51 protein-coding genes, 1 tRNA gene and 1 pseudogene (2 of these 53 only partly in view) are annotated in these 56,618 nt (G+C 63.2%); 39 read left to right on the forward strand and 14 right to left on the reverse strand.

Annotated features, from left to right (window positions below; translation table 11 throughout):
• From HOP51_RS17920 to HOP51_RS17985, 14 genes and pseudogenes are all read left to right on the forward strand, one after another.
• Window positions 1–55 (forward strand): annotated as a pseudogene (locus HOP51_RS17920) (integrase core domain-containing protein); its annotated part reaches 226 nt to the left of the window's first position; the annotation flags it as partial.
• Window positions 56–328: 273 nt separating this feature from the next.
• The gene (locus tag HOP51_RS17925; RefSeq protein WP_234275252.1) at window positions 329–943 is read left to right on the forward strand and encodes a glutathione S-transferase N-terminal domain-containing protein; all 615 of its coding nucleotides are present in this window, start codon (window positions 329–331) and stop codon (window positions 941–943) included.
• 74 nt (window positions 944–1,017) lie between these two features.
• Window positions 1,018–2,034, forward strand: coding sequence for a TRAP transporter substrate-binding protein (locus HOP51_RS17930; RefSeq protein WP_234275253.1), 1,017 nt, complete (start codon window positions 1,018–1,020; stop codon window positions 2,032–2,034).
• Between the two features lie 29 nt (window positions 2,035–2,063).
• Window positions 2,064–2,579 (forward strand): TRAP transporter small permease, encoded by a 516-nt coding sequence (locus HOP51_RS17935; RefSeq protein WP_234275254.1) that lies wholly within the window; start codon window positions 2,064–2,066, stop codon window positions 2,577–2,579.
• A gap of 81 nt (window positions 2,580–2,660) precedes the next feature.
• Window positions 2,661–3,962, forward strand: a complete 1,302-nt coding sequence (locus HOP51_RS17940) for a TRAP transporter large permease (RefSeq protein WP_234275255.1) — start codon at window positions 2,661–2,663, stop codon at window positions 3,960–3,962.
• A 36-nt stretch (window positions 3,963–3,998) separates the two neighbouring features.
• The gene (locus HOP51_RS17945; RefSeq protein WP_234275256.1) at window positions 3,999–4,883 is read left to right on the forward strand and encodes a fumarylacetoacetate hydrolase family protein; all 885 of its coding nucleotides are present in this window, start codon (window positions 3,999–4,001) and stop codon (window positions 4,881–4,883) included.
• A gap of 140 nt (window positions 4,884–5,023) precedes the next feature.
• The gene (locus HOP51_RS17950; RefSeq protein ID WP_234275257.1) at window positions 5,024–5,932 is read left to right on the forward strand and encodes a TauD/TfdA dioxygenase family protein; all 909 of its coding nucleotides are present in this window, start codon (window positions 5,024–5,026) and stop codon (window positions 5,930–5,932) included.
• Window positions 5,933–5,967: 35 nt separating this feature from the next.
• Entirely contained in the window at window positions 5,968–6,567 is a 600-nt protein-coding gene (locus tag HOP51_RS17955) for a flavin reductase family protein (protein WP_234275258.1), read from the forward strand.
• Window positions 6,568–6,599: 32 nt separating this feature from the next.
• A complete protein-coding gene (locus HOP51_RS17960; RefSeq protein WP_234275259.1) occupies window positions 6,600–7,538 on the forward strand; it encodes a LysR family transcriptional regulator in 939 nt (312 codons plus the stop codon).
• Complete coding sequence (locus HOP51_RS17965; RefSeq protein ID WP_234275260.1) at window positions 7,538–8,275, forward strand: SDR family oxidoreductase; 738 nt, start codon at window positions 7,538–7,540, stop codon at window positions 8,273–8,275. Before HOP51_RS17960 ends, HOP51_RS17965 begins: the two co-directional genes overlap by 1 nt.
• Window positions 8,276–8,312: 37 nt before the next feature.
• Window positions 8,313–9,077 carry a zinc-dependent alcohol dehydrogenase family protein gene (locus HOP51_RS17970; RefSeq protein ID WP_234275261.1) on the forward strand — a complete coding sequence of 255 codons (765 nt, stop codon included), beginning with the start codon at window positions 8,313–8,315 and terminating at the stop codon, window positions 9,075–9,077.
• Window positions 9,065–9,313: a zinc-binding dehydrogenase gene (locus tag HOP51_RS17975; RefSeq protein ID WP_234275262.1), complete on the forward strand. Its 249-nt coding sequence runs from the start codon at window positions 9,065–9,067 to the stop codon at window positions 9,311–9,313. The genes HOP51_RS17970 and HOP51_RS17975 overlap by 13 nt, the downstream gene beginning before the upstream one ends.
• 15 nt (window positions 9,314–9,328) lie before the next feature.
• Window positions 9,329–10,252 carry an NADP-dependent oxidoreductase gene (locus HOP51_RS17980; protein ID WP_234275263.1) on the forward strand — a complete coding sequence of 308 codons (924 nt, stop codon included), beginning with the start codon at window positions 9,329–9,331 and terminating at the stop codon, window positions 10,250–10,252.
• Window positions 10,253–10,307: 55 nt separating this feature from the next.
• Complete coding sequence (locus HOP51_RS17985) at window positions 10,308–11,513, forward strand: alpha-hydroxy acid oxidase (RefSeq protein WP_234275264.1); 1,206 nt, start codon at window positions 10,308–10,310, stop codon at window positions 11,511–11,513.
• Window positions 11,514–12,778: 1,265 nt separating this feature from the next.
• On the opposite strand, the gene HOP51_RS17990 is transcribed toward HOP51_RS17985, so the two are convergent.
• Window positions 12,779–12,855 (reverse strand) — tRNA-Pro (locus tag HOP51_RS17990).
• Between the two features lie 121 nt (window positions 12,856–12,976).
• Window positions 12,977–13,984, reverse strand: a complete 1,008-nt coding sequence (gene ispB / locus HOP51_RS17995) for an octaprenyl diphosphate synthase (RefSeq protein WP_234275265.1) — start codon at window positions 13,982–13,984, stop codon at window positions 12,977–12,979.
• A gap of 292 nt (window positions 13,985–14,276) precedes the next feature.
• Between ispB and rplU the strand changes: the two genes are divergently transcribed.
• The 16 genes from rplU (at window position 14,277) to HOP51_RS18075 (ending at window position 30,356) form a co-directional block, all read left to right on the forward strand.
• The gene (gene rplU, locus HOP51_RS18000; protein WP_104204423.1) at window positions 14,277–14,588 is read left to right on the forward strand and encodes a 50S ribosomal protein L21; all 312 of its coding nucleotides are present in this window, start codon (window positions 14,277–14,279) and stop codon (window positions 14,586–14,588) included.
• Window positions 14,589–14,620: 32 nt separating this feature from the next.
• Window positions 14,621–14,878 (forward strand): 50S ribosomal protein L27, encoded by a 258-nt coding sequence (rpmA, locus tag HOP51_RS18005; protein ID WP_234275266.1) that lies wholly within the window; start codon window positions 14,621–14,623, stop codon window positions 14,876–14,878.
• Between the two features lie 84 nt (window positions 14,879–14,962).
• Window positions 14,963–16,156: an Obg family GTPase CgtA gene (gene cgtA, locus HOP51_RS18010; RefSeq protein WP_234275267.1), complete on the forward strand. Its 1,194-nt coding sequence runs from the start codon at window positions 14,963–14,965 to the stop codon at window positions 16,154–16,156.
• Between the two features lie 148 nt (window positions 16,157–16,304).
• Window positions 16,305–17,459: a glutamate 5-kinase gene (gene proB, locus HOP51_RS18015; protein WP_234275268.1), complete on the forward strand. Its 1,155-nt coding sequence runs from the start codon at window positions 16,305–16,307 to the stop codon at window positions 17,457–17,459.
• A gap of 197 nt (window positions 17,460–17,656) precedes the next feature.
• Entirely contained in the window at window positions 17,657–17,923 is a 267-nt protein-coding gene (gene rpsT / locus HOP51_RS18020) for a 30S ribosomal protein S20 (RefSeq protein WP_234275269.1), read from the forward strand.
• A gap of 242 nt (window positions 17,924–18,165) precedes the next feature.
• A complete protein-coding gene (gene murJ / locus HOP51_RS18025) occupies window positions 18,166–19,689 on the forward strand; it encodes a murein biosynthesis integral membrane protein MurJ (RefSeq protein ID WP_234275302.1) in 1,524 nt (507 codons plus the stop codon).
• 125 nt (window positions 19,690–19,814) lie between these two features.
• Window positions 19,815–20,876 (forward strand): bifunctional riboflavin kinase/FAD synthetase, encoded by a 1,062-nt coding sequence (gene ribF / locus HOP51_RS18030; protein WP_234275270.1) that lies wholly within the window; start codon window positions 19,815–19,817, stop codon window positions 20,874–20,876.
• 10 nt (window positions 20,877–20,886) lie between these two features.
• A complete protein-coding gene (gene ileS, locus HOP51_RS18035; protein ID WP_234275271.1) occupies window positions 20,887–23,730 on the forward strand; it encodes an isoleucine--tRNA ligase in 2,844 nt (947 codons plus the stop codon).
• Window positions 23,723–24,253 carry a signal peptidase II gene (gene lspA / locus HOP51_RS18040; protein WP_234275303.1) on the forward strand — a complete coding sequence of 177 codons (531 nt, stop codon included), beginning with the start codon at window positions 23,723–23,725 and terminating at the stop codon, window positions 24,251–24,253. Before ileS ends, lspA begins: the two co-directional genes overlap by 8 nt.
• A 50-nt stretch (window positions 24,254–24,303) precedes the next feature.
• A complete protein-coding gene (gene fkpB / locus HOP51_RS18045; protein WP_234275272.1) occupies window positions 24,304–24,750 on the forward strand; it encodes an FKBP-type peptidyl-prolyl cis-trans isomerase in 447 nt (148 codons plus the stop codon).
• A gap of 188 nt (window positions 24,751–24,938) precedes the next feature.
• Window positions 24,939–25,916: a 4-hydroxy-3-methylbut-2-enyl diphosphate reductase gene (ispH, locus tag HOP51_RS18050; protein ID WP_234275273.1), complete on the forward strand. Its 978-nt coding sequence runs from the start codon at window positions 24,939–24,941 to the stop codon at window positions 25,914–25,916.
• A gap of 159 nt (window positions 25,917–26,075) precedes the next feature.
• The gene (locus tag HOP51_RS18055) at window positions 26,076–26,483 is read left to right on the forward strand and encodes a type IV pilin protein (protein WP_267957794.1); all 408 of its coding nucleotides are present in this window, start codon (window positions 26,076–26,078) and stop codon (window positions 26,481–26,483) included.
• Between the two features lie 9 nt (window positions 26,484–26,492).
• Window positions 26,493–27,005, forward strand: coding sequence for a type IV pilus modification protein PilV (gene pilV, locus HOP51_RS18060; RefSeq protein ID WP_234275274.1), 513 nt, complete (start codon window positions 26,493–26,495; stop codon window positions 27,003–27,005).
• A 13-nt stretch (window positions 27,006–27,018) separates the two neighbouring features.
• Complete coding sequence (locus tag HOP51_RS18065; protein WP_234275305.1) at window positions 27,019–27,582, forward strand: PilW family protein; 564 nt, start codon at window positions 27,019–27,021, stop codon at window positions 27,580–27,582.
• A gap of 23 nt (window positions 27,583–27,605) precedes the next feature.
• Window positions 27,606–28,820 (forward strand): pilus assembly PilX family protein, encoded by a 1,215-nt coding sequence (locus HOP51_RS18070; RefSeq protein ID WP_234275275.1) that lies wholly within the window; start codon window positions 27,606–27,608, stop codon window positions 28,818–28,820.
• 297 nt (window positions 28,821–29,117) lie between these two features.
• Window positions 29,118–30,356: a cation:proton antiporter domain-containing protein gene (locus HOP51_RS18075; RefSeq protein ID WP_234275276.1), complete on the forward strand. Its 1,239-nt coding sequence runs from the start codon at window positions 29,118–29,120 to the stop codon at window positions 30,354–30,356.
• 97 nt (window positions 30,357–30,453) lie between these two features.
• Here HOP51_RS18075 and HOP51_RS18080 read toward each other — a convergent pair whose 3' ends face one another.
• From HOP51_RS18080 to HOP51_RS18095, 4 genes are all read right to left on the reverse strand, one after another.
• Complete coding sequence (locus HOP51_RS18080) at window positions 30,454–31,560, reverse strand: phospholipase D-like domain-containing protein (protein ID WP_234275277.1); 1,107 nt, start codon at window positions 31,558–31,560, stop codon at window positions 30,454–30,456.
• A 116-nt stretch (window positions 31,561–31,676) separates the two neighbouring features.
• Window positions 31,677–32,006, reverse strand: coding sequence for a hypothetical protein (locus HOP51_RS18085; protein WP_234275278.1), 330 nt, complete (start codon window positions 32,004–32,006; stop codon window positions 31,677–31,679).
• Between the two features lie 300 nt (window positions 32,007–32,306).
• Window positions 32,307–33,563, reverse strand: coding sequence for a ribonucleotide-diphosphate reductase subunit beta (locus HOP51_RS18090; RefSeq protein WP_234275279.1), 1,257 nt, complete (start codon window positions 33,561–33,563; stop codon window positions 32,307–32,309).
• Window positions 33,564–33,737: 174 nt separating this feature from the next.
• Window positions 33,738–36,638: a ribonucleoside-diphosphate reductase subunit alpha gene (locus HOP51_RS18095; protein ID WP_234275280.1), complete on the reverse strand. Its 2,901-nt coding sequence runs from the start codon at window positions 36,636–36,638 to the stop codon at window positions 33,738–33,740.
• 348 nt (window positions 36,639–36,986) lie between these two features.
• On the opposite strand from HOP51_RS18095, the gene HOP51_RS18100 reads away from it, so the two are divergent.
• Complete coding sequence (locus HOP51_RS18100) at window positions 36,987–37,700, forward strand: winged helix-turn-helix domain-containing protein (RefSeq protein ID WP_234275281.1); 714 nt, start codon at window positions 36,987–36,989, stop codon at window positions 37,698–37,700.
• 3 nt (window positions 37,701–37,703) lie between these two features.
• Window positions 37,704–39,341, forward strand: coding sequence for an ATP-binding protein (locus tag HOP51_RS18105; RefSeq protein ID WP_234275282.1), 1,638 nt, complete (start codon window positions 37,704–37,706; stop codon window positions 39,339–39,341).
• Here HOP51_RS18105 and HOP51_RS18110 read toward each other — a convergent pair.
• Complete coding sequence (locus HOP51_RS18110; RefSeq protein WP_234275283.1) at window positions 39,328–40,242, reverse strand: LysR family transcriptional regulator; 915 nt, start codon at window positions 40,240–40,242, stop codon at window positions 39,328–39,330. The genes HOP51_RS18105 and HOP51_RS18110 overlap by 14 nt on opposite strands.
• A 101-nt stretch (window positions 40,243–40,343) precedes the next feature.
• Between HOP51_RS18110 and metE the strand changes: the two genes are divergently transcribed.
• From metE to HOP51_RS18125, 3 genes are all read left to right on the forward strand, one after another.
• Entirely contained in the window at window positions 40,344–42,641 is a 2,298-nt protein-coding gene (gene metE / locus HOP51_RS18115) for a 5-methyltetrahydropteroyltriglutamate--homocysteine S-methyltransferase (protein ID WP_234275284.1), read from the forward strand.
• A gap of 104 nt (window positions 42,642–42,745) precedes the next feature.
• Window positions 42,746–43,471, forward strand: a complete 726-nt coding sequence (locus HOP51_RS18120; protein WP_234275285.1) for an MliC family protein — start codon at window positions 42,746–42,748, stop codon at window positions 43,469–43,471.
• Window positions 43,472–43,522: 51 nt separating this feature from the next.
• Entirely contained in the window at window positions 43,523–44,101 is a 579-nt protein-coding gene (locus HOP51_RS18125) for a superoxide dismutase (RefSeq protein ID WP_234275286.1), read from the forward strand.
• Between the two features lie 467 nt (window positions 44,102–44,568).
• Here the strand turns inward: HOP51_RS18125 and HOP51_RS18130 are convergent, their stop codons facing one another.
• Both HOP51_RS18130 and HOP51_RS18135 read right to left on the reverse strand, forming a co-directional pair.
• Window positions 44,569–45,636, reverse strand: a complete 1,068-nt coding sequence (locus tag HOP51_RS18130) for a metal-dependent hydrolase (protein ID WP_234275287.1) — start codon at window positions 45,634–45,636, stop codon at window positions 44,569–44,571.
• A gap of 28 nt (window positions 45,637–45,664) precedes the next feature.
• Complete coding sequence (locus tag HOP51_RS18135) at window positions 45,665–46,201, reverse strand: DNA-3-methyladenine glycosylase I (RefSeq protein ID WP_234275288.1); 537 nt, start codon at window positions 46,199–46,201, stop codon at window positions 45,665–45,667.
• 91 nt (window positions 46,202–46,292) lie between these two features.
• Between HOP51_RS18135 and HOP51_RS18140 the strand changes: the two genes are divergently transcribed.
• The 3 genes from HOP51_RS18140 to HOP51_RS18150 are packed head-to-tail and all read left to right on the forward strand — an operon-like array spanning window position 46,293 to window position 47,753.
• The gene (locus tag HOP51_RS18140; RefSeq protein ID WP_234275289.1) at window positions 46,293–46,790 is read left to right on the forward strand and encodes a DUF411 domain-containing protein; all 498 of its coding nucleotides are present in this window, start codon (window positions 46,293–46,295) and stop codon (window positions 46,788–46,790) included.
• Window positions 46,791–46,822: 32 nt separating this feature from the next.
• Window positions 46,823–47,263 (forward strand): lactoylglutathione lyase, encoded by a 441-nt coding sequence (gene gloA / locus HOP51_RS18145; protein ID WP_234275290.1) that lies wholly within the window; start codon window positions 46,823–46,825, stop codon window positions 47,261–47,263.
• Between the two features lie 34 nt (window positions 47,264–47,297).
• Window positions 47,298–47,753: an META domain-containing protein gene (locus HOP51_RS18150; protein ID WP_234275291.1), complete on the forward strand. Its 456-nt coding sequence runs from the start codon at window positions 47,298–47,300 to the stop codon at window positions 47,751–47,753.
• Window positions 47,754–48,020: 267 nt separating this feature from the next.
• Here HOP51_RS18150 and HOP51_RS18155 read toward each other — a convergent pair whose 3' ends face one another.
• The 5 genes from HOP51_RS18155 to HOP51_RS18175 form a co-directional block, all read right to left on the reverse strand.
• Window positions 48,021–48,758, reverse strand: a complete 738-nt coding sequence (locus HOP51_RS18155) for a phosphatase PAP2 family protein (RefSeq protein ID WP_234275292.1) — start codon at window positions 48,756–48,758, stop codon at window positions 48,021–48,023.
• Between the two features lie 347 nt (window positions 48,759–49,105).
• A complete protein-coding gene (locus tag HOP51_RS18160) occupies window positions 49,106–51,955 on the reverse strand; it encodes a valine--tRNA ligase (RefSeq protein ID WP_234275293.1) in 2,850 nt (949 codons plus the stop codon).
• A gap of 300 nt (window positions 51,956–52,255) precedes the next feature.
• On the reverse strand, window positions 52,256–52,696 hold the full coding sequence (locus tag HOP51_RS18165) for a DNA polymerase III subunit chi (protein ID WP_234275294.1): 441 nt from the start codon (window positions 52,694–52,696) through the stop codon (window positions 52,256–52,258).
• Window positions 52,697–52,886: 190 nt separating this feature from the next.
• Window positions 52,887–53,948, reverse strand: coding sequence for a branched-chain amino acid aminotransferase (locus HOP51_RS18170; protein ID WP_234275306.1), 1,062 nt, complete (start codon window positions 53,946–53,948; stop codon window positions 52,887–52,889).
• Between the two features lie 166 nt (window positions 53,949–54,114).
• Window positions 54,115–55,635: a leucyl aminopeptidase gene (locus tag HOP51_RS18175; RefSeq protein WP_234275295.1), complete on the reverse strand. Its 1,521-nt coding sequence runs from the start codon at window positions 55,633–55,635 to the stop codon at window positions 54,115–54,117.
• A 117-nt stretch (window positions 55,636–55,752) separates the two neighbouring features.
• Between HOP51_RS18175 and lptF the strand changes: the two genes are divergently transcribed.
• A protein-coding gene (gene lptF / locus HOP51_RS18180; protein WP_234275296.1) for an LPS export ABC transporter permease LptF crosses the window boundary here: on the forward strand, window positions 55,753–56,618 show its 5' portion. 214 nt of this gene lie beyond the right edge of the window; 866 of the gene's 1,080 nt are visible here — the first part of the coding sequence; it begins with the start codon at window positions 55,753–55,755; its stop codon lies off the right edge, out of view.

Below are 56,618 nucleotides of genomic sequence, written 5' to 3' on the forward strand. Positions count from 1 at the left end.
GCATCGCCCGCACGCCAGCTTGGATTACCACCCTCCGTTCAGCCGGCTAGACCTTTTCCGTGAACACCCTAGTGGATATACACACCTAGCCGAGGCGGTAGCCACAACCGCTGTTACCCCGCTTGGCGCTCGCCTCTTGAGCCTCAGTATTGATCAGAAAATATGATTATTTAATCTGATAAATCGTTTTGTATTTTATCAATTGCTATCCTAGCATCTGACCCAGGTCAATATTTAATCAATTTCTTCTTCTGGAATCTGACTTAGATCAATAAATGGCAGCCTCCAGGCCGGCTGTATAAGAACAAGCGACGATGTGGAGACGCCAGTGAAACTCTATCTTTCGATCAATTCCCCCTATGCGCGCAAAGTGCGCGTCGCCATCTACGAGCTTGGCATCGGCCAGCGCATCGAGATGGTGGAAACCGATCCGCGAGACCCCTCCACGGGGTTCTGGGACATCAATCCCCTGGGCAAGATCCCGGCTCTGTCGCTTGCCGATGGCGGCACGATCCACGACTCCCCCGTCATCGGCGAGTACATTAACGAATGGGCGGATGGCGACCTGTTGCCGAAGGATGCCGCGCGGCGTTGGCGAGCCCGGACACTGGTGGCCCTGGGCGACGGTATCCTGGACGCCGGTATGGCGGTGCGCCTGGAAGGCATGCGTCCGGAGCACGAGCAATCCGCCGCCTGGGTGGAGAAGCAGTTGGCGACCGCGCAGCGTGGTGTGGATGCCCTGGAGCGCTTGTTACCGGAGTACGAGGATCGGGTCGATCTAGGGTCCATCTGCGTGGCGTGCACCTTGGCCTGGCTCATGTTCCGTCATGAGTCGCAGCAGTGGCTGAGTGGACGCGAGCGCTTGGCGGCCTGGTTCGAGGATTTCGATTGCCGCGAATCCATGCGATCCACACGTCCCGGACTTTCTCTCAAGACCTCTTGAGCACGCGCAGCCATGCCTTTCGGCGGCTGCGTCCTTGGCAGATATAACAATATTTTCTAATGGAGTGCCTAGCAATGAAAATGAAGCACCTTGCCTCGCCCGCCTGCGTCGGGTTGTTCGCCATCGCCAACGCGGCTGTGGTCCAGGCCCAAAGTTTCTCTTTCGTCCATGGCAGCCCCGAGGGGCACATGCTGTCCCGACAGGGGGCCGAGCCTTGGATGGAGTGTGTCAGGGAAGCCTCGGAAGGCGATGTGGACTTCAGCTATTACCCCAGCGGCCAGCTGTCCAGCACGCCGGAGTTGTTCCGGGCGCTGCAGAGCCGGGTTGCCGATGTGACCATCATCCCCATCGGTTATGTCAGCGATGAACTGCCGCTCAATGGCGTCTCTATGCTGCCGGGGCTCGGCAGCTCGTCCAAGGAGATCGTCGCCGCATACTCGGAAGCCGTGCGCGACGGCGTATTGGCCGACGAGTTTACCGCTCAGGACATCATGCCGCTGTTCGTCTCCGTCTATCCCCCGTACCAGATGGTCTCCATGAGGGACAAGATAGAGAGCGCCGACGACTTCCGTGGCAAGGTGGTGAGATCGGCGGGCGGTGCGATGAACCTGGCCATCTCGGAGCTTGGCGCCTCGCCCGCTGAAATCCCCATCGGCGACACCTATGTGGCGCTGGAGCGTGGAACCGCCGATGGCACCATCTCCGGGTTCGCCAGCATCAAGCCCTTCAGCCTCGATGAGATCATGTCCAGCATGAGCCGTAATGGCGAATTCGGCACGTTCTCCAATGTCTTCGCCATGCGCCTGGACGATTTCGACGCCTTGTCCGATGAGTTGCAGCAGGTCTTCCTGGACTGCGGTGAGCGGGTTCAGGAGGACATGGCGAATTATCTGGACGATGAAGTGGAACAGCTGGCGCAGGAGTTCTCCGAAGCTGGTATCGAAATCTATGAGTTCTCTCCGGAAGCCCTGGCGGAGATCAACGAGCGCCTGGAAGCCGCGAACGAGGTATGGGTGCAACGCCTGGAACGGCGCGGTCTGCCCGCTCAACGGGTGTTCGATGAGTATGCGGTGGCCTTGGCCGATCAATAGCGCTTCGGGAACGGGGAGAGGTGAGAGGCATGCTGTCTACCGTACATAAAAGAGTGGAGGCTGTGCTGGCCTGGACGGAAAACGTGGCGGCCATCGTGGCCGGGTGTGCGGCATTGACCACCATGTTGCTGGTGACCTTCGATGCCATCCTGCGCCACCTGTTCGCCTGGCCTCTCACCTTCCAGTTGCACTTGACCCAGTACTATCTGCTCGTCGCATTGACCATGCTCGGGCTTTCCTGGGGCTACCGGACGGGTGGGGCGATACAGATCCGGCTGCTGATAAACAAGTTGCCGCAAACGTACGTGACACCCTTGGTTCGCATCGGACTGCTGGCGTCCTCCCTATACATGGCGGCACTTGCCTGGCATGCGGCCCTAGTGTTCCACCGCGCCTGGGTCAGGGATCAGGTCATCATGGGGGTCATCGACTGGCCGGTGGCCTGGTCGTGGATCTGGGTGCCTATCGGATGCGGTCTATTGGCCTTGCGCCTGCTGCTGGATGCGACGGCGCCACGTCTGCGCGCCATCGGTGCCTCTCACTGAGCGTTCCCGAAACTTCCTTCCGGGTTTCTCGTAAGCCCCTGCGCAAGCATTTCGCAAAGGCTTTCCAAAGGGTAGAACTGAATGGATATTTTCGTTGGAATCGGATTGCTATTGCTGCTGATCGTGGTGGGGATACCGGTGGGGTTCGCCCTGGGGCTGGCCGGTGCCATCAGCCTGATCATGATCACGAATCCCAATACGCTCGCCGGCTTGCTGGGGCAGGTGGTGCACCATACGGCATCGAACTATGTGCTGCTCACCATCCCCATGTTCGTGTTGATGGCCGAGTTTCTTGGCGCCAGCGGTATCGCCAAGGATCTGATGATTTCGTGTAACCGTCTGCTCAGAAAGGTGAAGGGCGGCCTAGCGATGGCCTGTGTGCTTGCGGGCTCCATCCTGGCCGCCGCGTCAGGCAGCAGCACGGCCTCGGTGGCGTCCATTTCCAGTGCGGCCTTCCCCACAATGAAGGCACTGGGATACGACGAGGGGTTCTCCATCGGCACCATGGCGATCGCCGGTACGCTGGCGATCATGATACCGCCTTCCATTGCCTTCATCGTGTACGGGATCATTACCGAAGAATCCATCGGACGCCTGTTCATGGCCGGGCTGGTGCCCGGCATCCTGACGGCGCTCGGTTATATCGTCACCATCGCCATTGCGGTGCGCCTCTGGCCACACCTGGCGCCAGATCCCAAGACGCTGGAGGCTCGCGATCAAAGCGCTGGGGCTGAGCTGCGCCAGTCCGGTCGCGTATGGCCCGTGGTCATCCTGGTGGTGATCGTGCTGGGAGCCCTCTATTCCGGTATCGCGACGCCGACCGAAGTCGGTGCGCTCGGCGCCTTTGGAGCCCTGGCGATCAGCATGATGCTTCGGCGCATGACGTGGGGGGCTTTTACGGCGGCGGTGGGCAAGACGCTGCGCACGACCTCGATGATCGTCACGATCATCTTCGGCGCATTGCTGTTCGGCTATTTCATGGCCTACACCCATGTCACCACCGCGATGATCGAATGGATCTCCATGGCTGGCCTGTCGCCCTACGTGGTGCTGTTGCTGGTGGTGGCGCTGTATCTGGTGCTTGGCATGTTCATGGACCAGTTCGCGATCATCGTGCTGACCGTGCCCATCACGTATGCCGTCATGACAGGGCTTGGATTCGATGGGATATGGCTTGGCATCGTGATCGTGAAGACGGCGGAAATCGGTCTGGTATCTCCACCCCTGGGGCTCAATATCTATATCGCTTCCGGCTCCACAGGAGTCAGCACCAAGAAGGGCTTCGCCGGCGTTTCGCCCTTCCTCGTGGTCGACCTTCTGGTACTGGCGCTGATCATTTCCTTCCCGGCCATGACTCTGTTCCTGCCCAACCTTCTGGGGTAACGGGCTATCGGTGCGAAGGCTTGCAAAAGGTGAAAGATGAAACTGTTCACGTACATCAAGGATAGCGAAGAGCGCGTTGGTGCCGTCTTGAGGGAAGGCGAGGGCATAGACATTAGCGGCCGCCTGGGAGGCGATGGGAATCGGGCTCCCATGGGAATGCTGGAGCTGCTCAGAAGCTTGAAGGGGGATTTTTCCCCTCTGAGGAAGATATTGGAGACGGCCACGAGGGCGGACTTCCTCATGCGTGACGTACGCATCGGGGCCCCGGTCACCCGACCGGGAAAGATCGTCGGCATAGGGCGTAACTATGCCTCCCATGCTGGGGAGGGAGGCTTGAGCGCCCAGGAGGAACCCAGGCTTTTCCTCAAGGCAAGTTCCTCCGTGATTGGCCCGGGAGACAGGATTCCCTGCCCGCCTAAGGTGAGGCGGCTGGATTGGGAGGTAGAGCTGGGAGTGGTGATCGGTAGAACCATGCGCGATGTCGACAGGGAGGATGCGCTTTCTCATGTGGCCGGTTACACGATCATCAACGATGTCTCCGCCAGGGAGTTTCAGTTCGATGTCGAGCCGCCTCAGACCTCCTTTGCCAAGAGCATGGATGGCTTTTCTCCCATGGGGCCGGTGATGGTCACCGGCGACATCATCCCGGACCCTGGCCGGGTGGAGCTGCGCTGCTGGGTGAACGGCCGGAAGATGCAGGATGGGTGTGCCCGGGACATGATCTTCCCGGTGCCCTACCTGCTCTCCTACATCAGCCGCTTCATGACCCTGGAACCGGGAGATGTCGTGGCCACCGGAACGCCTTCCGGTGTGGGGTGCTTTAGGAATCCGCCGGTCTATCTAAGGTGCGGGGATGAAATCCGCATGGAAATTGCGGAGATCGGTGTGCTGGAGAACTCCGTGGGACTCAGGTCAAGTTGAGAGAGCTCACGGATTTACCGGAGACGGGGAGTGGGCTGCCATGTGAAGACGATGGGAAACGAGCGGGAGGTGCGGAGAGAAGGGTAACGCTACGGAGATGCCAGAGGAATTCATCGAGATAGGAGAGTGAGATGTTGAGCATGAAAGTGATACCGAGCGGTCAGGTTCTGGGTGCCAAAATCGAAGGATTGGATCTATCGAAGGAGCTTAGCCAGGAAGCGTTCGATGCCGTGATACAGGCTCTGGGCAAGCATGGAGTCGTATGCTTTCCACGCCAGGAACTGGACGCCGTATCGCTGAAGCGCTTCAGCAGCCGGTTCGGTAGCCTGGAGATCAACGTGGCCAATAGTTTCCAGGAGCCGGGACATCCGGAGGTGATGATCCTGTCCAACATCGTGGAGAACGGTAAGCCCATCGGCATCGCCGACGCCGGGCAGGACTGGCATACCGACATGTCCTATAGCAGCACGATAGCCTTTGCCAACGTGCTCTATGCGATCAAGGTGCCCCGCCGCGACGGTAAGGTCCTGGGATGCACCAGTTTCCTCAACATGCACGCAGCCTATGATGACCTGCCCGAGGATGTGCGCGAGAAACTGAAGGAGGCCACGGCTCTGCACGACTTCAACAAGTTCTGGGAAATGATGCGACGGGAAAAGGGCAGTACCCGCCCGCCATTGACTCCCGAGCAGCGGAAGGCCAAGCCGCCGGTATCGCATCCCGTGTTCCTCACCCATCCCATCACCGGGAAGAAGGTACTGTACGCCAATCCGGGGTATACCGTGAAAATCAATGGTTGGCCGGAAAAGGAGAGCGAGGAGATGCTGGAGTTCCTCTTCGCTCATCAGCTCAATCCCAAGTATCAGTACACCCATGAATGGAATGAGCATGATGTATTGATGTGGGAGAACATCGGCACTCTACACAACGCGGTGGCCGATTATGGTCCGGATGAGCCGCGGCTGATCAAGCGCTGCCAGGTGATGGCGGACTGGATTTTCGACTCGCCTCAGGCCAAGGCCGTGGGAGCGGACCGGCTGCCGCGGTAAGCGCTCAGCGCCGGATTGAGCAAAGGGAGACAGGCATGTTCTATGAGCCGCAGGCGGGGCATGGTTTGCCCCACGATCCGTTCAAGGCCATCGTCGCGCCCCGGCCAATTGGCTGGATATCCACCATGGACGAAGAGGGGCGGCTCAATCTGGCGCCCTATAGCTTCTTCAACGCCTTGTCGAGTCGCCCGCCCATGGTCGGCTTCAGCAGCGAGGGCATGAAGGACACCCCGCGCAACGCCCGGGCCACCCGGGAGTTCGTCTTCAACCTCGCCACTCTGCCCCTGGCCCGGGCGATGAACGACAGTGCCGCCGCGCTGCCTCCCGGCGAGAGCGAGTTCGAGTTCGCCGGGCTCGAATTCGCGCCCTCCGGCAAGGTGCGTCCGCCCAGAGTGGCCGGTTCGCCGGCGGCGCTCGAGTGCCGTGTGGTGGACTGCCTCGAACTCCGGGACCTGGAGGGCCGGGAGCTGGACCGCCATCTGATCGTCGGGCAGGTGGTGGGCGTGCATATCGACGATGCCTTCCTGCGGGAAGGAAGGTTCGATACGGTCGCGGCGCAAACGCTGGCTCGTTGTGGCTACCGGGATTACGCGGCCGTGCGGGAAGTGTTCGAACTGCTTCGGCCGGGTGAATGACTCCAAGTTCATGATGCGATAGCGAGGCCGACATGTTGCCACGACCGGAAAGACTTGCTCCCACCCTGTTTCGTCGCCTGGATGTGTTCATCGCCGTCGCGGAAACCCTGAGCTTTCGGCGCGCTGGTGAGATCGTCGGGCGTTCCCAACCGGCGGTGACCGCGCATATCAATCAGTTGGAGGAGTCGCTGGGGGTCAAGTTGTTCATTCGTTCCACTCGCCAGGTGCGTTTGACCACGGCGGGAGCCGAGCTGTTGGAGCGCGGCAAGCGATTGATAGTGGAGTCGGAGCGCCTGGTGCGTGACATCCATGCCCATGCCGGCCTGCTGACGGGACAAGTGGTGGCGTCCTTCTCCCCGACCATTGCCGTCAGCCTGGTGCCCAGGGTGTTGGCGGAATTCGAGGTGGAGCATCCGGGTATTCGCGTGATGCTGAGGGAGGATCTGGCGCCGCAGATGTTCGAGTCCATTTGCAATGGCAACGTGGATTTCGGTATCGGCCCCTACCGTCCGGTCATCGACGAGCTGAGCTTCGATCCCATCTTCGATCAGGAGTTCTCGCTCATCGTGCGGATGGATCATTCCATCGCCATCAGGGGTTTCGCGCGGCTGAAGGATCTGGCTAACCTCAACGTGATCTGCTCGGCCGAGGGAACGACGGCGCGGACGGTGCTTGAGGACGCCATTCGGGCGGAAGGCATCGCGATCTATCCCAAGTACGAGGCGGTGCATTACCCGACCTTGTATGCCCTGGCGGCGGCGGGCTTCGGAGGCGCGGTGATGCCGGCGGTGGACCCCGGCATGCTGAGCGCGATGGGACTGACCGCCGTGCCTTTCCGGGGCAAGCGTCTGGCTCGCACGATCGGCAAGATCACACGACGGGGCGAGGCCCTCGCTCCGGGGCCCAAGGCATTCCTGCGCCTGCTGATGGCGATGGTGGAGCGGGAGAGCAAGAGCCTGGGGGTGTCCTGATGGGCAAGCCGATACTGGTGGTGACCGGAGGCGGGCGAGGCATTGGCCGGGCGGTGTGCCGCCTGGGCGCGGAGCGGGGCTATGCGGTGATCTTTTCCTATCGCGACGATGTGTCCGCCGCGCGTTCCCTGGTCGAGGAGATCGAAGCGGCGGGGGGCTCGGCGCGAGGACTGTGTCTCGACATGGCGGAGGCGGATGCGGCACCGAAACTGTTCGCCTGCGTCGACGAGCAGCCCGGCGAACTGGCCGGTGTGGTGAACAATGCCGGTGTCACCGGAGGACGGGGGGACTTCATGAGCAGCGACCCCGCCGTCGTTCGGCGAGTCTTCGATGTCAATGTGTTCGGCCTGATGGAGTGCTGCCGACAGGCGGTGCTGCGCCTTTCCGTCCGGCACGGCGGCATGGGGGGCGCCATCGTCAACCTGTCCTCGGGAGCGGCGGGACATGGCGCGGCGCACTCCTATGTGTGGTACGCCGCGTCGAAGGCCGCCGTGGAGGCTTTCACCCTGGGGCTGGCGCGGGAGGTCGGCCAGGAAGGCATTCGGGTCAACGCCGTCTCGCCGGGCGTGACCGATACCGGCATTCACGCGCATTCCGACCGGGATGCCTTGATCGCAACCATTCCGCTGCGGCGCATGGCCAGGCCGGAGGAGATCGCCGAAGCGGTGCTGTGGCTGATATCCGACTCCGCCTCCTACGTGGCGGGCAGTGTGATGCGCGTGGGTGGCGGGCGCTAGCCGGCCGAACCCCGAGAATCGAATCAGGAGGATGAGCATGCACTATTACACCGTTGGCGAGAGTGGCGGGCTGGTTCGCCGCCAGGCCGAGCCACCCCGTCCGGGGGGCGGTCAGGTACTGGTCAGGATGCGCGCCGCGGCATTGAACTACCGGGACCTTCTGGTCGTGTCGGGGCGCTACGCCCTGGGCAGGACTCCCGAGCGGCTGGTGCCCCTTTCCGATGGCGCGGGGGAGGTGGTGGAGGTGGGCGATGGTGTGACCCGGGTCTCGCCCGGAGATCGCGTGGCGGCGATTTTCGTCCAGCAGTGGATCGCGGGGGAGTATGTGGAGGCCTATGCCGACTCCGCGTTGGGAGGGGGATGCCACGGAGTGTTGCGGGAGTATGCCGTGTTCGACCAGCACGGGCTGGTGAAGCTGCCGTCTCACCTCTCCTTTCTGGAGGGAAGTACTCTGCCTTGCGCCGGGGTCACCGCCTGGAATGCCCTTTTCGGCGGCCGGGCGATTCTGCCGGGGGATACGGTGCTGACCCTCGGCACCGGGGGGGTGTCCCTGTTCGCCCTGCAGTTCGCCAAGCTGGCGGGGGCCCGGGTCGTGGCAACGAGTTCGAGCGCGGAGAAGCTGGCCGCCCTGAACGAGCTGGGGACGGATGACACGGTCAATTACGCCATGCACCGAGAGTGGCATGAACGAGTGCTTGAGCTGACCGACGGCAGCGGAGTCGACCATGTGGTGGAGGTCGTGGGGGGCGAGAACGTGGCGCGCTCGATCGAAGCGGTCCGCAACGGGGCATGGTGCATCTGATCGGGGCCCAGGCCAAGGGGGTGATCGATCCCACCCGGGCGCGCCGGCGGAATGTGACCCTGCGTGGCCTCTATGTCGGCTCGCGGGCGCACTTCGAAGCCATGAACCGGGCCATTGCCCGGCATGCTCTGCGCCCCGTCATGGACAAGGTCTTCGAGTTCGATGAGGCGGAGAGGGCCTACGAACACCTGAAGAGCGGCAAGCATATGGGAAAGGTGGCGATCGCCTTTTCGTGACGACCGGAGATTCCTATGAAAGCGGTGTATTTCGAGCGAACGGGAGGGCCGGAGGTCCTCCGCTACGGTGATCTCACGGCTCCACAGGCCGGTCCGGGGGGGGTACTCGTCGCGGTACGGGCCGCCAGTGTCAATGGCGTGGACTGGCGAATACGCGCGGGCCGGTACAAGCCGATACGCGACTACCCCTATGTGCTGGGGCGCGACTTCTCCGGGATCGTGGAGGCCGTCGGCGCCGGCGTCGACGAACGCCTGATCGGTTCCCCCGTGTTTGGCGTGTGCGAAACGACCGATGATGGCGCCTATGCGGAAAAGGTGGCCATCCAGCGCGGAAACGTGACCTTGAAGCCCGACTGGCTGAGCCATGAGGAAGCGGCCGCCATCGCGCTCATCGGCTTGACGGCCGTCGTCAGCGTCGAGGAAACGCTGGCGCTGCGCAGCGGGGAGAGGGTGCTCATCCAGGGCGGCGCGGGGGGTGTGGGCGGTATCGCCATCCAGTTGGCCAAGCACCTGGGCGCCCATGTCGTCACCACGGCCAGTCCGGCCAACCATGCCTATCTGCGGTCGTTGGGCGCCGATGAGGTGATCGATTATCACAGCCAGGACTTCTCCGCATGCGTGAGCGGATGCGATGCCGTTCTGGATACCGTGGGAGGGGACGTGGCCGAGCGCTCCTTCGCCGTGCTGAGGCCGGGGGGAAGAGCGGCCTTCATCGCCTCCGGTCCCACGGCGCCACGGCCGACATGGGAAGACGTGGTGGCACTGAGGCCGCAGGTGGCGAGGGACGCCAGGCATTTGCGGCGCATGCTGCAGCTGGTGGAGAGCGGAGCGGTGAAGATTCCCGAGATTGCCGTCTATCGGCTGGAGGAGGCCGCGAAAGCGCACGTGGTGAGCGAGTCCCGCCATTTGCGGGGCAAGCTGGTGCTACGCGTGGGATAGAAGGAGGCTGCAATGAGGTTTCGATTCTTGGTCACGGGCGGCGTTGAGGTTTTGCATGGTTGATTCCCGCAGGATTCATAGTATCGAGGGGCTGAGGCAAGCCGCTCGGCGTCGCCTGCCCAAGGCGATATTCGACTTTTTCGATGGCGGTGCCGAAGACGAACTGACGCTGGCCGACAATCGCTCCGCCTTTGGTCGGGTCAAGCTGGCCCCCAGGTGCCTGGTGAACGTGGCTGAGGTCGGGCTCGATACCGATGTCGTGGGAGGTCCGTCCGCGCTGCCATTGGCGGTGGCGCCCACCGGCGCCGTGGGCTTCGGTCGTCACGGCGGCGATATCGCCATCGCCCGGGCCGCCGCCGAGGCGGGAGTGCCCTATACGCTTTCCACGTCCGCCACCGCTTCCATCGAGCAGATCGCCGATGCCGCTCCCGGGCGGCTATGGTTCCAGGCCTATGTCCTCAAAGACAAGGAAATGTTGAATTCGTTGTTGTTCCGGGCCAAGAGCGCCGGTTACGAAGCCCTGATGATCACTGTGGACCTGCCGGTGGGAGGCAAGCGTGAGCGGGATTTCCGCAATCACTTGTCGTTTCCCTTCCGCTACACGGCGAGGAACCTGCTCGATTTCGCCCGTCGCCCTGCCTGGGCGATGAGGATGCTGTGTCACGGCGTGCCGGTGATGGAAAACCTCAAGGGGCTGGAGGCGCCTTCCGCCAGCGCCACGAAGCTCGCCTCGTCGGTGGGCAGGAACTACGATCCCTCTTTCGACTGGGAGGCCCTGGAAAGGCTGCGTGACCAGTGGCCGCGCAAGCTTATCGTCAAAGGCGTCATGCGAGCGGATGATGCCGTGCGTCTGGCCGCCATGGGATGCGATGGCATGGTGGTCTCCAACCATGGGGGGCGCCAGTTGGATGGCGCGGCCGCGACCTTGGAGATGTTGCCGGAAGTGGTGAGGGCTGTCGGCGGCAGGGTTCCCGTGCTGGTGGATGGCGGGGTGCGCCGTGGAGCCGATATCCTCAAGGCCCGGGCCCTGGGGGCCCAGGGCGTGCTGGTGGGGCGCGCTACGCTATGGGGCGCGGTTGCCGATGGGCAGCGCGGCGCCGCGCAGGCCCTGGCCATACTGCGGGATGAACTCCAGCGCAGTATGCAACTGTGCGGGGTACGCGACATCAACGGGATCTCGCGGGAACTGCTGTTCGAGCGCCAGGAGCCGGACGGTGCCGAATATGGCCTCGGCGATAGGGTGACGGTTCCCAGCCTGTAAAACCTGCCGCTAGGTCTGGTACTGCCGCGCTCCTTCGAGCGCCGCACGGGCTCAAGCTCAAATCCTCTGACCGCACCTGCAACACACGGGGCTGGGCCACAGCGCGCCCGCCGGGGCGGCCACTACAGCGTTCAAACTGTCCCTGACACCATTGTCAGAAGATATCAACGTTGCCGACCGTCTGTGTGTGATAATGAATAGTGGACTTCGGCCCTCCGTGTGGTTGCGAGCGTTCGTTTGCCGTCGGCCCGCCTCTGTCAGGGCCGGGCCCTCTGACTTCGATACTTCCAGCCTGATTTTGGCCTGGAATCGGCACCCGTGGTATGAGAATTCAGTGGTTTAGCCAATTGTTCGGACCGAGTTCGTCGCCCAGATCGACACGATCCTGGGTAATGAGAGCTGAGCGACGATGAAAAGCGCGAGCAGCTCGTCCATCTTTCATAAGGGGCACAGCCCAGCGCTTCTCGACGTTTTAGGCACAAATGTGGAGAGGGCACCCTGATGTAGAGCGAAAGCAGCCGGTTAACCCCGGCCGTTTACGTTAGGATGAGAAGACAATCGGGTAATTCAGGAGGTGGATGATGGAAGTCGGAGCCGCTGTCGCAGCCATCAAGGCAGCAATCGATGCCGCCAAGGCAGCCAAGGACGTGCACAGCCAGGCGCAACTCGACGCCGCGATCAGCGAATCATAGAGAAGCTGTCCACTGCACAATCAGACCTGCTAATGATGATCGTCCAGCAGCAGGATCTGGTGGAGGAGAACAAGCGCTTGAAGGAAGAGCTGGCAAAGGAAGCCCGATTCGAGCGGTACCGCCTTTTCAAGACCCGGTCGGACACTACATCTACAAACTCAAGGATGATCATGTGACAGAGGATGAGCCAGCGCATGCCATTTGTGTCAAATGCCGTGAAGATAGTCGGCGTTCAATCCTGCAGGAAGATGATTATGGGTATACCTGCCCTACCTGCAGAACCGTAGCCGATTTCAAGAAAATTTCCGGATTCGCGATCAGCTCAGGGCCTACCTATGACGAGCAGTGGTGAGCTATGCGATATGCCAAATCCGGTACAGGCCGCAGGCGAACCCACTGGCGTCGGGAAATGATGTCTCAAACTAAGCGGTGGCGTGTCGCAATTTCCGCGCCGCGCTACATCTTCGTGATTACGGCCATAACTATTCTATCTTATTTGCTACCTGGAGCAGGGTGCAACGAAAAACCGCCACTTGGAATGATCCGTAAGTGGCGGTTTTTTTCTATGTTCTCTGGTCGGAGTAGCAGGATTCGAACCTACGACCTCTGCCTCCCGAAGGCAGCGCTCTACCAAGCTGAGCTATACTCCGTTGTGCGTTTCGAGCTGCCACGAAAGGTCGCCCGATACCGGCTCTCCGGAAGCCGACGGATGGGCATTATACGCAAAACCTTCGTCCTTGCAAGCCCCTGTGGCCAGGGGGGGCGTGCCGCTCAGCTCTGGCGCTCCACGGCGAGCCGGGCCAGGTTGGCCATGCTGTCGCGATAGCGGCTGGGTGGGAGAAAGTCGAGCTGCTCAAGTGCCTTGGCCGACATCTCCTCGGCCCGTGCGCGGGTGTAGTCCAGTGCGCCGGTGTCGCGCACGATGGCAAGCACTGCGTCCAACTGCTCGAGCCCGCCATGGCGAATGGCCTGGCGAATGGTCTTGGCCTGATCGGGGGTGCCGGCGGCCATGGCCTGGATCAGCGGCAGGGTCGGCTTGCCCTCGGCGAGGTCGTCGCCCACGTTCTTGCCCATGGTTTTGGCGTCGCCTTGGTAGTCGAGCAGGTCATCCACGAGCTGGAACGCCAGGCCCAGGTAGCGACCGTAATATTGTAGTGCCGCTTCCTGCTGCGGGTCGGCTTCGGCCAGGATGGCGCCGCTATGGGTGGCTGCTTCGAACAGCATGGCGGTCTTGCCCTGGATGGTCTCGAAGTAGACCGCTTCGTCGATGTCGGGGTTGCCCACGTTGGTCAGCTGTTGCACCTCGCCCTCGGCGATCACGCAGGTGGCACTGGAAAGAACGTCCATAATCCTGAGCGAGCCGATTCCTACCATCATCTGGAAGGAGCGGGAGTAGAGGTAATCGCCTACCAGCACCGAGGGGGCGTTGCCCCAGGCTTCGTTGGCGGTGGCCCGGCCGCGGCGCATGTGGGACTCATCGACCACGTCGTCGTGCAGCAGGGTCGAGGTGTGCATGAACTCGATCAGCGTTGCCAGCGAGATGTGCTTGTCGCCCTCGTAGCCCAGGGCGCGGGCCGCGAGCAATACCAGCAGGGGGCGCAGACGCTTGCCGCCGCTGGCAATGATGTATTGGCCGATGGTTTCCACCAGCGGAACCCGCGAAGCCAGCTGTTCCATGATGGTGCGGTTGACCGCGGCAAAATCGTCGGCGACCGCTGCATGGAGCGACGAGGCGGAGGTGTTGCTGTCAGACGAGCGGGTAGAGGCGTTGGCTGGCATGGGGCAGTGTCATCGGGCTGTGGGCCGGCCTGCCGGACTTTGGCGGTGGCCTTGGGTTGCGGGTCATGCTATGGCCCCCCCAAGAGAGCGTCAAGCTATGCTGCGGTGGGCCCCGGGATACTGCTAGCGCCAATCCGTACACAAGGCTTGGGGCCGCTTGAATGGTGTGCAGCGCGCGGTTATAATGCGCGGCCCACTCATCACGCTCCCTGTCAGATGGCTGCCGAAAGGGGCGCCACTCGAAGCAGGTCGATGAAGAGCCAACCCCGATGAGTTCTGGAGAGATACGCACATGTATGCAGTAATCAAGAGCGGTGGCAAGCAGTACCGCGTTCAGGAAGGCCAGACTCTCAAGCTCGAGAAGCTGGAAATCCCGACTGGCGAAACCGTCGAGTTCGATCAGGTGCTGTTGGTTGCCGATGGAGATAACGTGACCGTTGGCGCTCCGCTGGTCGATGGTGCCAAGGTGGCTGCCGAGATCGTCTCCCACGGCCGTGGCGAGAAGATCCGCATCATCAAGTTCCGTCGCCGCAAGCACCACATGAAGCGTCAGGGCCACCGTCAGTGGTTCACTGAAGTCAAGATCACCGGGATTTCCGCCTAAGCGGCTTCCCCTTAACGAGCGAGGACTTTGCAATGGCTCATAAGAAGGCAGCCGGTTCTACCCGTAACGGCCGCGATTCAGAATCCAAACGCCTTGGTGTCAAGCTGTATGGTGGCCAGGCCGTCACCGCCGGCAACATCATCGTGCGTCAGCGTGGCACCAAGTTCCATGCCGGCACCGGCGTGGGAGTCGGCCGCGACCACACTCTGTTCGCTCTGAGCGATGGTGTGATCAAGTTCGAGACCAAGGGGCCGAAGAACCGCAAGTTCGTCAGCGTCGTCTCCGCCTGAGAACGCTCGAACCGGTAGATGGAAGGCCCCGCTCAGGCGGGGCCTTCTTGTATCATGACGGTAGAGACCGTCGGGAGAGTCACAATGCAGTTCGTCGACGAAGCCTCGATCATCGTGGAGGCCGGCAGGGGCGGCAATGGTTGCCTTAGTTTCCGCCGCGAGAAATACGTGCCCAAGGGTGGTCCCGATGGCGGCGACGGCGGGCATGGTGGCAGTGTCTACCTGGTTGGGGACGACGCCCTCAACACGCTGATCGATTTCAAGTACCAGCGCTTCTATCAGGCCGAGAGCGGGCGTCCCGGCCAAGGGCGCCAGATGAGTGGTCGAGCCGGCAGCGATCTGGTGGTCAAGGTGCCGGTGGGCACCACGGTGATCGACGAGGACACCCTCGAAGTGATTGCCGACATCACCGAGATCGGCCAGCAGGTGCTGGTGGCCCAGGGTGGCCGCCGCGGGCTCGGCAATATTCATTTCAAGTCGTCGACCAACCGGGCGCCGCGCAAGACCACGCCGGGTACCGACGGTGAGCGGCGCAACCTGCGCCTGGAGATGAAGGTGATGGCCGACGTCGGCCTGCTGGGCATGCCCAACGCCGGCAAGTCGACCCTGATCCGCTCGGTGTCCGCGGCCAAACCCAAGGTGGCCGATTACCCCTTCACGACGCTGGTGCCCAACCTCGGTGTGGTCAAGCTGGGCATGCACGAACATTTCGTGATGGCCGACGTGCCGGGGCTGATCGAGGGTGCTTCCGATGGCGCCGGGCTGGGGTTGCGTTTCCTCAAGCACCTGACCCGCACCCGCCTGCTCTTTCATGTGGTCGACGTGGCGCCGTTCGACGAGTCGGATCCTATCGAGGTCGCCCGTGCCATTGCCCATGAACTCGAACAGTTCTCACCGACCCTGGCCGAGCGCCCGCGCTGGCTGGTGCTCAACAAGCTCGACCTCGTGCCGGAAGAGGAGAGCGAGGCGCGAATAGCAGCCATCGTCGAGGGGCTTGGCTGGGAAGGGCCGGTGTTCCGCATCTCGGCAATCAGCGGAGAAGGCACCGATGCCCTGGTACAGGCGGCGCACCGCTGGCTCACCGAGCAGCGCCGGCTGGAAAACGAGGATGAGGAGGCCGCCGAGCGCGAGCGCGAGATACGTGAGCGCATGGAGGCCGAGGCGGTGGCGCGCACCGAGGCGCGGTTGGGTCGTCGGCGCAAGCGCCACGATCAGGACGAAGATGACGATGACTTCGATGATGGTGATTACGACGTCGAGGTCGAATACGCCCCCTAGGTTGGAACACTGGCTGCGCTCGGCCATATGGCGTTACACCTTGGCTCAAGAGGCTCATTTGCAACAGCAAACTCCGCTCTTTCGCCAAGGTTTGTCTAGTCTGGCCATCGCTCGCGCAGTGTCTCAAGGTTGGGGAATCGCAGCAGCCTTGTTGGAGAGTGAACAGGTGAGCAACGAGCGGGTACCAGGTCGCGAGGCGCTGCGTGGCGCTCGCCGGGTAGTGGTGAAGATCGGCAGCGCGTTGTTGACCAACGATGGGCGCGGGCTCGATGAAGCGGCCATTGGTGGCTGGGTGGATCAGATCGCCGCGCTGCATCGTCAGGGTCTCGAAGTGGTGCTGGTGTCGTCGGGCGCCGTGGCGGCCGGCATGGTGAGGCTGGGCTGGCAGGCCCGGCCTTCGGCCGTGCATGAGCTGCAAGCCGCGGCGGCGGTGGGCCAGAACGGCCTGACCCAGTGCTACGAGCACCACTTCGCGCGCCATGGCCTGCTCACTGCCCAGGTGTTGCTGACCCACGACGACCTCTCTAACCGCAAGCGCTACCTCAATGCCCGCTCGGCGCTACGTACCTTGGTCGACCTGCGCGTGGTGCCGGTGATCAACGAGAACGACACCGTAGTCACCGACGAGATCCGCTTCGGCGACAACGATACCCTGGGCGCGTTGGTGGCCAACCTGCTCGAGGCCGAGGCGCTGGTGATTCTCACCGACCAGGAGGGGTTGTTCGACGCCGATCCGCGCCATAACCCGGCGGCCAAGCTGATTCAAGAAGGCCGCGCCGACGATCCGGCGCTGGCGGCGGTGGCCGGCGGCGGTGGTGTGCTGGGCCGTGGTGGCATGACCACCAAGGTGCAGGCGGCGCGCCTGGCGGCCCGCTCCGGTGCCGTCACGGTGATTGCCAGCGGGCGCCAGCCCGAGGTGCTGACCCGGTTGGTCGAGGGCGAGCGACTGGGCACGCTGTTATGCCCGGAAGAAGCGCCGATGGCGGCGCGCAAGCGCTGGTTGGCCGGCCAATTGCAGGTGCGTGGCAGCCTGACGCTGGACGCCGGCGCGGTCAAGGTATTGCGTGGCAGCGGATCGAGCCTGCTGGCGGTAGGCGTCAAGGCGCTGACGGGCGACTTCGTGCGCGGCGACATGGTGCTGTGTCTCGACGAGCAGGGCGAACGGATCGCCAAGGGGCTGGTGAACTATGGCGCCGACGAAGCTCGCCGTATCCTCGGCCAGCCGAGTCACCAGATAGAGGCGATCCTGGGTTACATGGAGGCGCCCGAGTTGATCCATCGCGACAACCTCGTCGTGCTGTGAGGCAGTATACATGGGCCCTGTAGCATGACGCCGGGTACCTGTGGTAGTATGCGCCATCCTCTCAGACACGGCCCGTCGACAACCTTCGGGTTGACGCCATGGCCAGACCGGCTGGGAAGTGAAATTTTCAGGCCGGACAAATTGTTATCGATGCCGCCCCCGACCGGGCGGCGTTAAAGTTTTCCAGGAGATAGTCAGTGGCAAACAGCAAGCAAGCCCGCAAGCGTGCCCGTCAGGCGGAAGGCCGTCGTGTTCTGAAGGCGAGCCAGCGCGCCATGGTGCGCACCTACGTGAAGCGCGTCATCAAGGCCATCAACGGTGGCGATCACGCGATTGCCATGGCCGAGTTCCTGAAGGCACAGCCGGTCATCGATCGCATCGCCGACAAGGACGTGCTCTCCAAGAAGAAGGCTGCACGCCTGAAGAGCCGCCTGAACGCGCGAATTAAGGCGCTGGCTGCGTAAAGCCGGACGCCTTGGAGATATTGCGAGCGTTAGTGCCCCAATGCCTGCGCATCGTGATCTCTTGAAAAAACCGGCTTAGGCCGGTTTTTTTGTGCCTGCCAAGCGGGATGATCCACATCGAACGAGTCTGGTGAGGAAAGCAGAAGGTGACGGAACGCGAGCAGTTGCCCAAGCCCGGGGAAGCGGCGCCGCTCACGGTGGCCGATGACGACCGGGCCATTGCACCCAAGGCCGGGGGGCTGATGCGCTCCGGTCTGGTGGTGGGGGCCATGACCATGCTGTCGCGGGTCATGGGGCTGGTGCGTGATGTGGTGGTGGCGACCCTGTTTGGTGCCGGCAGCGGTGCCGATGCCTTTTTCGTCGCCTTCAAGATTCCCAACTTCATGCGCCGGCTGTTTGCTGAAGGCGCCTTCAACCAGGCCTTCGTGCCGGTGCTTTCCGAATACGCCACTCGCGGCAGCAAGCGTGAGGTGCGCGAACTGCTCGACGCCGTGGCCGGGAGTCTTACCGCGGTGCTGGCGCTGATCACCGCCCTGGCCATGCTCGCCGCGCCCTGGCTGGTGTGGCTCTTCGCCCCAGGCTTTGGCCGCGATCCGGCCAAGCTAGCGCTCACCGCCGACATGCTGCGGCTGACCTTCCCCTACCTGTTGCTGGTCTCTCTGACGGCCTTCGCCGGCAGCGTGCTCAACACTTGGAATCGTTTCGCCGTGCCGGCCTTCACGCCGGTACTGCTCAATCTCTCGCTGATCGGGGCCGCCGTACTACTCACGCCGCTGATGAGCGAGCCGGCCATGGCGCTGGCCTGGGGCGTGCTGATCGCTGGTGTCGCCCAACTTGCCTTCCAGGTGCCGTTCCTCACGCGCCTGGGGTTGATGCCGCGCCCGTGGCCCAACTTCGCCCACAGCGGGGTGAAGCGCATCCTGGTGCTGATGGCCCCGGCCCTGTTTGGTGTCTCGGTATCGCAGATCAACCTGTTGCTGGATACCGTGCTGGCCTCGTTGCTCACACCCGGCAGTGTTTCGTGGCTCTATTACTCCGACCGCTTGGTGGAACTGCCGCTGGGGGTGTTCGGCATCGCCATCGGTACGGTGATCCTGCCGGCGCTCTCCAAGCGTCACGCCGAACAGTCGGGCGAGCACTTCGCCGCCATGCTCGACTGGGCAGTGCGTGCCGTGTTGCTGCTGGGCTTGCCGGCGGCGCTGGCGCTGGCGATCCTGGCCGAACCGCTGCTGATCTCGCTGTTCCACTACGGCGCCATGACCGAGCACGACATCGCCATGGCGGCGATGAGCCTGCGCGCCTACGCTTTCGGCCTGGTCGCCTTCATGCTGATCAAGGTGCTGGCGCCGGGCTTCTTCGCCCGCCAGAACACCAAGACCCCGGTGAAGGTCGGCATCATCGCCATGGTAGCCAACATGGTGTTCAACCTGATCCTGATCTGGCCGCTGGCTCACGCTGGCCTGGCCCTGGCCACGGCGCTGTCGGCCTTCCTCAATGCTGGGCTGCTGGGTTGGCTGCTGCATAAGCAGGGCGTATTGGTGTTTCAGCCTGGCTGGGGCCGCTATGCCGTGCAACTGGTCGGCGGCTGCGTGGTGATGAGCGTGGGCCTGGCCTGGCTGGCGCCGGACTGGCAGCAGTGGCTCGGGTGGGGCGTATGGGCTCGAGTGCAGTGGCTGGCGCTGCTGGTAGTGGTCGGAGCGGTCGTGTACTTCGCCTGGTTGGCGGCGCTGGGCGTCAGGCCGCGGCATTTCCGTATGCGGGGGTGAGAGGGCCCTCTCGGCATGGGAGCCGGAAGCCCAGTGAAGCGGATCGTCGGCTGTCAAGGGGACAGGGGTTCGCTATAATCTTCCCCTTTGTACGTTTTTCAACCAGAAGGCTTAGCGAAGACTGAATGGAAGTCATTCGAGGACTGCACAATCTGCGCGACGAGCATCGCGGCTGCGTGGCCACCATCGGCAACTTCGATGGCGTGCACCGCGGCCACCAGGCGATTCTCGACCAGTGCCGCGAGCAGGCCTCGAAGCTGCGCCTGCCAGTCACCGTGGTCGTGTTCGAACCCCAGCCCCGGGAGTTCTTCGCCGGCGATCAGGCGCCGCCACGGCTGACCCGCCTGCGCGAGAAAGTCCGTCTGTTGGGCGAGAGCGGGGTGGACTACGTGCTCTGCCTGCCGTTCAACGAGCGCCTGCGCAGCCTCACCGCGGTGGAATTCATCGATCTGGTGCTGGTCGCAGGGTTGGGCGTGCGTCATTTGGTGGTGGGCGACGATTTTCGCTTCGGCTGTGATCGCAGTGGCGACTTCAACCTGCTGGCGGAGGAGGGTGAGCGGCGCGGCCCCGAGGGGTTCGGTGTCGAGCATACCCGCACTTTTACGCTGGACGATGAGCGGGTCTCCAGCACTCGGGTGCGCACCTTGCTGGCCAGCGGCAACTTTGCCCAAGCGTCCAGGATGCTGGGGCGCCCGTACCGCCTGGCAGGGCGTGTGGTGCCCGATCAACAGCGTGGGCGTACCATCGGCGTGCCCACCGCCAACCTGCCGCTGCCGCGCCTGCCCCTGGCGTTGCGCGGCGTGTATGCGGTGGTGACCGAGCTGCCCGATGGCAGGCGTCTCACCGGCGTGGCCAATGTCGGCTGGCGGCCTACCGTGGGCAGCGACAGGCCGGTGCTCGAGGTGCATCTGTTCGATTTCGACGGTGACCTCTACGGCAAACGGCTCACGGTGTTTCCCTGTGCGAGGCTGCGCGGTGAGGTGAAGTTCGATGACTTCACGGCGCTCAAACAGCAGATCATGGTCGATCAGGCCCGTGCTTGCCGCTTCTTTGCCAACCCGGAGCATGCGACCGGGGAGCTTGGCCTGGCAGACGACACCCTTCCCTTGGCTTCGGCGCCGCTGGCGCGCGAAACCACGAATTTCGAATCCTCGGCGGGACGTTCCGCCGACCAAGACGACGGCTGACTCCCAGGATATGAGCGACTACAAGCACACACTGAACCTGCCCGAAACCGACTTCCCCATGCGCGGCAACCTGCCTCAGCGCGAGCCCGGTAGGGTGTCGCAGTGGCAGGACATGAAGCTCTACCAGCGCCTGCGTGAAGAGCGTCGCGGCCGCGAGACCTTCGTGCTGCACGACGGCCCTCCCTACGCCAACGGCAGCATCCACATCGGTCACGCCGTCAACAAGATTCTCAAGGACATCATCGTCAAGTCGAAGAATCTTGCCGGCTTCGATGCTCCCTACGTGCCTGGCTGGGATTGCCATGGCCTGCCCATCGAGCACAAGGTGGAAACCACTCACGGCAAGCACCTCGAGCCCGAGCAGGCGCGGGCACTGTGCCGCGAGTACGCTGCCTCGCAGATCCAGACCCAGCTCACCGACTTCGTGCGCCTGGGCGTGATCGGCGACTGGGACAACCCCTACCGTTCGATGGACTATGCCAACGAGGCGGGCGAGATCCGTGCGCTGGCCGACATGGTCGCCGCCGGCTACGTATTCAAGGGCCTGAAACCGGTCAACTGGTGCTTCGACTGTGGTTCGGCACTGGCCGAGGCCGAGGTGGAGTATCAGGACAAGAAGTCCGATGCCATCGACGTGGCCTTCCCGGCCGCCGACGAGGCCAGACTGGCCGCCGCCTTCGGCCTGGCCGAGCTGCCCAAGCCCGCCGCCATCGTTATCTGGACCACCACGCCCTGGACCGTGCCAGCCAACCAGGCGCTCAACGTGCATCCCGAGTTCACCTACGCCCTGGTCGATACCGGCGAGCGCCTGCTGGTGCTGGCTGAGGAACTGGTCGAGAGCTGCCTGGAGCGTTATGAGCTTCAGGGCGAAGTGATCGCCACCGCCAAGGGCCAGGCGCTCGACCTGATCGAATTCCGTCATCCGTTCTATGATCGTCTCTCGCCGGTCTACCTGGCCGACTACGTCGAGTCCGAGGTGGGCAGCACCGGTATCGTCCACTCGGCACCGGCCTACGGCGTCGACGACTTCGTCACTTGCCGCGCCCACGGTATGGCGTTCGAGGAGATCAAGAGCCCGGTGCAGGGCAATGGCGTTTATGCCGACGATCTGCCGTTCTTCGGCGGCCAGATGATCTGGAAGGCCAACCCGCAGATCGTCGACAAGCTGCGCGAGGTCGGTGCACTGCTGGCGCACAAGGTCATCACCCACAGCTACATGCACTGCTGGCGCCACAAGACCCCGGTGATCTATCGCGCCACGGCGCAGTGGTTCGTGGGCATGGACGTCAAAGACAAGGACGGGCGCACTCTGCGCGAGCGCGCCCTGGAGGGCATCGAGGCGACCCAGTTCACGCCGGCCTGGGGCCAGGCGCGGCTGCACGCCATGATCGCCAACCGTCCCGACTGGTGTATCTCGCGCCAGCGCAACTGGGGCGTGCCGATCCCCTTCTTCCTGCACAAGACCACCGGCGAGTTGCACCCGCGCACCGTCGAGCTGATGGAGGAGGCCGCCAAGCGCGTCGAGCGCGAGGGCATCGATGCTTGGTTCCGCCTCGATCCTACCGAGCTGCTGGGCGACGAGGCGGCCCAGTACGAGAAGGTTACCGATACCCTTGACGTGTGGTTCGACTCGGGCACCACTCACCGTCACGTGCTGCGTGGCTCGCACCCCCACGGCCACGAGAGCGGCTCGCGTGCCGACCTCTACCTGGAGGGCTCCGACCAGCACCGCGGCTGGTTCCACTCCTCGCTGTTGACCGGCTGTGCCATCGACGGCCACCCGCCGTACCGCGGCCTGCTCACCCATGGCTTCACCGTCGACGCCCAGGGCCGCAAGATGTCCAAGTCGATGGGCAACGTGGTGGCGCCGCAGGAGGTGATGGACAAGCTGGGTGCCGACATCCTGCGCTTGTGGGTCGCCTCCACCGACTATTCGGGCGAGATGGCGGTCTCCGACGAGATCCTCAAGCGCACCGCCGACGTCTACCGGCGCATCCGCAACACCGCGCGCTTCCTGCTGGCCAACCTCAACGGCTTCGATCCAGCCCGCGACAGCGTAGCCTTCGACGACATGCTGGCGCTGGACCAGTGGGTGGTGGATCGTGCCGCCCAGCTCCAGGCCCGCATCGAGAAGGCTTATGAGGAGTACCGCTTCCTCGACGTCTACCAGCAGGTGCACACTTTCTGTTCGCGTGAGCTCGGCGGCTTCTATCTCGACGTGATCAAGGATCGCCAGTACACCACCCAGGCCGATTCCCTGCCCCGGCGCAGCTGCCAGACGGCCCTCTACCACGTGGTCGAGGCACTCTCGCGCTGGGTGGCACCGATCCTCAGTTTCACCGCCGAGGAGATCTACGAGAATATCCCCGGCAACAAGGGCGACAGCGTGCTGCTCGAGACCTACTACGAGGGTCTCTCGACCCTGGCGCCGAATGCCGAGATGGGGCGCGAGTTCTGGGAACAGGTGCTCGAGGTCAAGCAGGCGGTCAACAAGTGTCTGGAAGATGCGCGTAACGCCAAGGTGATCAAGGGCAGCCTGGCCGCCGAGGTGACCCTGTTCGTGGACGACGAACTCCATGCCACCCTGGCCAAGCTGGGCGAAGAGCTGCGTTTCGTGATGCTGACCAGTGAGGTGCGCCTGGCACCGCTGGCGGAGGGCCAGGACATTGACGGTGCCGAGGCCACCGAGCTGGCGGGCCTGAAGGTGGCGGTGGCTGCCAGCTCGCACCAGAAGTGCGAGCGCTGCTGGCACCATCGCGAGGACGTGGGCAGCCACGCCGGGTACCCCGACCTCTGCGGTCGCTGCATCAGCAACCTGCCGGAGGGCGCCGGTGAGGTTCGCCACTATGCGTAACCGTAAGCCGGGTGACGACGCCCCGGTGGCACCGATGCGTCAGCCATTGCGCTGGCTGTGGCTGGCCGCCGCCGTGGTGTTGCTGGACCTAGGCACCAAGGCGCTCATGTCCAGCGTGCTGAATTATGGCCAGCCGGTGGAAGTGCTGCCGTTCTTCAATCTCACGCTGCTGCACAACACCGGCGCGGCCTTCAGCTTCCTTGCCGGCCATCCCGGCTGGCAACGCTGGTTCTTCGCCATCATCGCGGTGGGCGCCACGGTGGGCCTGACGATCTGGATGAGCCGGCTCAAGGTCGACGAAAAGCTTCTCGGCGCATCGTTGGCATTGATCATCGGCGGGGCGCTGGGCAATCTCTACGACCGCCTCGTGCATGGCTACGTGGTCGACTTTCTCTCTTTCCACGCGGCCGGCTGGTACTACCCGGCCTTCAACGTGGCCGACATCGGCATTACCCTAGGGGCGATCGGCCTGATCTGGGAATCCGTTTTCGAAGGGCGCAAGCAGGCGCGCCGGCGCAGTTGAGCCGCCTGCTATCCTGAACACCAGACACGACCGATCGAGCGAGAGCAACGATGAGCGAATACCGCATCGACGAGGGCATGGAAGTGACACTGCACTTCACCCTCAAGCTGGAGGACGGCACCGTGGTCGACTCCACCCGTGAGAAGCAGCCGGCTACCTTTCAACTGGGTGACGGCAACCTGCCACCCGGTTTCGAGTACCCGCTTAAGGGCATGAGCGGCGGTGAGAGCGGCAGCTTCGAGATCACTCCCGAGCACGCCTTCGGCCAGCGCAATCCACAGAACGTGCAGATGCTGGGCCGCGACGACTTCGAGGAGATCGAGCCGGAGGTGGGCACGGTAATGTCGTTCGCCGACCCGGCCGGTGGTGAGCTGCCGGGGGTGATCATTGCCGTCGACGAGCGCAACGTGGAGGTGGATTTCAACCATCCGCTCGCCGGGCGTACCCTGACCTTCGAGGTGGAGGTGTTGGACGTGAGGCCCGCGCAGACGCATTGAATGGTTGGCTCGATGTACGACTGCTTGAAGGGCCTCGGGGGCAGGTCGTAGCGGAGGTCTTGTGCCAGGGAAGGCAAAAGTAGCGCCCAAGGATGGGCTCACAGTGCCTCTGCGTAGACTGCCGCCGCGTGAGCCCTGACTTGAAATACCATTTATTGGATGCCTCGACGCATCAAGGCGACGTAACCATGCAAGCTAACTCCGTGCGAATCCGACTGGCCAATCCCCGCGGCTTCTGTGCCGGCGTCGATCGTGCCATCGAGATCGTCAATCGTGCGCTGGACGTCTTCGGCCCGCCCATCTATGTGCGTCACGAGGTGGTGCATAACCGCTTCGTGGTCGATACCCTGCGCCAACGTGGCGCCATCTTCGTCGAGGAACTCGACGAAGTGCCCGATGACGTCATCGTGATCTTCTCCGCCCACGGCGTCTCCCGGGCGGTGCAGGACGACGCCGAACGGCGTGGCCTCAAGGTTTTCGACGCCACCTGCCCGCTGGTCACCAAGGTGCACATGGAAGTACTGCGCTACGCCAAGCGGGGCCAGGAGTGCATTCTCATCGGCCACGCTGGGCATCCTGAAGTCGAAGGCACCATGGGGCGCTACGACACCGCCCATGGCGGCGCCATCTACCTGGTAGAGGATGAGGAAGATGTCGCACGCCTCAAAGTGAAGGAGCCCACCCGGCTTGCCTTCGTCACCCAGACCACCCTCTCCATGGATGACACCGCCCGGGTGATCGATGCCCTGCGTGCGAAATTTCCCGAGATCCAGGGGCCGCGCAAGGACGACATCTGCTACGCCACGCAAAACCGCCAGGATGCGGTACGTGAGCTGGCTACCGGCTGCGACCTGTTGCTGGTGGTGGGCAGTCCCAACAGCTCCAACTCCAACCGTTTGCGCGAACTGGCCGAGCGGGTTGGTACCCCGGCCTATCTGATCGACGATGCTAGCCAGATCGACCCGGCCTGGCTCGAGGGTGTCGCCGCCGTTGGTATTACCGCGGGCGCCAGTGCGCCGGAAGTGCTGGTCAAGGGTGTGATCGAGCGACTCCAGGGATTAGGTGCCGAGGCACCGGAGGAACTGGCCGGCCGCGCTGAGACCATCACCTTCTCCATGCCTCGTGAGCTGCGCGAGCGTGTGATCGCCAGCGATTCCTTATCCTGAGGCCAGAGCAGAGGTCCCGCAGAAACGCCATGCCACATGCATGAGAGTCCTCGTGCTACGTGGGAAGACATGCCGGGCCCAGCCCGGCTTTTTTCATGACGTACCTGGCAGGCCCGGTTGTCATGATACATACTGTAACAAAGTGCGGAGGAGTGCTAATTGGCGAACCGCGTCCACCCGGCTCGACAGATTCCCCCGGGTACGCACCGAGGGCAGCGAGGGTTCACTTTGATCGAGCTGATGATCGCCGTGGCCGTGATCGCGATCCTGGCTTCGATCGCGGTGCCTGGCTATCGCAGTCATGTCGAGCGGGCTACGCGTACGGATGCCCTGGCAGGCCTCATGGAGGCAGCAGGTCAGCTCGAACGCTGTTATACGGTCAAACACTCCTATGCGGATTGCAGTGTGATCTCGCTATCGCCCGATGAACATTACTCCATCACCTTGACGAGCACTGCCGCGACTTACCTCCTCACTGCCGCCTTGAGAGCCGGCCGTTCCGACGGTTGTACGGAGGACCTGACCTTGAATCACCAAGGCGTCCGAAATCCTCCAGGCTGTTGGTAAAGACAAACCATGCGAAATTCCTGTTCCCCCCTGGCCGGGCGGCTGGTGGCGAGCTTCGTAACGGCAAGCATCGCGACCACTGCCGTACCGAGCTTCCGACGCACGATAGCCAGCAAGCCAATGAGGCGTGATACGCAATCAGGGTTCACCTTACTGGAAGCTCTGATCGCCGTGCTGGTGCTCTCCATCGGCCTGCTTGGTGTGGCGGCCATGCAGCTCAGGGCGCTGCAGAGTGCTCATATGGGGTATCAGCGGGCAGTGGTCAGCCTGGCGGCGATCGATGCGCAGGAGCGTGCGTGGGCAGAGCTTTCGAGAGATGTCAATAAAGCGTGTCCGTCAGCGAGTGCGATCGAGAGCGGCTGGCTAGGCAACTGGTTCGGTAGCGTGCTCAACGATGCCGGGAGTGGCATTAGCGGTGGGGAGTGCGATTACACCGTCACCGTTCGTTGGCGGGAGGAGCGCTACTCCACCGGTGAGAAAGGGGCTCCATTTGTCTACCAGTTTCGGCTGCCAGAGCTATAGGAGCGCCAAGGTGATGCCGTTGCGGGACCCAGCGCTGAAGCAGTCGGGCTTCACTCTGGTCGAGCTGATGGTAGCGCTGGCGGTTGGCCTGATCATCCTTCTCGGCGCTGGACAGCTGCTTCTCATGAGCTTTCAGACATTTCGCCAGATCGAACTGATGAGCAACAGGCAGGCGGCGCTGACCTTTGCGACTGAGACACTGGTACGGGACATAAGACGTTCAGACATTATTGCCTTCAACTCTGGCAATAGGGAGTTGAAGGTGGAGTTTCCCAACAATGGCGATCTCAGCGCCTGTAGCGCTGGGGCTCAGGTGGAGCGCATTTATCGTCTGAGCAGTCGCATGGTCAGCGCCAAGGAAGGTTGGTCGCTGGATATGGGACAAAGGTGCCTAAGCGACACCGGTGGCATGAGTTACGAGCCTTTGGTCACCTCTTTCACGGAAGGAGGGTTCAGTGCCGAGGAAACCATTGAGGGTGTCTGGGTGATCCGGTTTCGGCTGATGGCAAACCGGGACGGTAGCTTGATGGATGAGTTTGAGTTCCGCGCCGTGAATCGCAATCAGGCCGTCAAGTGACAACGTTCGAGGACATGGATGGCATGAACAGACAGCGTGGTGCTGCACTGGTAATGGTTCTTTCTATGCTGGCAATGTCCCTTGTGCTTGGCATTTCCGCTATGCAGTCGTCACAAGTCGACGAGCGACTCGCGGGTAATTATCGCGCTGCCGTCAAAGCACAAATGGCCGCAGAGCGAACTGCCGCACAGGCACAGAAGAATCTTCGGGATGCTGGCGTCAAGCTCGCCGATTGGACATGGATCGGTTGTGATGCCGATAGTGACCTGAAAAATTGGAAGCATGCTCACTGTGTGGATTTCTCGAAGGTGGCGTGGGAGGAAGAGACGTTTTCCAGTGTTCATGCGGGTGGACGCTACCTTTACATCCTGGGTGACGCGCTTGATCTCCCTGGCGAATATTATATTTACGCCTTAGGTGAAGCGTATACAGAAGGGACGAAAGACGCCATTGCTACATCGTTGCCTGTCTACGTCGAGCTGGATCCAAATTACACTCCTGCGCTCTCCCATCTATCGCCTCTGACCGTTGCCAGCCGCTTTTTCAATTTTCGTCCTGGGAACTCGGAGTATCTCGGTATTTCTCGACGAGGTGAAGGAAACACTGGAGCCGCAATAGCCGTATCTGATGAGAGAGATGTCGGCACTGTGTTGGACAGTATTCCGAGTGACAGGGTGGGGAACTACGCGGCCGATGAGGATGGGAATATTGTAACGGAGCAGTTCTTCGATGTCTTTTCCGAGCCTGAAAAGCTGAGGGTGCTCGTGAACATGATAAAGAGCCACCCTGATGTAAGTGATCGACTGGGGTCTGCTGAAGCGCCCAGGATGACTTATATCGATGGCGATTTTACCATGCCAAAAGATATTGGGGCCGCAGGCGGGTTGCTCATTGTCAATGGCAATTTCCGATGGAATGGCAATGATGATTTCGAAGGCCTAGTCATAGTGCTTGGTCAGGAGTTTACTTATGCCGGCGGTGGCAGCGGCTCGGTGATAGGAGCCCTGCTGCATGCCCCGGTCGTGGTGGATCACCACTCGGGAGAGTGGTCCCACGGCATTGCCGAAGCCGATGTTTCCGAGTTCGACCCGAGAGGCGGCGGCTCAATCATTCAGCACGATGTCGATGTCCTGAACTCCGTGGCTCAACTGATCCCCACGAGTGTCGGGAGCCTATTCAGTGCCGAGAATGGTGGACTCATGGAGCAGAATGGCTTTTCCATCGCCACCTGGAGATAGTTGCCGGGTTCGACGAGCCCAATCAGGACGTAGTGGGCTTGCGGTAATGACCAGGAACGGTAACGCGTTCCCCGTCGGGGAGCTTGCGCACGTGAGTAGGGACGTAGATACGCTTGATGACGCTGTGGCGGTGCTTGCCGTCTGTCATGCTCGACTCCTCATCCGTTCTGATACGCCATTACTCTAGCCAGTGGCGCTTTAGCACGCAATCCCGCCCACAGAGTACCGCTTGGTTTACGCCTAGCGTTGGGTTGCCTAGCTTAGAGGGAGGGTTGGCAAGGAGCGTAAGGAGTCGGCATGGAGCAGCTGGACATTGCCCTGGCAGTCGTGGGGGGGCTGGTGCTGGTCGTGGGCTTGCTGTCGAGCCCATTGGATCGGTCCTGGCTCTCCGCTCCTCTGTTTGCCTTTGCCTTCGGCGTAGCACTGGGACCGCATGGCCTGGATGCCCTCGATCCGATGGCCTGGGGTGATGGCAAGCGCTTGCTGGAGGAGACGGCACGGCTGACCCTGGGCATCAGCCTGATGGGCATTGCGCTGCGCTTACCACCCAGCTACCCCTTCGTTCACTGGCGGTCGCTACTGGTGCTGTTGGGGATCGCCATGCCGGCGATGTTCCTGATCAGTTCGCTACTGACCCACTGGATGCTGGGTTTGCCCCTGCTCATGGCCCTGCTGGTCGGCGGTACCATCTGTGCCACCGACCCGGTGGTGGCTTCCTCCATCGTTACCGGCGGAGTGGCCAAGGAGAACCTGCCCGAAGGCTATCGCCATCTGCTTTCCAGTGAGTCGGGGGCCAATGATGGCCTGGCCTATCCGCTGGTATTGCTGCCAATCCTGCTGATGAGCCTGCCTGTCGGTGACGCTTGGCTCGACTGGCTCGGCAGAGTGTGGCTATGGGAAGTCGGCGGGGGCGTACTCATTGGGATCGTGCTCGGCTGGTCGACTGGCCGGGCCTTGCAGTGGTCGGAGGCGCGCGGCTTCCTCGATCAACCCTCGTTCCTCTCCATCACCCTGGCGCTCACGATTCTGGTGCTTGGAGTGGGGGAGCTGCTCGACACCAACAGTATTCTGGGTGTCTTCGCCGCTGGGCTGGCATTCGATCAGGAGGTCGGCGGCAAGGATCGCGGCGAGGAAGACAACGTGCAGGAGGCGGTCAACATACTGCTGACGATGCCAATCTTCGTGCTGTTCGGCCTGATTGCCCCTTGGGCCGAGTGGTGGGCGCTGGGTGCGGAAGGGGTGATGCTGGCGCTGCTGGTGCTAGCGTTGCGTCGCCTGCCGGTCATCCTGCTGTTGCGGCCCTGGCTGCCAACGCTGCGGGATTGGCCCATTACGCTGATCATGGGGTGGTTCGGTCCTATCGGTGTGTCGGCGCTCTATTACGCCACGCTGATATCGAGTCGCACCGGCTACGACCTGGCCTGGACGGCCGGCACCTTGATCGTACTGGCCTCGATAATTGTCCATGGTGTCACCGCCACGCCGTTTGCCTATCGCTATGGGCACTGGCGGCGAATGCATCGCGAGGGCACGTAGCGATAGGCCTCGGTGCTGGGCGTCAGCGCGCTTGACGGAAGCGTCAGCCGGAAAGCTGTACCAGCAACAGGGCGAATACTGCCAGGGCATGGCGGTGTCAGCGCAGTCCGGCTAGCCAGGCGCTTATCAGCGCAGCGACACGCTCACGCACGCGCTGGGTCTTGGGGCGCTTCTGCCACGAGTGGGCGAGAGTCGGCTTGCTCTCCTGGCTGTGGTTCTCGAACAGCCGAGCGAGCTCGTCAGCGAAAGCGGAGTTTTCCACTTCAACGTTCGCCTCTAGATTCCAATGCAGGCTCCAGTGGTCGAAATTGCAGGAGCCCACGGTAGTCCAGTCGTCGATGATACAGAACTTGGCGTGGGTGAAACGGGGCTGATATTCGTAGATGTGGATGCCCGCGTCCAGCAGGGCGGCATAGTATCGCTGCCCAGCCAGGCGTACGCTCGGGTGGTCATGATCCCTTCCCGCCACCAGCAGGCGAACATCGACGCCGCGACCTGCCGCCCTGGCGATCAGACGGCGTAACTGGCCCGATGGTAGAAAGTAGGGGGTATACAACCACAGACGGTGGGTAGCGGTAGTGATGCGCTGATGCAGGGAGTCGCGGATAGTGGGGCTGCGATGTCCCTCGTTGTGGACCAGCCGTGCGGTCATCCCGCCGGTCGTGGCGGCGGGCTTCGTCTGCCGCCCGAGTTGGGCTCTGTCGCCTCGGGTACGAGGTGACTCCCAGATATCGGTGAATAGCTTGATCCCGTCCTGCACCACGGGCCCTTCTGCTTGGACCACCAGGTCGAACCAGTTGCCCAGGTAATCGTCGGTCAGGCAGTAGCCACCGGTGTAGGCCACGCGGCCGTCTACCAGCAACAGCTTACGATGGCTGCGCATCAAGTTGCGGCGCAGGCGTCGCATCATGAAGGGGTTGTAGTGGCGCAGTGCCACGCCGGCCGCCGATAGGCGCGCGCGCTCCCTTCGTCCCAGGCCAACGGCGCCGAAACTGTCGAGCAGCACGCGTACCTCGACACCGCGCTGAGCCGCTCGGGTCAGGGCCTCGAAGAAGCGCCGTGTCACTTGCCCCGATTCGATTAGGTACTGCTCGAACCAGATCGACTCTTCCGCCGCGTCAATGGCTTCGAGCAGGGCGGGCACGAAGCAGCGGCTGTCGGGCAGCAAGTGGATCCGATTGTCGGTTTTCCAGTCGGTCTCCATCGGTGGGCCTCCTTGCCCTCTCCAAGAATTGGCTAACCCGAGCGTAGGAGGAGACGCCACTTACGACAACGACAAAGGAACTGCGAGATGAGCCTGGTTCATGGACTCGTTATTTCTCAATGGTAACGGCTAGCCACACGGGTGAAGCGTACCGGCGGACTGTATTTCTCCCCATCCGGAGCGCGCTCGGGAGCCGGGCGGACCCGCCAGCCACGGGAGTTCGCCCACTCCTTGAGTTCGCGATAGTCGAGCAGCGGGTACTCGCGGGTATAGGGGTTGGGCGATGACGAGGGGAAGGCGAAGGCCACATGAGGGTAGAGGGCCAGGGCGTTGGGGCCGCCGTGGGCGGCCAGGGCCTGATCCAGGGCGTGCTGCCAGTCCTGTGAGTCTCGGGGGAGATACGTCGCACTGCGTTGGGCATCGATGTTGGCGTAGAAACTTCCCATGACATTTACCTCGCTTTGCAGAAGGTGCCATTAGGTTTGCCGGTTGGGCAGGTGCTTACTCGTGCATGGCTTATTTAGGTGGCGAGCGCCGATGAGGCCTGACGGAAACCGCCCTGGGTCCAGGCTTTGGCAGGCCGGGAAGGGGATGAGCGGCGATGTGTCTTTACGGAAACGCTTTTTCTGGACATGACGCACCTCTGGGTTGGCTACCGGGGGAACTACATGAAGGCCTTCGACTCCTTTATCCAGCTTGATAACGCGCCCCACTCACGATGAGTGGGGCTAGAGAGTGAGAGGGAATCAATCCCAGCTCAGCGCGCCGCCGACCTGGTACTCGGTGACGCGGGTCTCGAAGAAGTTCTTTTCCTTGCGCAGATCGATGATCTCGCTCATCCACGGGAAAGGGTTCTGTGCACCGGGGAACTGTTCCTTGAGCCCGATCTGGGCCAGGCGGCGGTTGCAGATGAAGTGCAGGTACTCCTCCATGATGGCTGCGTTCATGCCCAGCACGCCGCGGGGCATGGAGTCGCGGGCGTAGGCGATCTCGAGTTCTGTGCCCTCGAGGATCATCTGCGTCACCTCGTCCTGGAACTCAGGGGTCCACAGCTGTGGGTTCTCGATCTTGATCTGGTTGATCATGTCAACGCCGAAGTTCAGGTGCATCGACTCGTCGCGCAGGATGTACTGAAACTGCTCGGCGACACCGGTCATCTTGTTGCGCCGGCCCATGGAGAGGATCTGGCTGAAGCCGCAGTAGAAGAAGATGCCTTCGGTCACGCAGTAGAAGGCGATCAGGTTGCGCAGCAATTCCTGGTCGCTTTCGGGCGTGCCGGTGTTGAAGTCGGGGCGTGCCAGCGACTGGGTGTGCTTGAGGCTCCAGGCCGACTTGGCGGCGACGGAGGAGATCTCGCGATACATGTTGAAGACTTCGCCTTCATCCATGCCCAGCGACTCTACACAGTATTGGTAGGCGTGGGTATGAATCGCCTCCTCGAAGGCCTGGCGCAGCAGGTACTGGCGGCACTCGGGGTTGGTGATCAGGCGATAGACGGCCAGCACCAGGTTATTGGCCACCAGCGAGTCGGCGGTGGAGAAGTAACCCAGGCTGCGCATCACGATGCGCCGTTCGTCCTCGGTCAGGCCGTCCTGGCTCTTCCACAGAGCGATGTCGGCGTTCATGTTCACTTCCTGAGGCATCCAGTGGTTGGCACTGCCGTCCAGGTACTTCTGCCACGCCCACTCGTACTTGAAGGGTACCAACTGGTTGAGGTCGGCGCGGGCGTTGATCATCTGCTTGTCGCTGACCTCGATGCGCGCCGCGCCCATCTCCAACTCCTCGAGCCCGGCAGCCACGTCGAGCTCTTCGAGCGACTTGCGTGCCCGCGCCAGGCGATCCTCGTCGGCGGTCTGATAGCGGTTGCCGGTACCGCCCTCGGGCGCCTCCTCGGCACTCGACGCTGCCGCGGGCTTGGCCGGTGCGGGCTTGGGTGCCGTGTACTGCGGGCTGGATTCAGCGACCGCGCTGTCGTCCTCGTGGAATTCGTCCCAGTTCAGCATTTGTCTATCCTGTTCTCTGGCATAGGCGCCAGTGCCTGGCGCCGTAGACTCTGTTTGCTTCGAGCTTCGAGCTTCGAGCTTCGAGCTTCGAGCTTCGAGCTTCGAGCTTCGAGCTTCGAGCTTCGAGCCGTTAGCGGCTCGCTGCCCGAAGCCCGGGGCCGGCGCGGAGCGCCGTTACTGGCAGGCCTCGCAACCCAGATCATCGATGTCCGCAGCACTCGGCGCGCGGGATCCGCTGCCCGCCTTGCCAGTCAGGAAGTCCTCCACGCCGCGCGGCTCGCGAGCGGGTGCGGTGGAGGGAGCCGATGCCGGAGCGGCCGAAGACGCCTGGTTGCCCACCGCGTTGAGCGTGCCGCGATCGACGGTGGACTTTTCCACCGAGGTGGCGCCCAGGGCGCGCAGGTAGTAGGTGGTCTTGAGCCCGCGGAACCATGCCATGCGGTAGGTCACGTCGAGTTTCTTGCCCGAGACGCCCTTGATGTAGAGATTCAGCGACTGTGCCTGGTCGATCCACTTCTGGCGCCGTGCAGCGGCCTCCACCAGCCATTTCGGTTCCACTTCGAAGGCGGTGGCGTACTTGGCCTTGAGGTCGTCCGGAATGCGCTCGATGGGCTGGGCTGAGCCGTCGTAGTACTTGAGGTCGTTGATCATCACCTCATCCCACAGGCCGCGCGCCTTGAGGTCATGTACCAAGTGGGCGTTGACCACGGTGAACTCACCGGAGAGGTTCGATTTCACGTAGAGGTTCTGGTACGTAGGCTCGATCGATTGCGACACGCCGCAAATATTGGAGATCGTCGCGGTGGGGGCGATGGCCATCACGTTGGAGTTGCGCATGCCCTGCTCGGCGACCTTCTTGCGAATGCGATCCCAGTCTTGGGTGAGCGAGGTGTCGATCTCGATGTACTTATCGCCACGCTCCTGCTTCAGCTTCTCGATGGAGTCGATGGGCAGCACGCCCTGGCTCCACAGCGAGCCCTCGAAGCTCTCGTAGCGACCACGCTCGGCGGCGAGATCGCTGGAGGCTTCGATGGCGTGATAGCTGACCAGCTCCATGGAGCGGTCGGCGAACTCCACTGCCTGCTCGCTGGCGTAGGCGATGTCCTGGGCGTAAAGGGCGTCCTGGAAGCCCATGATGCCGAGCCCCACCGGGCGGTGCTTGAAGTTTGAGTTCCTGGCCTGGGGGACCGCGTAGTAGTTGATGTCGATGACGTTGTCGAGCATGCGCACCGCGGTGCGCACGGTACGACGCAGCTTGGCGTCGTCGAGCTTGCCGTTGGTCACGTGCTGCGCCAGGTTGACCGAGCCTAGGTTGCACACCGCGATCTCGTCGGCGCTGGTGTTCAGGGTGATCTCGGTGCACAGGTTGGAGGAGTGCACCACGCCAGCATGCTGCTGCGGACTTCTCAGGTTGCACGGATCCTTGAAGGTGACCCACGGGTGACCGGTCTCGAACAGCATCGAGAGCATCTTGCGCCACAGGTCTTTGGCACGTACACGCTTGAACAGCTTGAGTTGGCCCGAGCGGGTCATCGCCTCGTACTCCTCGTAGCGCTTCTCGAAGGCGGCGCCGTAGAGGTCGTGCAGGTCGGGGCAAGTGGAGGGCGAGAACAGCGTCCACTCCTTGTCGTCGAACACCCGCTTCATGAACAGATCGGGCACCCAATTGGCGGTGTTCATGTCGTGGGTGCGGCGGCGGTCGTCGCCGGTGTTCTTGCGCAGCTCGAGGAATTCCTCGATGTCCAGGTGCCAGGTCTCGAGGTAGGCGCACACTGCGCCCTTGCGTTTGCCGCCCTGGTTTACCGCCACCGCGGTGTCGTTGACCACCTTGAGGAACGGCACCACGCCCTGGCTCTTGCCGTTGGTGCCCTTGATGTAGGAGCCCAGTGCGCGTACAGGCGTCCAGTCGTTGCCCAGGCCGCCGGCCCACTTGGAGAGCAGGGCGTTGTCACGGATCGCGCTGTAGATGGCGTCCAGGTCGTCGGGTACGGTGGTGAGGTAGCAACTGGAGAGCTGGCTGCGCATGGTGCCCGAGTTGAACAGCGTCGGCGTGGAGGCCATGTAGTCGAAGCTGGAGAGCAGCTCGTAGAACTCGATGGCACGCGCCTCGCGATCTTCTTCATTCAGTGCCAGGCCCATGGCCACGCGCATGAACATCACCTGGGGCAGCTCGTAGCGCACGTCATCCTTGTGAATGAAGTAACGGTCGTAGAGTGTCTGCAGGCCCAGGTAGGTAAAGGTGTTGTCGCGGGTATGGTCCAGTGCCTCGCCGAGGCGCTCGAGGTCGAACTCGGCAAGCCTTGGATCGAGCTGCTCTAACTCGATGCCGCGGGCCACGTAGGCCAGGAACGCTGGTTTGTAGAGTTCGGCCATCTCGCCGAAGGTGGCTTCCTCGGCAATGTCGAGGAACGACAGCGCCTCGCGACGCAGGCTGTCCTGCAGCAGGCGTGCGGTGACGTAGGTGTAGTTGGGGTCCTTCTCCACCAGCGTGCGCGCGGTCATCATCAGCGCCTGGGACACGCCATCCACCGAGACGCCATCGTAGAGGTTCTTCAGCGACTCCTCGACGATGCGGTTGGGGTCGACGTTCTCGAGTTCCGCGCAGGCATCGAACACCAGCGTCTCGATACGGCCGAGATCCAGCGGACGGCGGCTGCCGTCGGCCAGGGTAACATTGAGCGTAGGATGCGGCTTCTCGATGTCGGCGCCGGCAGCGGCGCGGGCGCGGGCATGCTCCTCGCGGTAGAGCACATAGGCGCGGGCGACTTTCTGCTCGCCGGCACGCATCAGCGCCAGTTCCACCTGGTCCTGGATGTCCTCGATGTGCACGGTGCCGCCGTCGGGCATGCGGCGCAGGAAGGCATGGGCGATGCCTTGGCTGGCTTGCTCCACGAAGTCGCGTACCCGCGAAGAGGCGCTGACGCTGTCGCCTTCCACGGCGATGAAGGCCTTACGCATGGCCACGGCGATCTTGCCGGCGTCGAAAGACACCACGTCGCCATTGCGCTTGATCACGCGCAGGGTCTGCGGAGCCGTGAGCGACAGGTCGGTCGAATCTGGGGTCTGGAGTTCCATGGGCCGATAATCCCTTCTGCGTGGGGATGAGTCAGGGCGATGAAGGGCATTGACAGCCGAGGCAAGACTTGCTAAATGCACATCATCTTGTGTCGTTCTCCTTTGAGGGTACAAGATAGTGTGCTTTTTCGTCGCCTTCAAGTGAATATCCTGTGAGTGAGCTGTGACTCGATTGGGGGCATCCTTTGGGTTGTTGCCCCAGTCCGGGCTATGCTTCGCTGGCAAGCTGCAAGGACGCGAATTGTCATGAAAGGCATGCGAAAAACCCTATTTCGGGTATCCTTGATTCAGTAATTGGCGGGACAGGGTGTCCCGATGACAACGAAGCCCAGCACGGGGATGAGTAGGATGGATGACAACCTGGAAACCAGCGACATGGAACACGTGCTGATTATCGAGGATGACGTGCGCCTGGCTGAGCTCACCCGAGACTATCTGGAGTCGAATGGCTTCAAGGTAACGGTGGAGGCTGAGGGCTCGCGAGGCGTGGAACAGATTCTGGCACTACAGCCGGATCTGGTGATCCTCGATCTGATGCTGCCCGGTGAGGACGGACTGTCGATCTGCCGCCGGGCCCGGCCCGACTATTCCGGGCCAATTCTGATGTTGACCGCCCGCACCGACGACATGGACCAAGTATTGGGGCTGGAGATGGGCGCCGACGATTATGTGCCCAAGCCGGTCCAGCCCAGGGTGCTGCTGGCGCGCATGCGCGCCTTGCTGCGCCGCGCGGAGAATGCCGAGCAGTCCGGTGATGCCCGGCTCGCCTTCGGCAACCTCGAAATCGATAGCGCCACCCGCGAGGCGTGGCTGCACGGCGAGCGCATCGACCTCACCAGCGCCGAGTTCGACCTGTTGTGGCTACTGGCTAGCAATGCTGGGCGCGTGCTCACTCGCGAGGAGATCTTCAGCGATCTACGCGGCATCAAGTATGACGGCCAGGACCGTTCCATCGACGTCCGGGTGTCGCGAATACGACCAAAGATCGGTGACGATCCCAACCACCCGCATCGGATCAAGACGGTACGCAGCAAGGGCTACCTGTTCGTCAAGGACGCCTGATCGATGCAGCGGTTCCTGGCCGATGGCTCCTTCCTGCGTGTCTATCTGGCCTTGGCGCTGGCGCTGCTGTTGACCTTCGGCCTTGCCTTGATGGGTCTGGCCCTGGTTGATCGGGTGCGAGTCGAGCAGTATCGTGAGCAGCTTGCCGAAGCACCGCTGCAACTGCTGGCCTGGCGGGTGACGGCTTTGCCTGCCCATGAACGCGGTGACTGGCTAACCCAGCAGTCCGACATGCTCGACATGCGCCTTTCGCTGCGCGAGCCGGAGAGTGCCGACCTCGGCTGGTTCGAGCGCAGGCGGCTGGAGCGTGGTCGTGTGCTGGTCAAGGTTCATGACGAGGAAGGCTGGCGGCTCTATCGGCGCTTGCCGCGGGAAGAGCGCATCCTGGAGGCGCGACTTTCCGGGCTCAACGAGCGCCAGTTGCGCGGCCTGGCGCAGATGCTCGGCGACTGGCTGGCAGAGGTCGATGGCGCGGCGCGTCAGCGGCGCCTCGAGGGGGTGACCAGCGAGGCGCTGCCGGTTCAGCTCCGCAATCTGGCCCCTGAAGGGCTCGACAGCCACCAGCTCACCCGCCTGCGCGACGGCGAGCTGGTGATTCGCCTGCTGCCGGGTCACTGGGCGCTGACGGTCCACCTGGCCGTGCCTGCTACCGATGGCTCGCGACAGTGGTTGTCGATTGGCCCGGTCTCGGCGCTTGAGCCCACTCCCATCTCGCTGTTGCTGCTGGTGCTGGTGATCATGCTCGGCGTTCTCGCCGCGATCATCTACCTGATCGTGCGTGGCGTCGAGGCCCGCCTGGCCCGGCTCGAGCTGGCCGCGGGGCGTATCGCCAGTGGCCGCCTCGATACGCGGGTCAAGGTCGATGGTGGCGGCTTCATCGGCCGCGTGGGCATGGCATTCAATGCCATGGCGGCCCAGGTACAGTCTTTGCTGCGCTCTCAGCAGGAGATGATCCGGGCGGTATCCCACGAGTTGCGCACACCGGTGGCGCGTATCCGCTTCGCCATGCAAATGGTCGAGGACATGAGCGACGATCCGGCCATTCACCGTCAACTCCATGGTATCGACAGCGACATCGAGGAGCTCGACCAGCTCATCGACGAGATCCTTACCTACGCGCGGCTCGACAGCGGCATGGTCAACGGTGCCGAGCTGGAGCGCACCCAAATCGACGGTCGGGCCCTCGCCGAACGGGTCATCGAGACCCTGGCGCCGTTGCATGCTCACCTGCGCCTTGCCCTGGCGCCGGGCTCCGAAGTAGAGGTGGAGGCCGACCCGCGCTACCTCCAACGGGCGCTGCAGAACCTGGTGGCCAACGCCTGTCGGCACGCGCAGTCTCGCGTGCTGGTACGACTCTCGCTGGAGTCGCGCCTGGTGCGCCTGGATATCGAAGACGACGGTCCCGGCGTTCCCGCTGGTGAGCGCCAGGCAATCTTCAAGCCCTTTGCCCGACTCGATGACAGCCGAACCCGGCGTAGCGGTGGTTACGGGCTGGGCCTCTCCATCGTGCAGAAGATCATGGCCTGGCATGGGGGTAGCGTAGTGGTCGACGACAGTCAGGAGTTGGGCGGTGCGCGCTTCTCGCTGCTGTTGCCGAGGGGGATGAACGGCAGGAACAAGCTGACGATCAAGCCGGTTTGATGCCTTCCAGCACTGCGAAGGAGGTCTCGCGGGCCGTGCGCAGGAAATCCTCCATCCACGCCTGTTCGCGACTCTCGTCGCGAATCGCCGCATACAGGGTGCTCCACATGCCTGTCTCGCCGAGCCCCACCGCCTTCACGTAGTCGCGTTCCAGATACTCCGTCAGCGCCCAGTTAGGCAGTGCGCAGACACCCCGACCGCTGGCCACCAGCTGCATCATCATGATCGTGAGCTCGGCGGTGCGCACCTCGCGGGGGCGCACGCCGGCGGGGTCGAGAAACTGGGTGAACACGTCCAGGCGGGCATGCTCCACCGGGTAGGTGATCAGGGTCTCCTCGGCCAGCTCCTCGGGCTCGACGAAGGCGCGATCGGCAAGGCGGTGCTGACGGGCGACGGCCAGCAGCCCCTGGTAGCGGAACAACGGTTCGTAATGCACGCTGGGCAGTGGCTGCGGGTCGGCAGTGATCACCAGGTCGAGCTGTTCGCGGGCCAGTGCCGGCAGCGGATCGAAGTGATGGCCGCCGGGGATGTCGATCTCCACCTCCGGCCAGTGGTCGCGAAAGCTATCGATGGTCGGCATTAGCCACTGGAAGCAGCTGTGGCACTCGATGGCCATGTGCAAGCGCCCCGGCTCGTGGCCGATCAGCCGGGCCACGTCGCGCTCGGCCATGCGCACCAGCGGCAGCACCTGCTCGGCCAGCGACAGCAGGCGCTGGCCGGCACGGGTGAACTCCACCGGCCGCGTCTTGCGCATGAACAGCGCCGTGCCCAGGCGCTCCTCCAGGTCCTTGATCTGATGCGACAGGGCCGATTGGGTCAGGTGAACCCGCTCGGCGGCCTCGACCAGCGAGCCGGCATCACGCAGGGCGACCAAAGTGCGCAGGTGGCGAAGTTCTATCATGAGAGTTTTTCAAGTTCTTCGTTAATTTATTTAGTTTGCTTCACGTATCGGTGCCGGCGAGACTCTATCGCATCATTCATTCATGCGTAGAGGGATTTATCATGACATTAGCTCATGTGCTTGGCTATCCGCGAATCGGCGTCCAACGTGAACTCAAGCGAGCCGTCGAGGCCTACTGGCGCGGCGAACTCGAGCGCGACGCCCTGGAGGCCACCGGCCGCGAGCTGAGGGCGCGGCACTGGCAGGCGCAGCGAGACGCCGGCCTCGATCTGATTACCGTGGGCGACTTCGCCTTCTATGACCAGGTGCTCAACGTCACCACACTGGTGGGTGCCGTGCCGGCACGTTTCGCCGCCCAGGACGAACTTGCCCGCGGCGAAGTCGACCTGGACACGCAATTTCGCATGGCGCGCGGACGGGCGCCATGCGGAGCTCCGGCAGCCGCCTGCGAGATGACCAAGTACTTCGATACCAACTACCATTATCTGGTCCCCGAGCTGCACGCGGGCCAGGTATTCAAGCTCGCCAGCTCGCGGCTGTTCGACGAGGTGGCCGAGGCTCGGACAGCGGGGCATCCGGTCAAGGTGGCGCTGACCGGCCCGCTGACCTGGCTATGGCTGGGCAAGGCGCGTGATGAGGGTTTCGACCGACTGAGCCTGCTCGAGTCGCTGCTGCCGGTCTATGGTGAAATCCTGGCGCGCCTGGCCGAGCAGGGTGTGGAATGGGTCCAGCTCGACGAGCCGGCGTTGGTGCAGGATCTGCCCCTGGCGTGGAGACAGGCCTTCGAGGCGGCCTACAATGTCCTGCGCGCCGCGCCGGTCAAGCTGCTGGTGGCGACCTATTTCGGCGGGCTCGGGGATAACTTGCAGTTGGCCGTGAATCTGCCGGTGGAAGGCCTGCACGTCGACGCGGTACGCGCCCCCGAGCAGTTGACCGCCGTGCTCGACAACCTGCCCGGCTACAAGGTGCTGTCGGTGGGGGCCATCGACGGGCGCAATGTCTGGCGTGCCGACCTGGGCGCCCTGCACGAGCGCCTAGCCAATGCCCGCATGCGTCTGGGCGAGCGGCTGTGGCTGGCGCCTTCGTGCTCACTGTTGCACGTGCCAGTGGACCTGGAAGGAGAGGATGGGCTCGATGAGGAGCTCAAGAGCTGGTTGGCTTTCGCCCGCCAGAAGCTCGACGAGACCGTGACCCTGGCGCGGCTGCTGGGCAATCGCGCCGGTACGGAGGATCGTGCTCGGGTTGCTGCCGCCACGGCGGCACTGGATGCCCGGCGCGCCTCGCCGCGGCTGCACCGGCCCGAGGTGGCCCAGCGTCTGGCCCGGGTCGGCGACGCTGAGCTTTCGCGTGACAACCCCTACCCAGTCAGGGCCCGGGCCCAGCGTCGCGTGCTTGATCTGCCGCTATTTCCCATCACGACCATCGGCTCGTTCCCCCAGACCATGGAGATCCGCGCCGCCCGCCGCGCTCACAAGGCTGGCGAGCTGGGATTGGAGGCCTATGAAAGCCAGATGCGCGATGAAATTGCCGACGCCGTACGGCGCCAGGAAGCGCTGGGCATCGACATGCTGGTGCACGGCGAGGCCGAGCGTAATGACATGGTCGAGTACTTTGGCGAGCAGCTCGATGGCTACGTCTTCACCCGAAACGGCTGGGTGCAAAGCTACGGCTCGCGCTGCGTCAAGCCGCCGGTCATCGTCGGCGATGTGAGCCGCCCGGCGCCGATGACGGTGGCCTGGAGCCGCTACGCTCAGTCGCTCACCCAGCGGCCGATGAAGGGCATGCTCACGGGACCTGTCACCATGCTGCAATGGTCCTTCGTGCGCGACGACCAGCCTCGCGAGGTGACCTGCCGGCAGATCGCCCTGGCACTGCGCGACGAGGTGGCCGATCTCGAGGCCGCCGGCATCCCGGCGATCCAGATCGACGAACCGGCACTGCGTGAAGGGTTGCCGTTGCGCCAGGGTGAGTGGCAGGCCTATCTTGACTGGGCGGTGGAGTGCTTCCGCCTGACTGCCTCGGTCGCGCGGGACGCGACGCAGATCCACACCCATATGTGCTATTCGGAGTTCAACGACATCATTGCCGCTATCGCCGCGCTGGATGCCGATGTCATCACCATCGAGACTTCACGCTCCAACATGGAGCTGCTCGATGCTTTCCAGGACTTCGCCTATCCCAACGAGATCGGGCCCGGTGTCTATGACATTCACTCGCCCAACGTGCCCGAGGTGGCCTGGATGGTGCAATTGATGGAGAAGGCGGCCGAGCGTATTCCCGTCGAGCGGCTGTGGGTCAATCCGGATTGCGGCCTCAAGACTCGCGCCTGGGAGGAAGTGGAGCCGGCCCTGGCCAATATGGTCGAAGCGGCACGCAAACTTCGCCGCCGCCATGGCTGACGCCGGTCAGGGAAGCTGGGTTCGCGGCGCGTGAAACAGGCACCGGGCCGCAAGGCGCCGATGCCTGTTATGCTGTGGCCGTTCGAACTCTTCAAGGAACTGTCATGTCGCTTCGCGTCCTTACCTCTTTCCGCCCGGCTCTTTTCCTTGCCGGCTCGTTGCTGCTGGGCGGCTGTGCCGCACCCTCTATCGATGGACCGCGGCCCGCTGACAAGATCGCCAGCACGGCGCCGCTATTGCCCTCCTCGCTGTTCCCGGGCGGCGCCGAGCGCTTCGAGGCCTGGCGATGCACGCCGCAGCAGGACCTGGTGACGGCCTTCGGCGAGCGCGAGCTGCGGCTATGGTCCGCACATGGCGCCTATCGCCTGGCCCCGGCGGTGGTAGCCAGCGGCGCGCGTTACCAGCAGGGTGATCTGAGCTTCTGGAACAAGGGGGGAGAGGCGGTGGTGGAGAGCGCCAACGGCCAGTTGGAGTGCAGTGCCGCCATGGCGCGCACGGCGCTGACGCGCGAACAGCGCCCCGGTGTGATGTTCCATGGGCGCGGCAACGAACCGGGCTGGAACGTCAATCTGGCCCACGATGCGCCAGAGCTGAAACTGGTGCTCGACTACGGCACGCGGGAAATGACGCTGCCCTATCGAGTCACTGGCATGGACAACGCCAACGGTCGGGTAGCGCTCGCCAGCGCCGCGGCACAGCAGCCCTTCGAGTTGCGCCTGGAAGCGCGGGCCTGTTTCGACGATATGAGCGGCGAGCCCTTCCCGGCCCGGGTGACACTAACCTTTGAAGGGCAAACCTATCGGGGATGCGGCCAAGGCATTGCCCCGTAGCCAACGCCGAGGTTGGCAAGCTACTCACCGTGAATGCAAGGAGTCACGCGAATGACATTCGAACTGCCGGCACTGCCTTACGACAAGAATGCCCTGGAGCCCCATATCTCCGCCGAGACCCTCGAGTACCACTACGGCAAGCATCACCAGGCCTACGTCACCAAGCTCAACGAGCTGATCGAAGGCACCGATGATGCCGACAAGTCCCTCGAAGAGATCATCCAGTCCTCTTCCGGCGGCCTGTTCAACCAGGCGGCCCAGGTGTGGAACCACACCTTCTACTGGCACTGCCTCTCGCCCAACGGTGGCGGCGAGCCGACCGGTGCCCTGGCCGAAGCGATCAATGCCAAGTTCGGTTCCTTCGCCAAGTTCAAGGAGACCTTCAACGCCAATGCCGTGGCCAACTTCGGCGCCGGCTGGACCTGGCTGATCAAGACGGCTGACGGCGGTGTCGACATTGTCAACACCAGCAATGCCGATACGCCTATTGCTCATGGCCAGACGCCGCTGCTGACCATCGACGTGTGGGAGCATGCCTACTACATCGACTACCGCAATGCGCGTCCTAAGTACCTGGAGAGTGTATGGAACGTGCTGAACTGGGACTTCGTCGCCCAGAACTTCAGCTAATGAATGTCTGCGCGGGCGAATCACTGCGCTATAGCCGCCATCCCTGGCGGCTACCCTTCGGGCCAGCCTAAAGGCTGTTCAAATTCGTTCCCGACGAATTTGTGCGCGGTGCTGGAGCGCCAGCCCGGTCGAATCCTCACCTATACCCCATAGGCTCCGGTTGACTCGAAGCCTGCGGCTTCTCGCCCCTTCGGGGCCAGCCTTCGGCTGTTTGTCGCTTCGCTCGGTACTGTGCTCCGTGCGCCTTGCGACCCACAGGGATGTGGGAAGTGCGTTGGTTCGTCGGGAACGAACCTAGCCGCTTCATCCCGCTCGACGATTCATTATCGAGCATGGCCCTGCCGATAGGCAGGGCCTTTTGTCCTTTTGTTTTTGATATATTTTCGTATTTTCCGAATGCTTGTCGCGAAACAATGCGCTTTCTAGTGCAAAAAAAGCAAGCGTGCCGTGATCCTGGCCGCTCGCCTTCAGCAGGCTTGGGGAGTGTCTTCGACCCAGCGCTCGGCGACGAAGCCACTCGTGCATAGAGTGGCCTGCGCGTCGAGAATGCGTGCCCCTAGTTGACCTAGGGCATCCAGATCCGCGCGTGAATCGGGAGCGACCATCTCGGTGATTTGCAGCGGCTGCCATGCCTTATCTTCGCGTATCGCCAAGGCGTAGCTGAAGGCATAGAAGCCCGGGAAGCCCAGGCGCAGGTCGGTGGCGATCAGGGTCGCCCGGCCCTCCCACTCGCGCACCTCGTAGCGCAGGAAGGGGCCGGCAAACCAATCCAGCCGCTGGCCCTTTTCGAGCTCCAGGGAGGCCGGCTCGAGCTCGGCGCCGCGGCGAAAGGTCTCCACCATTGGCAGCGTACCGCCATCCAGCAAGCCCACCAGGGTTTCGTGGTGACGGTCGCCGTCAATGATCGTCACCCGCCACAGCAGCGTATTGAACGGAGTGGGTTGTACCAGTCGCGGTGCCTCCTCGAGGCCACGCTCGGCCAAGAGCGGCACCAACCGGTGCTCTACCACGCCCTTGGCGAGCATGGCGAAGAGCAGATAGGCGCAGGAGAGCGACAATCCCCAGGTGGGGCCGCGGAAGCCGTTGCCGCCGACCAGCGCGATGCCGATGCCTACCAGCAGCGGCAGGGTATAGAGCGGGTCGATGATGAATACCACCGGCCAGGCGCTGGGGCGTACATCGAGTGGCCACCAGATCTGGGTGCCGTAGGTGGTCAGCACATCGAGCAGCGGATGGGTCACCAGGCACAGCACGAAGTAGACCCACCAGCGACCCAGGGAAATGTCGCGGGCCGGGGCGAAGCGTCTGGCGAGCAATGCCAGCAACGTGCCGAGGCCCGTTAGTACGAACAGGGAGTGAGTGAAACCGCGATGCTCGGTGATGTTGGCCACCGCATCGCCATAGTCGAGGAAGACGTCGAGGTCGGGCAGAGTGCCCAGGACTGCGCCAACCAGTACCGCCTTGCGCCCCAGCCGTCGGCCCAGGACGGTTCCGCCTACCGCCGCGCCCAGTGCGGCCTGTGTCAGGGTATCCATGGCTTGTGTTCCTCGTACATGCGCTCGCTTAGGCCCCGTTCCACGCTGGGCAGAGGGAAAGGATGCGCTGATGAACGGGACAATCGTCACGATGGGCGCCGGGCAGGTAGCCGGTGCTCATGAGGAACTCGCCGACGATCTCCGGGCCGGTGAAGCGAAAGGTGCGGCGGAACAGCTTGACCCACTCTTCTTTCGTCAGCGGGTGATGATGGTCGAGCCAGCCGGCAAAGCTGCCATGCGTGTCGCGCAGGGTTTGAATCACCCCGGCATTGTGAATGACAGCCGCCACCTTGAGACGGTTGCGAATGATGCTGGCATCGTCGAGCAGTCGCTCGCGGTCGGCTTTGCCGAAGGCGGCAACCCTATCGATGTCGAAACGGTCAAAAGCACGACGGAATGCTTCGCGCTTCTTGAGCACGGTCAGCCATGACAGGCCGGCCTGGTTGATCTCCAGCACCAGACGTTCGAACAGCGCCGTGTCGTCTGTGACGGGAAAACCGTATTCATCGTCATGGTAGGGGCCATGCCACGGATGCCCCGGTGCCAGATCACAATAGTGCGACATTTCCGCCTCTTTCCCTTTGTAGGTGTTGGCAAGGCCGTGGTGGCTTGTCACGATTCATTATCTAGTCGCAACGCTTCAGGAGCCACCCCGCATGAAGATCCTACCCGCAAACCGAAAGACCACAAAGGTAACGGCGTTGTCGCTGCTGGCCGGTGGCGCACTGGCCCTTTACCTTGCCCTGACCCCGGGTGCCAGTATCCAAGCCGGTTCGGTGGTCGAGATGTATCAGGACCCGAACTGCGGTTGCTGCACGGATTGGGCCGAACACCTCCGGGAGGCAGGCTTCGAGGTACGCCAGCACAAGGCCCGCGACATGCGTTCGGTGAAGATCGAACACGGCGTCGCTCCCGAGCTGGCTTCCTGCCATACGGCACTGATCGAGGGCTATGTGATCGAGGGCCATGTGCCGGCCGCCGACATCAAGCGCCTGCTCGACGAGCGGCCCGACGTGGTAGGACTGACGGTGCCAGGCATGCCCCATGGATCGCCGGGCATGGAGACGGGGCGTTACGACGACTACGCTGTGATGACCTGGCGGCATGAGGACCGGACGCCGGCCATATTTAGCGAGTATAATACTCACGATTGATTCGCCGAAAGCCAGGACGACAAGGAGAACTCATGCAGTACCTGCACACCATGGTTCGAGTCAGCGACCTGGATGCGTCGCTGCGTTTCTACTGCGACTTGCTGGGGCTGAAGGAAGTGAGGCGCAAGGAGAACGAGAAGGGACGCTTCACCTTGGTTTTTCTCGCCGCACCCGAGGACGAGTCGCGTTCCGCCGAACTCAAGGCGCCGGAACTCGAGCTGACCTACAACTGGGATCCCGAAGAGTACGGCGGTGGGCGCAATTTCGGTCACCTAGCCTATCGGGTCGATGACATTTATGCCCTATGCGAACGGCTACAGGCAGGCGGAGTGACCATCAACCGGCCACCCCGCGATGGTCACATGGCTTTCGTGCGCAGCCCGGACGGCATCTCCATCGAATTGCTGCAGAAGGGCGAGGCGCTGCCGCCCAAGGAGCCCTGGGCTTCGATGGAAAATACCGGAACATGGTAAGAACTCGCGACGAGAATAAGGAACGAATCTCTCGATGATCAAGACTCTGCCAGGCCGAGCGCTGCTGCCGGTACTCGTCGCCATGACCCTGGCTGCGTGCGGCGGCAAGCCGACCGAGCCAGCTCGTCAAGATACCCCTCGTGCCAGCAGCGACCATCCAGTCGTGGGGCAACGCTGGAACCTGTTACTGATGGGGACGGACGAGCGGCTCTCCATGCCGGAAACGCCTCACTTCGTGGTTTCTCCCGATGGCCGCGTGTCCGGCAGCGACGGCTGCAACCAGATCAACGGGCGGGTAAACCTCGACGAGGGCAACCGTATCCAGTTCAGTGAGCTGGGTACTACCCGCCGGGGCTGCCCTCAGCTAGAGGATGCCCGGCGTGTGACCGGGATGATGGAGAACGCCTACCGCTACCTCATCGATCATGACCGGCTGGTATTCTTCGGCCGCGACCAGCGGGTGCTGGGCGGCTGGCGAAAAGCGAATTGAGGCCATGAAAAAGCGCGGCCGAGACCGCGCTTATTTCTCACCTATAGGAATAGGCAAGCGACTTTCCTGGGCTTTGCATGAAAAAGTCGGCGAGCGAAGGCCAGGGCTAGGCCCGTTCCCCACGGGCCAACGCACTTCCCACATCCCTGTGGGTCGCAGTCGCAAGGCAAAAATCAGCGAGAAAATGGAGCTTACGTATTGTAAATGAGTACTTTGAGCTGATTTTTAACGCCGTATGGCCAAGCGCAGCCAGTTTTCAGGCATAGCCTAGCGGCTTGGGAGAGCGTTGCGTACCTTAACCAGCCCGGCAGTGATCGCCCGTGCCAGCCCCGGCCCCAGCGGCGTAAGAAGAATCCAGGGAGTAATGATCAGGTTGATGGCCACGGCGGCGAAGTAGACGTCGCTGAACCAGTGGCCGCCACTGAGAATGCGCGGCGCGCTGAGAATCAGGGCCGCCACGAGGCTCACCAGCATGGCCCGGATGCCGGCGAAGCGCCACATGAATGCCGTGAACAGGAACAGGTTCACACCGTGGTCGCCGGGAAAGCTCGACCCCGAGCTGTCCTTGGTGGCGAAATCGACCATCTCCGTCACCAGATTGACATTGTCGTACACCAGGGTGGGGCTGGGGTGGGTATAAGGTACGACCAGGCGCACGCCCTGGGCAATGAACACCGCCGACAGCAGCATGACGATGCCGATGCCGCCCCAGCGCATCATGCGGTGCCGCGGCTGGGGATCATAGTGGTGTATCGCCCACAGATAGATGGCGAGCAGCACCAGCAGGCTGAACACGTCGAACAGGCGATTGTTAATAGCTGCCACGAACAGCACCCAGGCTTCGTTGTCTTCGCTCAGCCAGGCATTGGTAATGAAGAAAACGGCGTCGTCCAGCTCGGTCCAGAATAGCAGGCCTGGCGAAAGCCAGGACCACACCAGCAGGGCGCCCAGCAGGTTGAAGAGCAGGATGCGTCCTGGCGCGAAGGTCGGTTCGGTATGAAGCATGAGGGCATCGGCACGCGTTGATGAACGATAGCCTCATTCTATGTGAAAGTCGCGTTGCAGAACAGTGTTCCCTAATTCTCCCTATCTTCTAACAAGGACGCGCTGCACAAATTGACGAGCGAGATGAAGCGCACGGAGCACAGAACCGAGCGAAGCGAATGCGCAGGCCGTCGACCTGATCGAGATCTTCCTGCGGTTCGGCGACCAGCCGGCCGCCTCCGGATCGCTCATGCTGCAGAGCAGTGGGCGGATCGCCCCGAGCGTCAAGCCGTGGCTCTGGCTGGCCATGGTGCTGTGTCGTCCCGGGGCATTCGCTTCATCTCCTGGCGGCAGTGTCGGGCCGCTAGTTAAAGCGCGGCGATCTTGTCGCGCTGTTCGAGCAGCACGGCTCGGGCCGCCTGGTATTCCTTGAGCTTGCCGCGCTCCTTCTCGACCACCGCTTCCGGCGCCTTGGCGACGAAGCTTTCGTTGGAAAGCTTCTTCTCGATGCCGCCAATCAGCTTGTCCTGCTTGTCGATCTCCTTGGCCAGGCGGGCGAGCTCGGCGTCCTTGTCGATCAGGTCGGCCATGGGCACCAGCACCTCCATGTCGCCGACCAACTGGGTGGCCGACAGCGGCGCCTCGCTCGGGTCGTCGAGCCAGGTAGTGCTTTCCAGCTTGGCCAGCTTGGCGAGGAACAGGCGGTTGGCCTTGAGGCGCTCGCGATCGGCCGCAGAGCCCTTGGTCAGCAGCACGTCGAGCGGCTTGCCGGGGGCAATGTTCATCTCGGCGCGCACGTTGCGCACCGCCACGATCACGCCCTTGAGCCACTCGATGTCGAGGGTTGCCTGCTCGTCGATCTTCTCCTGCTCGGCCATGGGCCAAGGCTGCGCCATGATCGACTCGGCGCCGTCGCCCGTTGCCTTGCCCGCCAGCGGTGCCACGCGCTGCCAGATTTCCTCGCTGATGTAGGGCATCATCGGGTGGGACAGGCGCAGAATCGCCTCCAGCACCCGTACCAGGGTACGACGGGTGCCGCGCTTGGCTGCCTCGCTGGCGCCCTCGTCCCACAGCACCGGTTTGGAGAGCTCCAGGTACCAGTCGCAGTATTCGTTCCAGACGAACTCGTAGAGCGCCTGGGAGGCATGATCGAAGCGGAATTCCTCCATCGCTTTGGTCACTTGGGCCTCGGTCTGCTGCAGCCGCGAGACGATCCAGCGGTCGGCCAGCGACAGCTCAACATCGCCGCCATCCGCTCCGCAATCCTGGCCCTCGGCGTTCATCAGCACGTAGCGCGAGGCGTTCCACAGCTTGTTGCAGAAGTTGCGGTAGCCGTCGAGCCGGCCCATGTCGAACTTGATGTCGCGTCCGGTGGTGGCCTGGGAGAGGAAGGTGAAGCGCAGCGCGTCGGTGCCGTGGGGTTCGATGCCCTCGGGGAACTCGGCGCGGGTGGCCTTGGCGATCGCCTTGGCCTTCTGCGGCTGCATCATGTTGCCGGTGCGCTTCTCGAGCAGCGCGTCCAGGCTGATGCCGTCGATCAGGTCAATGGGGTCGAGCACGTTACCCTTCGACTTGGACATCTTCTGGCCCTGGCCGTCGCGCACCAGGCCGTGGACGTAGACGGTCCTGAACGGCACCTCGCCGGTGAACTTGAGGGTCAGCATGATCATCCGCGCGACCCAGAAGAAGATGATGTCGAAGCCGGTGACCAGCACGCTGGAGGGGTGGAAGGTCGCCAGCTCCGGGGTCTGCTCCGGCCAGCCCAGGGTGCCAAAGGTCCACAGGCCCGAGCTGAACCAGGTGTCGAGCACGTCCTCGTCCTGGGTCAGGGCGACGTCGGCGGAAAGACCATGCTTCTCGCGCGCCTCGGCCTCGGTGCGGGCGACATAGACGTTGCCCTCACTGTCGTACCAGGCGGGAATGCGGTGGCCCCACCACAGCTGGCGCGAGATGCACCAGTCCTGCAGATCGCGCATCCACGAGAAGTACATGTTCTCGTAATTCTTGGGCACGAACTGGATGTCGCCGTTCTCCACCGCGGCGATGGCGGGCTTGGCCAGGCTCTCCACGGCGACGAACCACTGGTCCGTCAGCAGCGGTTCGATGACGTCGCCGGAGCGGTCGCCGTAGGGCAGGGTGTTGTTGACCGTCTCGATCTGCTCGAGCAGGCCGGCGGCCTCCATGTCGGCGACGATCCGCTTGCGCGCCTCGAAGCGGTCGAGGCCGGCGTAGGCCTGGGGCAGGCTGGGGTCGATCTCGGGCAGCGGGCGGCCCTGGATGTCGAAGGCCTCGGCCTGGGGCAGGATCGCCGCGTCCTGGGTGAAGACGTTGATCAGCGGCAGGCCGTGGCGGCGTCCCACCTCGTAGTCGTTGAAGTCGTGGGCCGGGGTGATCTTCACGCAGCCGGAGCCCTTCTCCATGTCGGCGTGCTCGTCGGCGACGATGGGAATGCGCCGTCCCACCAATGGCAGCTCGACGAACTTGCCGATCAGCGAGGCGTAGCGCGGGTCCTCGGGGTTCACCGCCACGCCGGTATCGCCGAGCAGGGTCTCGGGGCGGGTGGTGGCGACGACCAGGTAGCCGAGGCCGGCGTCGGTCTTCACGCCGTCGGCCAGCGGATAGCGGAAGTGCCAGAACTGGCCCTGCTGCTCGCGGTTTTCGACTTCGAGGTCGGAGATGGCGGTATGCAGGGTCGGGTCCCAGTTGACCAGGCGCTTGCCGCGATAGATCAGGTCCTCTTCATAGAGCCGCACGAAGACTTCCTGCACTGCCTTGTAGAAGCCGTCGTCCATGGTGAAGCGTTCGCGCGACCAGTCGACACTGGCGCCCATGCGGCGCAGCTGGCGGGTGATATGGCCGCCGGATTCTTGCTTCCACTCCCACACTTTGTCGATGAAGGCGTCGCGGCCCAGGTCGTGGCGTGTCTTGCCCTCTTCGGCGGCGACCTTGCGCTCCACTAGCATCTGGGTGGCAATACCGGCGTGGTCGGTGCCCACCTGCCACAGGGTGTTGTTGCCCTGCATGCGACGCCAGCGGATCAGCGTATCCATGATGGTGTCCTGGAACGCGTGGCCCATGTGCAGGCTGCCGGTGACGTTGGGCGGCGGGATCATGATCGAGTAGGGTTCGCCCTCGCCCGAGGGGGCGAAGCGGCCGTCAGCCTCCCAGCGCTCGTACCAGCGGGATTCGATCTGCTCGGGTTGGTAGGTCTTGTCCATGGGGCGTTCCGGGTCCAGAAATGATCGCCGCCGGTCGTGGGACCGGGCGGCGGGAAGTCGTCGAAAGCGTGCGAAAAATGGGCTCGATTATAGCGCGATGGGGCGCTTGGCGTCAGCCAACCAAGTGGCCATTCCCAGCGAAGCTGCACGGAGTCGGGGCTGATCCGGGGGCAGGCCTGCGAGGAGGCGCTGTGAACCCATCCCTGGGCGCTACTTTTGCCATCCATGGCAAAAGACCTCCTCTTCGGCCTGCCCCCGGCGCCCCTCACCTCGGCGCCCCTCGCTTTGGTGCCTTGGGGCTCAGCCGCGTAGCTGATGCGCTTTGACGGGATAACCGCGCTGCTTGTAGGTCTGCCAGCACTCGCGCTTGACGACGAGTACCTGCTGGTGCTGGTTGATGATCTCGGCGACCCGCTCGAAGCGCGAGAACCACTCGGGGATACCCGGGTCGAGGTTGAGCAGCGCCATGGGGGCTTCGGGATTCGGCTCGGGCGGGTGCTCCCAGCCGATGGTCACCGCCACGCTCTCGGCCATCTCGCTGCCGAGCAGGGCATGGGGCAGGTAGGCCTCGGGGCGGAAGGTCCACAGCCGCTCGTCGAGGTCGCTGGCCATGGCCTCGTTCTCGGCGTGTAGATGCAGCCGGTAGCCTTTGCCGGCGATGGTCTCGGCCAGCCGACAGGCGAAGTCGAGCCGTGCTTCCAGCGTGGTGTCGGGGAGGATGTAGAAATCTACTTGGGTCATGGCAGCCTTGGAGGTTGGAGCCGCTTCTGCCGATTGCAGGGCGAGGCTATGTCGCCAGCAGGTCTACGAGGAGGCGCTGTGAACCCATCCTTGGGCGCTACATTCGTCATCCCTGACGAATGACCTCCTCTTCGGCCTGCTGCCGACCGCCTCGCGAGGCGTTGGCCGGCACCTGGCGTCGCGGGTGGCGTCAGACCAGCCTAGTCAACCAGCCGTGCTTGTCTTCGGCGCGACCGTACTGCAGATCAAGCAGCTTGCCGCGCAGTCGCTTGGCGACCTCGTTGCCGGCGTCGGGCATCTGCACGGTGCCCTCTTCGGTGACCAGCTGGCCCACCGGGGTGATCACCGCGGCGGTGCCGCAGGCGAAGACTTCGGCGATGTCGCCGGAAGCCACGCCGTCGCGCCATTCGTCGATGCTGATGGCGCGCTCCTCCGGGGTGAAGCCTTCGTCGCGGCCGAGGGTGAGCACCGAGTCGCGGGTCACGCCTTCGAGGATGGTGTCGGTCAGGCGCGGGGTGACCAGGCGGCCGTCCTTGTAGACGAAGAACAGGTTCATGCCGCCCAGTTCCTCGATCCACTTGTTCTCGGCGGCGTCGAGGAAGGCAACCTGGCTGCAGCCGTGCTTTTCGGCTTCCTTCTGGGCCGCCAGTGAGGCGGCATAATTGCCGCCGCACTTGGCGAAGCCGGTGCCGCCGGGGGCGGCGCGCTTGTAATGCGAGGAGAGCCAGATCGACACCGGGGCGATGCCGCCCTTGAAGTAAGCGCCGGCGGGGGAGGCGATCACGTAGTAGTCGACCTCCTGAGCCGGACGCACGCCGAGGAACTTCTCGCTGGCGATCATGAACGGGCGTAGGTAGAGGCTCGATTCATCGGCCTCGTCGCGGGGCGTTGGCACCCAGGCGTGGTCCTGGGCGAGCAGCGCCTTGAGCGAGCCGACGAAGTCTTCGTCGCTGAGTTCGGGCAGTGCCAGGCGACGGGCACTGCGGCGGAAGCGTTCGGCATTCTTCTCCGGGCGGAACGACCACACCGAGCCGTCGGCGTGGCGGTAGGCCTTGATGCCCTCGAAGATCTCCTGGCCGTAGTGCAGCACGGCCGCCGCCGGGTCGAGGGTCAACGGGCCGTAGGGGCGTACCTCGTGGCCATGCCAGCCGGCCTCGGTCGTCCAGCGCACGTGGGCCATGTGGTCGCTGAAGTAACGACCGAAACCGGGGTTGGCGAGGATGTCGTCGCGAATGTTGGCTGCCGTGGGCATGGCGCTTGGCAGTATCTCGAAGGTTGCGTTGGGCACGGCAAATGGTTCTCCGCTATGCCGGGGTTCCGGCGTTTTCTTGGGCTTATCGCACACCTCGGACCAGGCGGCCCGAGGCTTGTTGCGTCAGATGTAACGGTTGCCGACGAGGATGGCAACCTTGGTGATGTCAGCTCTCGTTCTCGACCTGGCGCGCTTCCTCCTCACGGTCGAGCAGGTACTGGGTCAGCAGCCCCACCGGGCGGCCGCTGGCGCCTTTCTGCTTGCCCGAGGTCCAGGCGGTGCCAGCGATGTCCAGGTGTGCCCAGGGGAACTTGTCGGCGAAGCGAGAGAGGAAGCAGGCGGCGGTGATGGTGCCGGCCGGGCGCCCGCCGATATTGGCCATGTCGGCGAAGTTGGAGTCGAGCTGCTCCTTGTACTCGTCCCACAGCGGCAGGTGCCAGGCGCGGTCCCAGGCCGCTTCGCCGGCGTCGAGCAGGTCGAGCGCCAGATCGTCGTCGTTGGAGAGCAGGCCGGTGGCATGGTGACCCAGGGCGATGATGGCGGCCCCGGTGAGGGTAGCGATGTCGACCACGCTGGCAGGCTCGAAGCGCTCGGCGTAGGTCAGGGCGTCACACAGCACCAGGCGACCCTCGGCGTCGGTGTTGAGTACTTCGACGGTAAGGCCTTTCAGCGTCTTGATGATGTCGCCGGGCTTGGTGGCGCGGCCGTCAGGCATGTTTTCGGCGGCGGCGACGATGAACACCAGGTTGAGCTTGGGTCGAATGCCGAGCATGGCCTTGGCGGCGCCGAACACGCTGGCCGCCCCGCACATGTCGAACTTCATCTCGTCCATGGCCTCGCCGGGCTTGAGCGAGATGCCGCCGGTATCGAAGGTGATGCCCTTGCCCACCAACACGTGGGGTGCCTCGTCGGCGCTCTCTGCGCCCTGGTATTTCATCACGATCAGCCGTGAGGGCTGTTCGCTGCCGCGGCCCACCGATAGCAGGCTGTGGGCGCCAAGTTCCTCCAAGGCGGCTTCGTCGAGGATTTCGACCTCGAGAACTCCCCCCGACTCGCGGCCGAGCTGTTCGGCCTGCTCGGCCAGATAGCTCGGCGTGCAGACGTTGCCCGGCAGGTTGCCCAGGGTGCGGGTGTAGGCCACGCCCTGGCCCACGGCATCGCCAATGCGCGCACCCTCGCGCGCCTCGTCCGTGGTGTCGGCGTCGCTGAGCAGCAGAGTGACTTTCTCGAGCCGCGGGCGTGGGGCCTTTTCCGACTTGAATTCGTCGAAACGATAGACGGCGCGATGCACGGCCTCGGCGGTCATGCGGCTCTTCCAGGCCACGTTGCGCTCCGGCACAGGCACGTCAGTGAAGGCCACCGCAACGTCCTCGATCATCATCCCGGCAATGCTGGAGAAGGCGGCGTCCAGCGCCTTGATGAAGGCACGTTCCTGGCTCTTGTCGCGCTCACCCAGGCCCACCAGCAGCAGGCGATCGGCACCGAGACCGGGGGCGAAAGGAATCAGTTGTACGTTGCCCAGCTTTGCGTCGAAGTCGCCGCGCTCGATCAGTTGGCCGATCAGTCGTTCGCTGGCATCGTCGAGCTTGGCGGCGGCGGGCAGCAGGTCGCCGTCCTTGAAAACCGGTACCACGAGGCAGGCCGCTTCGGCCTTGGCGGGATTGGCCGTCTGAACTGGGAATTCCATGGTGACTCCACAAGACAAGCGATGGGGGATTCTGGATAATGCCGGCACGGCTCCAGGCCACTGCCGAATCACCCAAGTGTACTCAAGGCATGGCGCCATTGCATGGAAGACCGCTGCATGATCATTTTTCGTTACCTGGCCCGTGAAATCCTGCTCACCATGGCCGCCGTTGCCGGCGTGCTGTTACTGGTCATCATGGGCAGCCGGTTCATCCGCTATTTCACCGATGCCGCGGAAGGCGACATTCCCGCCACCATCCTCGGCAACCTGATGCTGTACCACTTGCCCGGCTTTCTCGAGCTGATCCTACCGTTGGCCTTCTTCCTTGGAATTCTACTGGCCTATGGACAGCTTTACCTGAACAGCGAGATCACCGTGCTGGTGGCCTGCGGTATCAGCCCCGTGCGCTTGCTGCTGGTCAGCCTGGTGCCGGCCACCCTGGTGGCAGTGCTGGTGGGGTTGTGCAGCTTGTGGTTGACGCCGGCGGGTGCGCTGCACAATGCGGTGATGCTCGAGGAGCAGCGCAGCCAGCTCGACTTCACCGCTCTGGCGCCAGGGCGTTTTCAGGACTTCGGCGGTGGCCGTACCGCTTATACCGAGGCCTTCAGCGACGACGGCAGCCGCATGGTCGAGGTGTTCATCAGCGAGCGCCAGCGGCGCCACGACGGTACCCCGGAAACCGCCGTGACGCGTGCCGGCAGCGGCTATCAGACCGTCGACCCTGAAACGGGTAGCCGCTTCCTGGTGCTGGCCGACGGCGAGCGTTACAGCGTCGAGCCGGGGCGCTTCGAAGCCGAGCGGCTGAAGTTCGATACCTATGCTGTGCGGCTCTCGCTCGGCGGTGAGAGGCGTGAGCTGGAGTCGATGGAATACGCCACTACCGGCACATTGCTGAGCGACGACTCCGCCCGCGCCCGTGCCCAACTTCAGTGGCGACTCTCGCAGCCGGCGATGGTCTTCATCCTGACCTTGCTGGCGATGCC

The organism is Billgrantia zhangzhouensis, from assembly GCF_021404465.1.
In the GTDB taxonomy this organism is placed as follows: Bacteria; Pseudomonadota; Gammaproteobacteria; order Pseudomonadales; family Halomonadaceae; genus Halomonas; species Halomonas zhangzhouensis.

What these genes read in the sequence shown, in the direction of transcription:
- HOP51_RS18090 (WP_234275279.1), bottom strand. Translation starts at nt 33,563, where the DNA reads ATGCTGAACTGGGACGAATTCCACGAGGACGACAGCGCGGTCGCTGAA.
- ribF (WP_234275270.1), top strand. Translation starts at nt 19,815, where the DNA reads ATGGAAGTCATTCGAGGACTGCACAATCTGCGCGACGAGCATCGCGGC.
- HOP51_RS18065 (WP_234275305.1), top strand. Translation starts at nt 27,019, where the DNA reads ATGCCGTTGCGGGACCCAGCGCTGAAGCAGTCGGGCTTCACTCTGGTC.
- HOP51_RS18150 (WP_234275291.1), top strand. Translation starts at nt 47,298, where the DNA reads ATGATCAAGACTCTGCCAGGCCGAGCGCTGCTGCCGGTACTCGTCGCC.
- rplU (WP_104204423.1), top strand. Translation starts at nt 14,277, where the DNA reads ATGTATGCAGTAATCAAGAGCGGTGGCAAGCAGTACCGCGTTCAGGAA.
- HOP51_RS17970 (WP_234275261.1), top strand. Translation starts at nt 8,313, where the DNA reads ATGCACTATTACACCGTTGGCGAGAGTGGCGGGCTGGTTCGCCGCCAG.
- HOP51_RS17975 (WP_234275262.1), top strand. Translation starts at nt 9,065, where the DNA reads ATGGTGCATCTGATCGGGGCCCAGGCCAAGGGGGTGATCGATCCCACC.
- rpmA (WP_234275266.1), top strand. Translation starts at nt 14,621, where the DNA reads ATGGCTCATAAGAAGGCAGCCGGTTCTACCCGTAACGGCCGCGATTCA.
- HOP51_RS17955 (WP_234275258.1), top strand. Translation starts at nt 5,968, where the DNA reads ATGTTCTATGAGCCGCAGGCGGGGCATGGTTTGCCCCACGATCCGTTC.
- HOP51_RS18080 (WP_234275277.1), bottom strand. Translation starts at nt 31,560, where the DNA reads ATGGAGACCGACTGGAAAACCGACAATCGGATCCACTTGCTGCCCGAC.
- HOP51_RS17980 (WP_234275263.1), top strand. Translation starts at nt 9,329, where the DNA reads ATGAAAGCGGTGTATTTCGAGCGAACGGGAGGGCCGGAGGTCCTCCGC.
- fkpB (WP_234275272.1), top strand. Translation starts at nt 24,304, where the DNA reads ATGAGCGAATACCGCATCGACGAGGGCATGGAAGTGACACTGCACTTC.
- HOP51_RS18140 (WP_234275289.1), top strand. Translation starts at nt 46,293, where the DNA reads ATGAAGATCCTACCCGCAAACCGAAAGACCACAAAGGTAACGGCGTTG.
- pilV (WP_234275274.1), top strand. Translation starts at nt 26,493, where the DNA reads ATGCGAAATTCCTGTTCCCCCCTGGCCGGGCGGCTGGTGGCGAGCTTC.
- HOP51_RS17935 (WP_234275254.1), top strand. Translation starts at nt 2,064, where the DNA reads ATGCTGTCTACCGTACATAAAAGAGTGGAGGCTGTGCTGGCCTGGACG.
- cgtA (WP_234275267.1), top strand. Translation starts at nt 14,963, where the DNA reads ATGCAGTTCGTCGACGAAGCCTCGATCATCGTGGAGGCCGGCAGGGGC.
- HOP51_RS18105 (WP_234275282.1), top strand. Translation starts at nt 37,704, where the DNA reads ATGCAGCGGTTCCTGGCCGATGGCTCCTTCCTGCGTGTCTATCTGGCC.
- HOP51_RS18125 (WP_234275286.1), top strand. Translation starts at nt 43,523, where the DNA reads ATGACATTCGAACTGCCGGCACTGCCTTACGACAAGAATGCCCTGGAG.
- HOP51_RS18110 (WP_234275283.1), bottom strand. Translation starts at nt 40,242, where the DNA reads ATGATAGAACTTCGCCACCTGCGCACTTTGGTCGCCCTGCGTGATGCC.
- HOP51_RS18070 (WP_234275275.1), top strand. Translation starts at nt 27,606, where the DNA reads ATGAACAGACAGCGTGGTGCTGCACTGGTAATGGTTCTTTCTATGCTG.
- HOP51_RS18130 (WP_234275287.1), bottom strand. Translation starts at nt 45,636, where the DNA reads ATGGATACCCTGACACAGGCCGCACTGGGCGCGGCGGTAGGCGGAACC.
- ispB (WP_234275265.1), bottom strand. Translation starts at nt 13,984, where the DNA reads ATGCCAGCCAACGCCTCTACCCGCTCGTCTGACAGCAACACCTCCGCC.
- HOP51_RS18095 (WP_234275280.1), bottom strand. Translation starts at nt 36,638, where the DNA reads ATGGAACTCCAGACCCCAGATTCGACCGACCTGTCGCTCACGGCTCCG.
- ispH (WP_234275273.1), top strand. Translation starts at nt 24,939, where the DNA reads ATGCAAGCTAACTCCGTGCGAATCCGACTGGCCAATCCCCGCGGCTTC.
- lspA (WP_234275303.1), top strand. Translation starts at nt 23,723, where the DNA reads ATGCGTAACCGTAAGCCGGGTGACGACGCCCCGGTGGCACCGATGCGT.
- HOP51_RS17940 (WP_234275255.1), top strand. Translation starts at nt 2,661, where the DNA reads ATGGATATTTTCGTTGGAATCGGATTGCTATTGCTGCTGATCGTGGTG.
- HOP51_RS17960 (WP_234275259.1), top strand. Translation starts at nt 6,600, where the DNA reads ATGTTGCCACGACCGGAAAGACTTGCTCCCACCCTGTTTCGTCGCCTG.
- HOP51_RS18170 (WP_234275306.1), bottom strand. Translation starts at nt 53,948, where the DNA reads ATGCCCACGGCAGCCAACATTCGCGACGACATCCTCGCCAACCCCGGT.
- HOP51_RS17930 (WP_234275253.1), top strand. Translation starts at nt 1,018, where the DNA reads ATGAAAATGAAGCACCTTGCCTCGCCCGCCTGCGTCGGGTTGTTCGCC.
- HOP51_RS17965 (WP_234275260.1), top strand. Translation starts at nt 7,538, where the DNA reads ATGGGCAAGCCGATACTGGTGGTGACCGGAGGCGGGCGAGGCATTGGC.
- HOP51_RS17985 (WP_234275264.1), top strand. Translation starts at nt 10,308, where the DNA reads ATGGTTGATTCCCGCAGGATTCATAGTATCGAGGGGCTGAGGCAAGCC.
- HOP51_RS18165 (WP_234275294.1), bottom strand. Translation starts at nt 52,696, where the DNA reads ATGACCCAAGTAGATTTCTACATCCTCCCCGACACCACGCTGGAAGCA.
- HOP51_RS18160 (WP_234275293.1), bottom strand. Translation starts at nt 51,955, where the DNA reads ATGGACAAGACCTACCAACCCGAGCAGATCGAATCCCGCTGGTACGAG.
- HOP51_RS18135 (WP_234275288.1), bottom strand. Translation starts at nt 46,201, where the DNA reads ATGTCGCACTATTGTGATCTGGCACCGGGGCATCCGTGGCATGGCCCC.
- murJ (WP_234275302.1), top strand. Translation starts at nt 18,166, where the DNA reads ATGCGCTCCGGTCTGGTGGTGGGGGCCATGACCATGCTGTCGCGGGTC.
- HOP51_RS18175 (WP_234275295.1), bottom strand. Translation starts at nt 55,635, where the DNA reads ATGGAATTCCCAGTTCAGACGGCCAATCCCGCCAAGGCCGAAGCGGCC.
- HOP51_RS18075 (WP_234275276.1), top strand. Translation starts at nt 29,118, where the DNA reads ATGGAGCAGCTGGACATTGCCCTGGCAGTCGTGGGGGGGCTGGTGCTG.
- HOP51_RS18155 (WP_234275292.1), bottom strand. Translation starts at nt 48,758, where the DNA reads ATGCTTCATACCGAACCGACCTTCGCGCCAGGACGCATCCTGCTCTTC.
- HOP51_RS18120 (WP_234275285.1), top strand. Translation starts at nt 42,746, where the DNA reads ATGTCGCTTCGCGTCCTTACCTCTTTCCGCCCGGCTCTTTTCCTTGCC.
- HOP51_RS17945 (WP_234275256.1), top strand. Translation starts at nt 3,999, where the DNA reads ATGAAACTGTTCACGTACATCAAGGATAGCGAAGAGCGCGTTGGTGCC.
- ileS (WP_234275271.1), top strand. Translation starts at nt 20,887, where the DNA reads ATGAGCGACTACAAGCACACACTGAACCTGCCCGAAACCGACTTCCCC.
- HOP51_RS18100 (WP_234275281.1), top strand. Translation starts at nt 36,987, where the DNA reads ATGGATGACAACCTGGAAACCAGCGACATGGAACACGTGCTGATTATC.
- HOP51_RS17950 (WP_234275257.1), top strand. Translation starts at nt 5,024, where the DNA reads ATGAAAGTGATACCGAGCGGTCAGGTTCTGGGTGCCAAAATCGAAGGA.
- metE (WP_234275284.1), top strand. Translation starts at nt 40,344, where the DNA reads ATGACATTAGCTCATGTGCTTGGCTATCCGCGAATCGGCGTCCAACGT.
- HOP51_RS18085 (WP_234275278.1), bottom strand. Translation starts at nt 32,006, where the DNA reads ATGGGAAGTTTCTACGCCAACATCGATGCCCAACGCAGTGCGACGTAT.
- gloA (WP_234275290.1), top strand. Translation starts at nt 46,823, where the DNA reads ATGCAGTACCTGCACACCATGGTTCGAGTCAGCGACCTGGATGCGTCG.